Annotated in this window: 52 protein-coding genes (2 of these 52 running past the window's edge); 26 read left to right on the top strand and 26 right to left on the bottom strand. The window is 71.0% G+C overall.

Going from position 1 to position 57,084, the window contains the following annotated elements:
- The 4 genes in view from ACFPM7_RS22975 to ACFPM7_RS22960 are tightly spaced (at most 5 nt apart) and all read left to right on the top strand, a layout consistent with a single transcriptional unit that may run on beyond the window.
- Window positions 1-11 carry the end of an EF-hand domain-containing protein gene (locus ACFPM7_RS22975; RefSeq protein WP_378249795.1) on the top strand. It extends 523 nt beyond the left edge of the window, so 11 of the gene's 534 nt are visible here — the last part of the coding sequence; its start codon lies off the left edge, out of view; the stop codon is at window positions 9-11.
- Window positions 12-16: 5 nt separating this feature from the next.
- Window positions 17-1,081 carry an isocitrate/isopropylmalate family dehydrogenase gene (locus ACFPM7_RS22970; RefSeq protein ID WP_378249794.1) on the top strand — a complete coding sequence of 355 codons (1,065 nt, stop codon included), beginning with the start codon at window positions 17-19 and terminating at the stop codon, window positions 1,079-1,081.
- Complete coding sequence (locus ACFPM7_RS22965; protein ID WP_378249793.1) at window positions 1,075-1,746, top strand: cysteine hydrolase family protein; 672 nt, start codon at window positions 1,075-1,077, stop codon at window positions 1,744-1,746. Before ACFPM7_RS22970 ends, ACFPM7_RS22965 begins: the two co-directional genes overlap by 7 nt.
- On the top strand, window positions 1,689-2,618 hold the full coding sequence (locus ACFPM7_RS22960; protein WP_378249792.1) for an SAM-dependent methyltransferase: 930 nt from the start codon (window positions 1,689-1,691) through the stop codon (window positions 2,616-2,618). The genes ACFPM7_RS22965 and ACFPM7_RS22960 overlap by 58 nt, the downstream gene beginning before the upstream one ends.
- A 338-nt stretch (window positions 2,619-2,956) precedes the next feature.
- On the opposite strand, the gene ACFPM7_RS22955 is transcribed toward ACFPM7_RS22960, so the two are convergent.
- From ACFPM7_RS22955 to ACFPM7_RS22925, 7 genes are all read right to left on the bottom strand, one after another.
- Window positions 2,957-5,038 (bottom strand): glycosyl hydrolase, encoded by a 2,082-nt coding sequence (locus ACFPM7_RS22955; RefSeq protein WP_378249791.1) that lies wholly within the window; start codon window positions 5,036-5,038, stop codon window positions 2,957-2,959.
- 88 nt (window positions 5,039-5,126) lie between these two features.
- A complete protein-coding gene (locus ACFPM7_RS22950; protein ID WP_378249790.1) occupies window positions 5,127-6,062 on the bottom strand; it encodes a peptidoglycan-binding protein in 936 nt (311 codons plus the stop codon).
- Between the two features lie 9 nt (window positions 6,063-6,071).
- Window positions 6,072-6,512 carry a GH25 family lysozyme gene (locus ACFPM7_RS22945; protein WP_378249789.1) on the bottom strand — a complete coding sequence of 147 codons (441 nt, stop codon included), beginning with the start codon at window positions 6,510-6,512 and terminating at the stop codon, window positions 6,072-6,074.
- Window positions 6,513-6,521: 9 nt separating this feature from the next.
- Window positions 6,522-7,361, bottom strand: a complete 840-nt coding sequence (locus tag ACFPM7_RS22940; protein WP_378249788.1) for a peptidoglycan DD-metalloendopeptidase family protein — start codon at window positions 7,359-7,361, stop codon at window positions 6,522-6,524.
- A 104-nt stretch (window positions 7,362-7,465) separates the two neighbouring features.
- Window positions 7,466-8,116 (bottom strand): response regulator transcription factor, encoded by a 651-nt coding sequence (locus ACFPM7_RS22935; protein WP_378249787.1) that lies wholly within the window; start codon window positions 8,114-8,116, stop codon window positions 7,466-7,468.
- The gene (locus ACFPM7_RS22930; RefSeq protein ID WP_378249786.1) at window positions 8,101-9,171 is read right to left on the bottom strand and encodes a hypothetical protein; all 1,071 of its coding nucleotides are present in this window, start codon (window positions 9,169-9,171) and stop codon (window positions 8,101-8,103) included. Before ACFPM7_RS22930 ends, ACFPM7_RS22935 begins: the two co-directional genes overlap by 16 nt.
- On the bottom strand, window positions 9,164-10,234 hold the full coding sequence (locus tag ACFPM7_RS22925) for a sensor histidine kinase (protein ID WP_378249785.1): 1,071 nt from the start codon (window positions 10,232-10,234) through the stop codon (window positions 9,164-9,166). Before ACFPM7_RS22925 ends, ACFPM7_RS22930 begins: the two co-directional genes overlap by 8 nt.
- 260 nt (window positions 10,235-10,494) lie before the next feature.
- Here ACFPM7_RS22925 and ACFPM7_RS22920 point away from each other — a divergent pair, with 260 nt between their 5' ends.
- Window positions 10,495-10,908 (top strand): nitroreductase family deazaflavin-dependent oxidoreductase, encoded by a 414-nt coding sequence (locus ACFPM7_RS22920; protein ID WP_378249784.1) that lies wholly within the window; start codon window positions 10,495-10,497, stop codon window positions 10,906-10,908.
- Here ACFPM7_RS22920 and ACFPM7_RS22915 read toward each other — a convergent pair.
- Both ACFPM7_RS22915 and ACFPM7_RS22910 read right to left on the bottom strand, forming a co-directional pair.
- Window positions 10,905-11,822, bottom strand: a complete 918-nt coding sequence (locus ACFPM7_RS22915; RefSeq protein WP_378249783.1) for a GNAT family N-acetyltransferase — start codon at window positions 11,820-11,822, stop codon at window positions 10,905-10,907. The two genes, ACFPM7_RS22920 and ACFPM7_RS22915, sit on opposite strands and share 4 nt — an antisense overlap.
- 441 nt (window positions 11,823-12,263) lie before the next feature.
- Complete coding sequence (locus ACFPM7_RS22910) at window positions 12,264-13,127, bottom strand: proteasome assembly chaperone family protein (RefSeq protein ID WP_378249847.1); 864 nt, start codon at window positions 13,125-13,127, stop codon at window positions 12,264-12,266.
- 290 nt (window positions 13,128-13,417) lie between these two features.
- On the opposite strand from ACFPM7_RS22910, the gene ACFPM7_RS22905 reads away from it, so the two are divergent.
- Window positions 13,418-14,986, top strand: a complete 1,569-nt coding sequence (locus tag ACFPM7_RS22905) for a recombinase family protein (RefSeq protein ID WP_378249782.1) — start codon at window positions 13,418-13,420, stop codon at window positions 14,984-14,986.
- A 60-nt stretch (window positions 14,987-15,046) separates the two neighbouring features.
- On the opposite strand, the gene ACFPM7_RS22900 is transcribed toward ACFPM7_RS22905, so the two are convergent.
- From ACFPM7_RS22900 to ACFPM7_RS22880, 5 genes are all read right to left on the bottom strand, one after another.
- The gene (locus ACFPM7_RS22900) at window positions 15,047-15,286 is read right to left on the bottom strand and encodes a hypothetical protein (protein WP_378249780.1); all 240 of its coding nucleotides are present in this window, start codon (window positions 15,284-15,286) and stop codon (window positions 15,047-15,049) included.
- A gap of 30 nt (window positions 15,287-15,316) precedes the next feature.
- Window positions 15,317-15,520, bottom strand: coding sequence for a hypothetical protein (locus ACFPM7_RS22895; protein WP_378249779.1), 204 nt, complete (start codon window positions 15,518-15,520; stop codon window positions 15,317-15,319).
- 218 nt (window positions 15,521-15,738) lie between these two features.
- A complete protein-coding gene (locus ACFPM7_RS22890; RefSeq protein ID WP_378249778.1) occupies window positions 15,739-17,871 on the bottom strand; it encodes a hypothetical protein in 2,133 nt (710 codons plus the stop codon).
- 209 nt (window positions 17,872-18,080) lie between these two features.
- Complete coding sequence (locus ACFPM7_RS22885) at window positions 18,081-18,320, bottom strand: hypothetical protein (RefSeq protein ID WP_378249777.1); 240 nt, start codon at window positions 18,318-18,320, stop codon at window positions 18,081-18,083.
- Between the two features lie 248 nt (window positions 18,321-18,568).
- Window positions 18,569-19,963, bottom strand: coding sequence for a helix-turn-helix domain-containing protein (locus tag ACFPM7_RS22880; protein WP_378249776.1), 1,395 nt, complete (start codon window positions 19,961-19,963; stop codon window positions 18,569-18,571).
- Between the two features lie 315 nt (window positions 19,964-20,278).
- On the opposite strand from ACFPM7_RS22880, the gene ACFPM7_RS22875 reads away from it, so the two are divergent.
- The 3 genes from ACFPM7_RS22875 (at window position 20,279) to ACFPM7_RS22865 (ending at window position 22,881) form a co-directional block, all read left to right on the top strand.
- Entirely contained in the window at window positions 20,279-20,722 is a 444-nt protein-coding gene (locus tag ACFPM7_RS22875; RefSeq protein WP_378249775.1) for an Imm1 family immunity protein, read from the top strand.
- 426 nt (window positions 20,723-21,148) lie between these two features.
- Window positions 21,149-22,015 carry a Scr1 family TA system antitoxin-like transcriptional regulator gene (locus tag ACFPM7_RS22870; RefSeq protein WP_378249774.1) on the top strand — a complete coding sequence of 289 codons (867 nt, stop codon included), beginning with the start codon at window positions 21,149-21,151 and terminating at the stop codon, window positions 22,013-22,015.
- A complete protein-coding gene (locus tag ACFPM7_RS22865) occupies window positions 22,012-22,881 on the top strand; it encodes a helix-turn-helix domain-containing protein (protein ID WP_378249773.1) in 870 nt (289 codons plus the stop codon). The genes ACFPM7_RS22870 and ACFPM7_RS22865 overlap by 4 nt, the downstream gene beginning before the upstream one ends.
- 147 nt (window positions 22,882-23,028) lie before the next feature.
- Here ACFPM7_RS22865 and ACFPM7_RS22860 read toward each other — a convergent pair whose 3' ends face one another.
- The 3 genes from ACFPM7_RS22860 to ACFPM7_RS22850 all read right to left on the bottom strand — a co-directional run bounded on the left by ACFPM7_RS22860 (window position 23,029) and on the right by ACFPM7_RS22850 (window position 26,025).
- A complete protein-coding gene (locus ACFPM7_RS22860) occupies window positions 23,029-24,219 on the bottom strand; it encodes a protein kinase family protein (RefSeq protein ID WP_378249772.1) in 1,191 nt (396 codons plus the stop codon).
- A 133-nt stretch (window positions 24,220-24,352) separates the two neighbouring features.
- Complete coding sequence (locus tag ACFPM7_RS22855) at window positions 24,353-25,129, bottom strand: hypothetical protein (protein WP_378249771.1); 777 nt, start codon at window positions 25,127-25,129, stop codon at window positions 24,353-24,355.
- Between the two features lie 500 nt (window positions 25,130-25,629).
- The gene (locus ACFPM7_RS22850) at window positions 25,630-26,025 is read right to left on the bottom strand and encodes a RidA family protein (RefSeq protein ID WP_378249770.1); all 396 of its coding nucleotides are present in this window, start codon (window positions 26,023-26,025) and stop codon (window positions 25,630-25,632) included.
- Between the two features lie 61 nt (window positions 26,026-26,086).
- Between ACFPM7_RS22850 and ACFPM7_RS22845 the strand changes: the two genes are divergently transcribed.
- Window positions 26,087-27,052: a helix-turn-helix transcriptional regulator gene (locus ACFPM7_RS22845; RefSeq protein WP_378249769.1), complete on the top strand. Its 966-nt coding sequence runs from the start codon at window positions 26,087-26,089 to the stop codon at window positions 27,050-27,052.
- Here the strand turns inward: ACFPM7_RS22845 and ACFPM7_RS22840 are convergent.
- Window positions 27,037-27,900 carry a S41 family peptidase gene (locus ACFPM7_RS22840; protein WP_378249768.1) on the bottom strand — a complete coding sequence of 288 codons (864 nt, stop codon included), beginning with the start codon at window positions 27,898-27,900 and terminating at the stop codon, window positions 27,037-27,039. The two genes, ACFPM7_RS22845 and ACFPM7_RS22840, sit on opposite strands and share 16 nt — an antisense overlap.
- A gap of 56 nt (window positions 27,901-27,956) precedes the next feature.
- Between ACFPM7_RS22840 and ACFPM7_RS22835 the strand changes: the two genes are divergently transcribed.
- On the top strand, window positions 27,957-28,448 hold the full coding sequence (locus ACFPM7_RS22835; RefSeq protein ID WP_378249767.1) for a helix-turn-helix domain-containing protein: 492 nt from the start codon (window positions 27,957-27,959) through the stop codon (window positions 28,446-28,448).
- Here the strand turns inward: ACFPM7_RS22835 and helR are convergent.
- Window positions 28,445-30,622, bottom strand: a complete 2,178-nt coding sequence (helR, locus tag ACFPM7_RS22830; protein WP_378249766.1) for an RNA polymerase recycling motor ATPase HelR — start codon at window positions 30,620-30,622, stop codon at window positions 28,445-28,447. The two genes, ACFPM7_RS22835 and helR, sit on opposite strands and share 4 nt — an antisense overlap.
- A gap of 329 nt (window positions 30,623-30,951) precedes the next feature.
- Between helR and htpG the strand changes: the two genes are divergently transcribed.
- Window positions 30,952-32,844, top strand: a complete 1,893-nt coding sequence (htpG, locus tag ACFPM7_RS22825) for a molecular chaperone HtpG (RefSeq protein WP_378249765.1) — start codon at window positions 30,952-30,954, stop codon at window positions 32,842-32,844.
- Between the two features lie 16 nt (window positions 32,845-32,860).
- Here htpG and ACFPM7_RS22820 read toward each other — a convergent pair whose 3' ends face one another.
- The gene (locus tag ACFPM7_RS22820) at window positions 32,861-33,391 is read right to left on the bottom strand and encodes a GNAT family N-acetyltransferase (RefSeq protein ID WP_378249763.1); all 531 of its coding nucleotides are present in this window, start codon (window positions 33,389-33,391) and stop codon (window positions 32,861-32,863) included.
- Window positions 33,392-33,490: 99 nt separating this feature from the next.
- On the opposite strand from ACFPM7_RS22820, the gene ACFPM7_RS22815 reads away from it, so the two are divergent.
- The 6 genes from ACFPM7_RS22815 to ACFPM7_RS22790 all read left to right on the top strand — a co-directional run bounded on the left by ACFPM7_RS22815 (window position 33,491) and on the right by ACFPM7_RS22790 (window position 40,737).
- Window positions 33,491-34,009: an OsmC family protein gene (locus ACFPM7_RS22815; RefSeq protein WP_378249762.1), complete on the top strand. Its 519-nt coding sequence runs from the start codon at window positions 33,491-33,493 to the stop codon at window positions 34,007-34,009.
- A 118-nt stretch (window positions 34,010-34,127) separates the two neighbouring features.
- A complete protein-coding gene (locus ACFPM7_RS22810; protein WP_378249761.1) occupies window positions 34,128-34,733 on the top strand; it encodes a hypothetical protein in 606 nt (201 codons plus the stop codon).
- A 10-nt stretch (window positions 34,734-34,743) separates the two neighbouring features.
- Window positions 34,744-35,334 (top strand): TIR domain-containing protein, encoded by a 591-nt coding sequence (locus ACFPM7_RS22805; RefSeq protein WP_378249760.1) that lies wholly within the window; start codon window positions 34,744-34,746, stop codon window positions 35,332-35,334.
- Window position 35,335: 1 nt separating this feature from the next.
- Window positions 35,336-36,937: a KGGVGR-motif variant AAA ATPase gene (locus tag ACFPM7_RS22800; protein WP_378249759.1), complete on the top strand. Its 1,602-nt coding sequence runs from the start codon at window positions 35,336-35,338 to the stop codon at window positions 36,935-36,937.
- A 15-nt stretch (window positions 36,938-36,952) separates the two neighbouring features.
- Window positions 36,953-37,555: a hypothetical protein gene (locus tag ACFPM7_RS22795; RefSeq protein ID WP_378249758.1), complete on the top strand. Its 603-nt coding sequence runs from the start codon at window positions 36,953-36,955 to the stop codon at window positions 37,553-37,555.
- Entirely contained in the window at window positions 37,552-40,737 is a 3,186-nt protein-coding gene (locus tag ACFPM7_RS22790; RefSeq protein ID WP_378249757.1) for an ATP-binding protein, read from the top strand. The genes ACFPM7_RS22795 and ACFPM7_RS22790 overlap by 4 nt, the downstream gene beginning before the upstream one ends.
- A gap of 51 nt (window positions 40,738-40,788) precedes the next feature.
- On the opposite strand, the gene ACFPM7_RS22785 is transcribed toward ACFPM7_RS22790, so the two are convergent.
- Window positions 40,789-41,682 (bottom strand): hypothetical protein, encoded by an 894-nt coding sequence (locus ACFPM7_RS22785; protein ID WP_378249756.1) that lies wholly within the window; start codon window positions 41,680-41,682, stop codon window positions 40,789-40,791.
- A gap of 251 nt (window positions 41,683-41,933) precedes the next feature.
- On the opposite strand from ACFPM7_RS22785, the gene ACFPM7_RS22780 reads away from it, so the two are divergent.
- The gene (locus ACFPM7_RS22780) at window positions 41,934-42,107 is read left to right on the top strand and encodes a hypothetical protein (protein WP_378249755.1); all 174 of its coding nucleotides are present in this window, start codon (window positions 41,934-41,936) and stop codon (window positions 42,105-42,107) included.
- A 107-nt stretch (window positions 42,108-42,214) separates the two neighbouring features.
- On the top strand, window positions 42,215-43,411 hold the full coding sequence (locus ACFPM7_RS22775; RefSeq protein ID WP_378249754.1) for a helix-turn-helix domain-containing protein: 1,197 nt from the start codon (window positions 42,215-42,217) through the stop codon (window positions 43,409-43,411).
- 34 nt (window positions 43,412-43,445) lie between these two features.
- Here the strand turns inward: ACFPM7_RS22775 and ACFPM7_RS22770 are convergent, their stop codons facing one another.
- Entirely contained in the window at window positions 43,446-46,373 is a 2,928-nt protein-coding gene (locus ACFPM7_RS22770) for an AfsR/SARP family transcriptional regulator (RefSeq protein WP_378249753.1), read from the bottom strand.
- A 153-nt stretch (window positions 46,374-46,526) separates the two neighbouring features.
- On the opposite strand from ACFPM7_RS22770, the gene ACFPM7_RS22765 reads away from it, so the two are divergent.
- Both ACFPM7_RS22765 and ACFPM7_RS22760 read left to right on the top strand, forming a co-directional pair.
- A complete protein-coding gene (locus ACFPM7_RS22765) occupies window positions 46,527-47,105 on the top strand; it encodes a vWA domain-containing protein (RefSeq protein WP_378249752.1) in 579 nt (192 codons plus the stop codon).
- Window positions 47,106-47,197: 92 nt separating this feature from the next.
- Window positions 47,198-48,064: a hypothetical protein gene (locus ACFPM7_RS22760; RefSeq protein ID WP_378249751.1), complete on the top strand. Its 867-nt coding sequence runs from the start codon at window positions 47,198-47,200 to the stop codon at window positions 48,062-48,064.
- Here ACFPM7_RS22760 and ACFPM7_RS22755 read toward each other — a convergent pair whose 3' ends face one another.
- Window positions 48,065-49,261, bottom strand: coding sequence for a PI-PLC domain-containing protein (locus ACFPM7_RS22755; RefSeq protein WP_378249750.1), 1,197 nt, complete (start codon window positions 49,259-49,261; stop codon window positions 48,065-48,067).
- A gap of 67 nt (window positions 49,262-49,328) precedes the next feature.
- A complete protein-coding gene (locus ACFPM7_RS22750; RefSeq protein ID WP_378249749.1) occupies window positions 49,329-49,892 on the bottom strand; it encodes a P-loop nucleotide/nucleoside kinase family protein in 564 nt (187 codons plus the stop codon).
- A 100-nt stretch (window positions 49,893-49,992) separates the two neighbouring features.
- On the opposite strand from ACFPM7_RS22750, the gene ACFPM7_RS22745 reads away from it, so the two are divergent.
- The gene (locus tag ACFPM7_RS22745; protein ID WP_378249748.1) at window positions 49,993-52,038 is read left to right on the top strand and encodes an endo-1,4-beta-xylanase; all 2,046 of its coding nucleotides are present in this window, start codon (window positions 49,993-49,995) and stop codon (window positions 52,036-52,038) included.
- 29 nt (window positions 52,039-52,067) lie between these two features.
- Here the strand turns inward: ACFPM7_RS22745 and ACFPM7_RS22740 are convergent, their stop codons facing one another.
- Window positions 52,068-52,352, bottom strand: coding sequence for a DUF1905 domain-containing protein (locus tag ACFPM7_RS22740; protein ID WP_378249747.1), 285 nt, complete (start codon window positions 52,350-52,352; stop codon window positions 52,068-52,070).
- A gap of 152 nt (window positions 52,353-52,504) precedes the next feature.
- Between ACFPM7_RS22740 and ACFPM7_RS22735 the strand changes: the two genes are divergently transcribed.
- The 3 genes from ACFPM7_RS22735 to ACFPM7_RS22725 all read left to right on the top strand — a co-directional run bounded on the left by ACFPM7_RS22735 (window position 52,505) and on the right by ACFPM7_RS22725 (window position 55,899).
- A complete protein-coding gene (locus tag ACFPM7_RS22735; protein ID WP_378249746.1) occupies window positions 52,505-54,028 on the top strand; it encodes an outer membrane protein assembly factor BamB family protein in 1,524 nt (507 codons plus the stop codon).
- A 75-nt stretch (window positions 54,029-54,103) separates the two neighbouring features.
- Complete coding sequence (locus ACFPM7_RS22730; protein WP_378249745.1) at window positions 54,104-55,276, top strand: LLM class flavin-dependent oxidoreductase; 1,173 nt, start codon at window positions 54,104-54,106, stop codon at window positions 55,274-55,276.
- A complete protein-coding gene (locus ACFPM7_RS22725) occupies window positions 55,273-55,899 on the top strand; it encodes an FMN reductase (protein WP_378249744.1) in 627 nt (208 codons plus the stop codon). The genes ACFPM7_RS22730 and ACFPM7_RS22725 overlap by 4 nt, the downstream gene beginning before the upstream one ends.
- A 3-nt stretch (window positions 55,900-55,902) precedes the next feature.
- On the opposite strand, the gene ACFPM7_RS22720 is transcribed toward ACFPM7_RS22725, so the two are convergent.
- Window positions 55,903-57,084, bottom strand: partial view of a serine hydrolase domain-containing protein gene (locus tag ACFPM7_RS22720; RefSeq protein ID WP_378249743.1) — the 3' portion only. 3 nt of this gene lie beyond the right edge of the window; the window shows 1,182 of its 1,185 coding nt (coding positions 4-1,185); its start codon lies beyond the right edge, outside the window; its stop codon occupies window positions 55,903-55,905.

Genomic DNA, 57,084 nt, shown 5'->3' with positions numbered 1-57,084 from the left:
CGGGGGCCTGAACCGCATGCCGAACCCGGTGGTGGGTCTCGCGGTCGGCGGGGGAACGGGCCCGGAGCTGGCCGAGGTTTTCGAGCGGGTGCTCCAGCGGCTGGGGGAGGCGCACGGGGTCGGGTTCGACATCGTGCGCTCGCCCCGCGTGTACGACTCCTACGTGTCGCTGCGCTCGCTCGGCATCGGGGAGATCCGCCGCCGCACGCAGGAGGACGCCGAGCACTACGAGCAGTTCTGCCGCGCTCTCGCGGGCCGCGGCGTGGCGGCGGTGTTCCGCACGGCGATCAACGCCCAGTCGCTGTACCTGGTGCGGCAGCGGCTGCGGGCGGTGAAGGTCGACGTGCTCACCCACCAGTCCGCCTCGCTGCTGCTGGTGCGCGACGAGGCCCAGGGCTTCTACACCGGCGAGAACCAGCACACTCCCGGCGCGGTGACCCGGACCATGGAGTTCAGCCGGGAGATCACCGAGGAGATCATCGCCTTCGCGCTGGAGCGGGCCAGGAGGCAGTGGCCCGACGGCGGCCCAGGCGAGGTGCTGATGGCCTACAAGTTCCACCTGCTCGACGGCGCGCTCGACGAGTGGGTCACCGCGCTGTCCCGGCGGCTGGGGGTGGCCATCCGGCTGTGCCAGCCGGACACGGTCAACCGCAACCTGGTCGAGCACGGGCTCGGCGAGCGGACGCTGCTCATCGCGGGCAACGAGTGGGCCGACATCATGCACGTGGTGCTGCTCGACCGCTTCGGCGGCGAACGCCAGGAGAACCGCTGCACCGAGAACGTCCACCTGCACCCGGACGTGGCCGGGCTGGTGGAGTACCAGACCGTGCACGGCTCGGCGGACGATCTCGCCGGGCGGGGCGCGGTCAACCCGGTGGCGACCATCCGGGCAGCGGCGGCCATCGCCGAGCACCACGGCGGCTGCGCGGGCGCGGTGCGCCAGGTGGAACGCGCCATCGACGCGCTGCGGCGCCGTGGCGTCGGCACACCCGACCTCGGCGGACGCCACACCACCACCGGGGTCGCCGACGCGCTGCTCGCCGCGGTCGACCCGCTGGCCACCCCGGTGGCGGGGTGGTGACGCCCGCGCCGGGGACGGTGCTGGTGGTCGTGGACCTGCAGAACGACTTCTGCGCGGGCCCGCTCGCCGCGAGGCGCTACCCCGGCGACCCAGCGAGGCTGGAGACCGTGGCAGGCACCGCCGCCGTGGCCGTCGGGACGGCGCGGGACCACGGCACCGAGGTCGTGTTCGTGCGGTTCCTCGGCGACGTGGAGTACCAGCGGCCGAGCTGGCGCCGCCGCGACGCCCTGCACGGCAAGCCGCCGAAGTGCCGCGAGGGCACCTGGGGCGCGCGGTTCCACGCGGTGTCGCCGATGCCGGGGGAGCAGGTGTTCACCAAAGAGGCGTGCTTCGACGCGTTCCTCGCCCCCGGCTTCGAGCGGCACCTGGCTCAGCGCGGCGCCACGCACCTGGTGTTCGCCGGCCTGTTCACCGACGTCTGCGTGGACTCCACCGCGCGCACGGCATTCCAGAAGGGCTACCACGTCACGGTGCTGACCGACTGCACCACAGCCCTGCACCTGCCGGACGAGGACATCCTGCGGTTCATGCGTGTGCTGTACGGCGCCCGCACCACCACGCACGACCGCCCGGACACCTGGACCCGCTTCGTGGAAACGGAGGAGACGTGGGACGGCACAGCGACACCAGGACCAGCGCGGGAGTCGAGGACGGCGTCGGCCTGACGGCGCTCATGGTCGCCGCCGCGCGCGCGATCGAGACCCACCGACCCGACTGGCTGGCCCAGGACGCCTACGCCGAGCATTTCGTCCGCGCCGCGCACGCGTCGCACAGGTGGCCGGTGCACCCCAGCGAGGTCCAGGGCGGGGAGGCGAACCCGCTGTGGGGTCGGTTGGGCCGCTACTTCGGCCTGCGCACCAGGGTGCTGGACGACCACCTCCTCGACGCCGTCCACGCGGGCGCGCGCCAAGTGGTTCTGCTCGGAGCGGGCCTGGACACCCGCGCGTACCGGCTCGCCTGGCCGCCCGGCCTCGGGGTCTACGAGATCGACCACGCCGAGGTGCTGGCCTTCAAACAGCACGTTCTGGACGAACTCGGCGCCACCCCGGCGACCACCCGGACTCCCATCGCGGCGGACCTGTGCGGCAACTGGGCCACGGCGCTGGTCGCGGCCGGGTTCGACCCGACGGCCCCGACCGCGTGGCTCGCCGAAGGCGTGTTCCTCTACCTGCCGAGCACGGCCGAGCACCGTCTCATCGAGACCGTGGACCGCCTGTCCGCGCCGGGCAGCTCGCTGGCGTACGAGGTGAAACTGGTCAGGGAGAGGCTGGAAGTCCGCGACAGCCCGGTCTACACCTCGACCAGGGAGCAGATCGGCGTCGACCTCCTCGCCCTCTTCGACGGCGACCCCCGCCCGGACTCCGCCCACCACCTGACAACCAAGTCCTGGACCACAACCACCCGCACCCCCTTCGACTTCACCACCCACCACGGCCGCGGCCCCCGCCCAGAACCGAACGACGCCCTCGCGGCCAACCGCTGGATCTTCGCCACCACACCGACCCACACCGCACCGGCGACGAGCGGCCGGGGATAGCTCCCAGCGGCGCCAGGCCGATCGAGAAACCCGCCGCGCGGCAACCACGCCGTGGGACCATCACGACCTGCACGGCGACAGGGCGTCGAACCAGGCGAGCGTGGGGGCGGTCGATCCGTCCTCGCGCCTGTCCGTCCTGCAGGCGGGCCGCGACATCCGGATCGTCCACCAGCGCGGGCCGCGCCCCTGGCCGCGTGCGGGGACAGCGGTCCTCGTCGGCGGGACCGCCACTCGTGGGCGGCTTCGCGTTCCTGGATGGCAACGGCTCGACATGGTGCTCGAGGCGCCCGCCGGATGCGAGCCGTGCGCGCCCGGTCGCGCGACTAGAGCTGACGCGCCTACCCGATCGCGCAGGTCAGGGCCGGGAGGGTGGGGGAGCCGGTGCCGAGGAAGCCGAACGTGGTCGCCCCGCCCGCCGGGACGGCCGCGTTCCAGGACAGGTTCGTGGCCGTGGCCGTGGCGCCGCTGGTGGTGATGCGCGAACTCCAGTGGCTGCCCACGGTCTGGCCGGGCGCCAGCGCCCACCGGACCCGCCAGCCCGCGCTGGGCGCGTTCTCCGCGTGCCGGACGGTGACCTCCACGTGGTGGCCGGTGCCCCACTGGGCGACCACGCGCGCGGTCGCCGTGCAGGCGCCCGGGGTGGTCTTGAACTCGGGCAGCTCGTCCAGTGTGATGACCCGCTCGTGGGCGTAGACCTCGCGGAGGAAGGGCAGCGGGTTGACCACGCCATCCTGGACGAATGACCCGCTCCAGGTGACGAACCAGCTCCACCGCGCCTCGTAGGCGGCCAGCAGGTCGGGGTCCGGGATGGGGCCGACCTCGCCGAGGGCGACGAGCCTGCGGTCCTGGCCGAGTTCCACCAGCCGCTCGTACGGGCCGATCACGGGACCGTGGTCGTTGCCCGGCGGGTAGGAGTCCATGCTGACCACGTCCACCACCTCGTCGCCCGGGTACCACTCGGGGGCCACGGAGTTCCACACCCAGATCAGGTTGTGCAGGCCGTGGTGGCCGACGAGGCGCTCGTGCAGCAGCCGGTAGAGCTGCTTGGCGGGTCCGGGTCCTTTGGCCCCCCACCAGAACCAGCCGCCCTCGGCCTCGTGCAGTGGCCGCCACAGGACGGGGACGCTCGCGTCGGCCAGGCGCTTGAGCTGCACCGCGATCGCGTCCATGTCGCGCACCAGCAGGCGGTAGTCCGCCGAGGACGGGTCGGCCAGGGCGGCGGCGAGGTCGAAGGTCGTCGCGTCGGTGTAGAAGCCGCGCCACCACTCGCGTCCCGGCTCATCGATCAGGCCGCTGGGCGCGTTCCAGTGCCAGGCGAGGGTGGCGACGCCGCCGCGCCGGTCCCAGGCGATCGCGTGGTCGACGTCGCGCCCGACCGTGCCGCGCTCGACGCGGCTGGGGGAGTAGTCCATCAGGTCGTAGCCGCCGACGGCGGGCGCCCGCCCCACGTTCTCCTCGACCCAGTCGATGGAGGCCTGGTCCTGCTGGCCGGAGAGGACCGCCGTGCCGTAGTTCGCCGCGAGGTAGCGCATGAGCCCCTTGGCCTCCGCGGTCGCGGCCGGGTCGGTGAGCGCGCCGGTGACCTGGTGCGGCCCGCGCGGGGCGCTGGGCACGACCTTGATCGCGTCGATCAGGTACCAGCCCCAGTTGCTGGTGATGGTGATCGTGTTGTCGCCGTCGGCCAGCAGCACCTTGCCCGCGCTGATGGAGGTGAACGACGGGTGCTCGGGGAACTGCACCTCGCCGAGCCCGCTTCCGTTGAGCGACAGCGACGCCGTCTTCGCGCCGTAGGGGGTCGCGTAGAGGATGCTGAGGTCGTGCAGCCCGCCCGGGCTGTCCGGGATGGTGATCGTGACGCTGTCGCTCGCGGCGTCGAACCCCGCGACGTAGCCGCGCCCGGAGAACCCGGGCACGGCGCTCTCCACGACGGTCCCGTTGAGCGCCCCGTCCTCGGCCTCGTGCACCCCCGGCTCGGCGGGTGCGCTGGGCACCACCTTGATCGCGTCGATCAGGTACCACCCCCACGCGGTGGCGAAGGTCAGCGTGTTGTCCCCTTCGCGCAAGGCCAGCTTGGAGCCGGTCGCCTCGGTGAACGCCGGGTTCTCCGGCAGCGGCAGCTCGCCGATCGGACTGCCGTTGAGCGCGAGCCCCGCCTTCTTCGGCCCGTACGGGGTGGCGTAGCGGATGGTCAGGTCGTGCAGGCCGCCGGGGCTGTCCGGGATGGTGATCGTCAGGGTGTCCGAGGCCTCGTCGAACCCGCCGACGTACCCGTCGCCGGAGAACCCCTCCAGCGCGGTCTCCACGACCGTGCCGGACAGCGCGCCGTCCTCGGCTTCGATCCAGCCGTCCGCCGCGGCGGCGGACGGGGCGGGCAGGGTGACAGCGGCCGCCACCAGGGACACGACCAGCACGGACCTCATGGCGCTCCTCCGTGGGAGGCCCCTAGAACTGGGAGCGCTCCCAGTCGATGAGCATAGGGGACGGAGGCGATCGGGCGGAAGACCGCGATCAGCCGACCAGCGCGCGCCAGGTGAGCGGTCCCGCGTTCCCGTCGACGACCAGGCGGTTCGCCGACTGGAAGGAGCGGACGGCCGAGGTCGTCACCGCCCCGAAGCCGCCGTCCACGGCCAGGCCCGCGCCGCGCTTGTTCAGCGCGGTCTGAAGACCGCGAACGTGGTGACCCGACACCCCCTGGCTCAGCGAGTACACGAGCACGGGCCAGGTCTTCGGACCGACCTGCCCGTCGGCGACCAGACCTCGGCCGGACTGGAACCGCTTCACCGCCGCCACCGACACGCCGCCGTAGTGCCCGTCGACCAGCAGGCCCGCACCGCGCTGGTTCATCAGGTGCTGGATGGCCGACACCGTCGCCCCACGCGCGTCCGGGTCGATCGAGGACCAGCCGCCGCCGAGCGCCACGCCGCGCGCGGTCAGGAAGGGCACCGGGTTGACCGTTGTCCCCAGCCCGCCGGAGTGCACCTCGAAGTGCAGGTGCGGCCCGGTGACGTTGCCGGTCGCGCCCATGTCGGCGATCCGCTGCCCGGCCGCCACCGACTGGTTCAGCGCCGCGCGGTAGACGCTGAGGTGGCCGTAGTAGGTGTAGACCCCACCGCCGTGGGAGATCACCAGCGCGTTGCCGGTGCGCCCGCCGAGGCCGCCTCCCCACTGCCTGCGCACGACGGTGCCCGCCGCGGCCGCGTACACCGCCGTGCCGGTGCTGTTCGTGACGTCCTGGCCCGCGTGGGAACCACTTCCGCGCGGCGCGCCGTAGTGCCCGCCCGAGGGGAAGTAGCCGAGCGCCGGGTTGCACCAGCGCCCGTCCCGCAAGGTCGCGGCCTCGGCCCGGCCCGCGCTCAGGACCGGGACGGCGGCGGCCATCCCGAGCACGGCGAGGAACCCCCGCCGTCCGAGCCCGCGCGCGTCATCGCTACAGCCGTCGCACATGTCAGTCCTCTAGTCGTAGGTGTCCTGGTTGACGAACCGGGCGAAGGCGCGCCAGGAGTTCGGCCCCATCACGCCGTCGATCGGTCCCCGGTAGCCCCAGCTGATCGACAGAACATCGCCGCGGCGGTAGTCGTGCAGGTTGGCGACGAAGTGGTCGGCGGCCCGCACGGGGGTGGAGAAGTCACCGCTGACCCAGTAGTGCCCCACCCGCAGGCCCGCCGAGCGGGCCCCGGCGACCTGGTTGGCGTAGTGCGGACTGGTGTACGGGCCTTCCGCTGGCGGCGAGCCACCCGCCTTGACGATGGCGAAGGTGTGCCCGGCCGCCCGCACCTGGCCGAAGTCGATCCCCGCCTGCCAGGTGGACACGTCCACCCCGGTGGCGAGGCCGGGCGGCACCGGCCCGGTGACCGAGGTGGCGTGCCCGGCCGCGACGACCGCTTGCACCAGCATCACGGCCCCCTAGCTGTACTTGTCCTGGTTGACGAACCTGGCGAAGCCCCGCCACGAGTTGGGGCCCATCACCCCGTCGATCGGTCCCGTGTAGCCCCACCGCGCCGCCAGCCGCTGAACCCCGGCCCACGTGTTGACTCCCGGGACGCCGTCGATCGGTCCGGTGTACCCGTAGGCCCGCACGCCGCGCTGCAGGGCGGCGTAGGTGTTGACCCCGGGGACTCCGTCGATCGGTCCGGTGTAGCCCTGCTCGGCGCGCAGCCAGTTCTGGGCGCGCTTCCACATGATCGTCCCGGGGACGCCGTCCTGCTCGGTCGTCGTCTTCGGCAGACCGCCACCGCCGCCGCCGATGTAGGTCAGCGGGTTGATCCGGGTGCCGCCTGGACTGATCATGTGCCAGTGCAGGTGCGGCCCGGTCGAGTTGCCGGACCCCGGCGCGCCTGCCGCGCCGCCGGAGAGCCCGACGACGGCCCCCATTCCGACCCTGGTGCCGTTGCCCAGCAGGAACTGCGACAGGTGCATGTACTGGGTGCGGTAGCCGTTGTCGTGCTGGATGGTCACCGTGTGCCCGCCGGTGCCGTTGTTCGGGATGTTCGTGACGACGCCGCCGCCCGCGGCGGGCAGCCGGGTGCCGACGCCCATGCCGTAGTCGATGCCGCCGAGCGAGCCGCGCCTGATGTGCTCCTCCCACGTGCCGGTGAGGGGGTACCCGGTGAACGGGTTGTAGAAGCCGGCGGCGGCGTGCGCCGCCGTCGCGCCGAGCGCGGTCGCCGCACCCGCCGCCGCCGTTCCGCACAGGGCCGCCGTTCCGCACAGGAAGGTCCGCCTGGTCACACCGTCGCCCGTCATCGCCGACTCCCGCCTCCACCGACTCTGTCGCCACGACGGTAGGAAGGGTGGGGAATAACCCACATCGGGTGATCGACCGACGGCCGTTCGGCGCAGCGGTCCGCTCAGAGGTCCTCCAGCCGGACCAGGCCGTCCTGCAGCGCCCTGGCGACCAGCGCCGCTTTGGTCGGGGCCTCGCGGCCGATGGTCGCGTACTTGACGCGGATGTGCTCCAGATGGGCGTTGACCGTGCTCAGCGAGATGCCCAGCCGCTGGGCCACGAACTCCTTGGACTCCGACTGGAACCACTCGATGAGCACCTCGGTCTCGCGTGCGGAGAGCACCGGCCTGCGCGGGGAACTGTCCCCGGCGAGCACTCCGGCCAGCGAAGGCGGCGTGTACGTCCGCCCCGCCGCCGCGGCGGCGACGGCCGCGCGGAGGTGCGTGGCCCCCTCCGCCTTCGTGAGGTAGCTCAGCGCGCCCGCCTCCAGGCACGTCAGCGCCGTGGCGGCGTCGGCGCGCATCGAGTAGACGACGACCCGCCGCCCGGCCCGGACCAGCCTGGCGAGGTCGGACTCGGCCGGGGCGGGTCCGCCCAGGTGCAGGTCGAGGACGACCACGTCGGCACCGGCGCCCGCCCCGACCCACGCGGCGCCGACGTCGCCCCCGGTGGCCACGACCCGAATAGCGGGCAGGCCCGCGGCCAGCCACTGCGCCACCCCGTCGCGCACGGCGGGGTGGTCATCGATCACGACCGCGCTCAGCTCCTGCGCCACCTGGTCTCCGTCCGCACGAGGTCACCATAAGCGCCGCGCGACACCTCCACCCCGGCGATCCCGGCGGCCGTCCCATCGTCGATCCGGGCGTCGCCGACGACGGCCACCCGCACGTCGTCGCCGGTGCGCAGCACGCTCACCTTCGCCCGCTCCCGTGCTGCCGCCAGTGCCGCGGCGACCGGGCCGATGAGCGCGCGGCGCACCTCGGCGGGGACGTCGGCGGGCACGCCGCCGACCGCCAGCGACACCTCCAGTCCCCGCCGTTCCGCGACCACCACGCACGCGGTGATCTCGTGGACGAGCGGGTCGGGGACCTCGTCGTGCTCGGCGAACAGCCTGCGCAGCTGTGTCGCGGCGAGCGCGCACCGCCGCCGGGTGTCCTCCTCGCGCGGGTCGAGCACCCCGTCGGCGAGGTCGGCCAGCAGGGGCAGCACCGCGCCCAGCCGCCCGGCGAACGCCGTGCGCTGCTCGCACTCCCACTGCTCGGCGTGGCGCACGCGCGCGGCCTGCCGATCGTGCTCGGCTGCCGCCGCCACCGCCTCGGCCCTGCTGCGCGCCAACATCCGGGTGATGACCACGACCGCCAGCTGCAGGCTGACGGCCCCGAACACCACCGACCCCGCCGCGCCCACCTCGGCGACCGGTGCGGGCAGGAACTGGACCGCGCTCACCCCGAGGTGGGCGCCCATCGCGGCGAGCAGCACCGGCACCCGGTCGAGGAGCACCAGCACGAGATGCCACCCCACCAGCCCGAACGCCCAGTCGACGGCCTGGAACCGCAGGCCGTCCGGCACGACGCCCGACGCCAACCACGCCGCCGCCAGCGACGCAGGCACCCCCACCGCGACGACCACCCCCGGCAACGCCCGGCCGCGCACCACCCACGGCACGCAGAGCGCGCTCACACAGCCCAGCACGATGAACGCGCTCCACGACAGCACATGGCTCCCGCCGCCCAGCTGCCGCGCGCACAGTCCGAACTGGACTCCCAGCGCCACCACGAGCAGCGCGATCCGCATGGTGGCGTACACCTCGACGGCGGAACGCTCACGCACCGGACCACTCCAGCCGCACGGTCGTCCCGCGTCCTGGCTGGGAGGTGACCGCAGCGCGTCCCCCGACCGCGGCCATGCGCTCGACGACCGACCCCCGGATGCCACGACTGGCGGACGGCACTTCCTCTGCCCGGAACCCCCGTCCCGTGTCAGTGACGGTGACGACCACGCCGCGGCCGCCGGCGCGGGCCTCGACCTGGGCGTCGCCCACCCCGGCGTGCCGGACGACGTTGGACAGGGCCTCCCGCACCGACCGGACCACGGCCAGCGCCACCGGTGCGGGCACGAGCACCCCGCCCGGCAGACGGGCGTCGACAGCGAGCGGGACGCGGGACACCACCACCGCGAGGGAAGCGCCGAGGTCGACCGGGCCCCGGCTCTCCGGCGGCTCGCTCGTCAGCACGGACAGGTCGTGGCGGGCGTACTCGGCCACCTTCTCCTTCGACACGTCCGCTCCGCCTGCCGCGACCAGCAGGAACGTCGAGGAAGCGGTGTCGTGCAGCAGGGCGAGGTACTCCCGCTCCCGCAGCCTGCGCGCCACCGACGTCGACTCGGCCAGGTCCAGCTCCGCCCGCCGGACCCGCAGCTCGTCCACCCGCCGACTCGACCGCCGCGCCAGCGCGAACCCGAGCCGGGCCAGCGCGCACTCGACCACCACCCGCACCACGACAGCAACCCCGCCCCCACCGGTCGCGAGGTGGACCGCCAGCAGCAGCCCTGCCACGGGCACAGCCACCCGCGCCCGCCACTCCCACTGCACGGTGATCGCGGTCATCGTCACCACCTGCAGCGCCCACTCCGACTGCCCCGCGGCCCAGCACACCACGACCACCCGCAGCACGGCCGCCGCCAACCCCGCCCACGCCGCCCGCCCGGTCACCGCGACCCACCAGTCCACCGCCGCCCCGGCCACCACAACCCCGAACACCGCCACGGGAACGGACACGCCGAGCACACCGAACGCGCTGACCAGCACCACCACACAGCCGCGCACCGCTGCGGCGAAGCGCCGCGCCGACAACGCGAACGCCGCCTCGACGTCGCCCCGCCCGGAACCCGGCACCGGGAGACCCTAGCAACGGAGTGCGGTCCGCCGAAGGACTCCCGATCGCGCGGGAACAGGCTCCGGAGCCCTTGCCTTGCGGCTGGAGCAGCGAAGATCGACCGTGTTGGCGCGGCGGGGCGAAGTTCGCTTAGCTGCTGGGATGCTTCGGCGGATCTCGTCCCGGACCGAGGCGGCGAGCCAGGCCACCTCGACGTCACCTCGCCGACGGGCGAGAATCCGGGGGCACCGACGTCGGACAACCGGGTGGAGGACCAGCAGTGAGCGACTGGAACAAGGCGGTCATCGAGGAGTTCCGCGCCAACGGCGGCAAGGTCGGCGGCAACTTCGCGGGCGCGCCGTTGCTGCTCCTGCACAGCACCGGAGCCAAGTCCGGCCAGCGACGACTCCACCCGATGATGTACCAGGACCTCGGCGACGGCCGCGTGGCCGTCTTCGCCAGCTACGCGGGCATGGACGTCCACCCCGCCTGGTACCACAACCTCGTGGCGACCCCGGAAGCCACCGTCGAGATCGGCACCGAAACCCGCCCCGTCACGGCCCGGGTGGCCGGGGACGAGGAGCGAAGCCCGATCTGGGAGAAGCAGAAAGCCGATTACCCCGGCTTCGCCGACTACGAGAAGAAGACCGACCGCACGATCCCCGTGGTCATCCTCGAACCGCGCGCCCGCTAGTCCGCGGGCCTCGCCACGGGGGCGGCTTCGGTGATGTCCGAGCGCAGGACCGCGTACAGAACCATGTCCCGCCACGCACCCGCCCGGAAGCACGCCCCGCGCAGCACACCCTCCCGAGTGAACCCGGCCTTCTCCAGCGCCCGCCGCTCGGCAACGTTCGCCCGCTCGGTCGATGCCTCCACCCGGTTGGCCTTGGTGTGGTCGAACAGGTAGTCGACCAGCAGCCGCTGCGCCCGGGTGCCGTGCCCGTGCCCCCGCTCCGCCGCGAGCAGACCCACCCCGATGTTCCAGCAGGGCGAGGCGGGCCCCTGGAACACCTCCCGCCACTGCACCTCGCCGACGAACCGATCGTCCTCCCCGACCACGGCCAGCCGCCCACCCTTGTCGGTCAGGAAGCCGACCTCGGCCCACTGCCGACGCAGCACCCCGGGGTTCCGGTGCCCGAAGAAGCCGAACTCCCCGGCTTCGCCGGGATCGCCGTGCAGACGCTCCAGCAGGTCCAGATCCCGCTCCACCAGGGGACGCAGCGCCACGAGTTCGCCCATGCCGCTCAGCCTAGGTCCCGGAGAGGAACGGGGCTGTCGTCTACCGAGGAGGCCCGAGGCCAGGCCGGCGACGGCGCTGAAGTCCTGGCGCACCGTCGCGGTGACGTCCGGGTCGCGGGCGAGGGTGGCGCCCGCCGCGTAACCGGTCGCCGGGGACCAGTCGGTGTGGACGACGGGTGGCGGGGTCGTGCCGCGGTCCGTGAGCGCGCCGCGTTGTTGCGGCGGTAGCCGAGTGCCGCGACGGCGGCGCGCACCCTGGTGGGTCAGCAGCACGCGCACGCGCTGCGCCGTGACGGGGCCGAAGGTCACCCGGTTGTAGTTGCCCACCGGGTCCCCGGGGACCTGACCTGGTTGGGTGCCGCCGTCCACGCGCTGCCTGCCCAGCACTGCACGGTGTAGGCGGCGGGCGGGAGGCGAGGCTGACGCCCGCCTTGGCCGCCGTGTCCACGACCCGCGCGTCGCTGTGCACGACCTGCGTGGGCGCCTGCGCCCCGGAGACCGCCCGGCTGAAGGCCACGGTCCCGGAGGTGCTGACCGCGCCCGTGGCCGGGTTGCAGGTGTACGGGGTCAGCTGGTTCACCGTGCACCGCGCGGACTCCGTCGACGAACACCGGGTACCCCTGCGGCCCACCCGGGTAGCGGACCCCGCGACGCCGCACCGTGGCAGTTCTCCTGGCAGGGCGTCGAGTACTACACCCTCATCGAGGGCAACGACTACCGGGCGACGTTCGAGGTCACCCCGCTCCCCGCGTAGACGGGGGAGGGGCCGGGCGGTGCCCCAGCGCCCGGCCCCTCGTCGTCTGTCCGCCGTCAGCGGTCGCGGGGCTGCTCGGAGAGGAACCGCTCGAACTCGGCGCCCAGTTCGTCGGCGCTGGGGACGCGGTCGCCGTCGGCCAGGAGGGACTGCTGGGCGTCGTACTGCTGCTCCAGGTTCTCGACCAGGTGCGCGACCTCGTCGGACTCCGAGACCTGGCGGGCGATCTCGGCGTCGGCCTGCCGGGCGGATTCCCGCAGGCTGTCGGTCGGGACGTCGAGGCCGGTGGCGGCCGTCAGCGCCGCGATGAGCGCCAGAGCGGCCGTGGGGTAGGTGCTCTGCGCGAGGTAGTGCGGCACGCAGGCGGCGAAGCCGACGGCGTCGCGGCGCGCCTCGCCGAGGCGGAACTCCACCAGTGCCGAGAGGTGCCCCGGCACCTGGACCCGGCCGAACGGCGACTGGCTGGTGACCAGCTCGGGCCGCGTCCCGTGGGAGATGACCTTCAGCTCGCGGGTGTGCGGGACCGCCATCGGGATGCCGTGCGCGCTGACCGCCAGCCGCACGCCCCACCGCTCGACCAGCGCCAGCACCGCCGCGGTCACGGCCTCCCAGCCCCGGTCGGGCTCGGGGCCGGTGAGCAGGAGGAACGGGGTGCCCGCCGCGTCGTGGGCCAGGCGGACCACGAGTTCGGGGGCGTTGTACTCGGTCCAGCGGTCGGAGTCGTAGACCATGGTGGGACGTCTCGCGCGGTAGTCGACCAGGGAGTCGACGTTGAACCGGGCGACTGTCCGGTGCTCGAACACGTCGAGCAGGTGGGACACGACGGTGGCTCCGGCCGCTCCGGCGTCCATGAACCCGTCGAAGTGGTGCAGGAGCACGACCCCGTCGAGATCCGGGACATCGGAGTCGATCTCAACCATGTCCTCCGGGTCTGACACGGGCTACCTCCACGTTATCGACACGCCTGCTCTTCGGTTCAGCACCGGTGGGCCGCTGGCTATTCCCGGGGTGTTTCGGGCGGCTTGCGGGTCGGCGCCGAAGCGGTCACACCATGCCAGAGGGGGTTGGTGGGTGCTTAGGGGGTGGTCCCTTCGTTGGCGGCTTGGCCGGGTGGTCGGGTTGGCTGGGGGGTGTCCGATGGGGTGAATTCGCTTCGGCGATGCTTTTCTCCCCCAGGCGAAGCACCTGTTGGGTACGTATCGTGTCCGGCATGGCTGACCAGGGGAAACAGGCGAAGCGGACCCGCTCCACCCGACACCAGGACAGGAAGCGGCCAGCACGAGCGCTGGTGTTGGACTCCTACGCGCGGCTGTCGCAGGTGCCGGAGACAGGCGAGTTGGAGAAGATCGACGACCAGCACACGGACAACCGTCGGGTGATCGCCGCTGCGGGTGCGGTGGTGGGGCTTGAGTTGGATGACGGTCTGTCGGCGTGGAAGCGCGGGGTGCGGCGGCCGGACTTCGAGCGGTTGTTGGAGCGGGTGGAGTCGGGTGAGTCGGATGGGTGCGCGGTGTGGCACACCGACAGGTTGTTCCGGCAGCCGAAGGACCTGGAGCGCCTGATCGACCTGGCCGAACGCGGGTTCGTGATCTTGTCCGCTCATGGCGCGCGGAACCTGGCGAACTCGGATGACCGGTTCATCTTGCGGATTGAGGTGGCGCAAGCGGCGAAGTCCAGTGATGACACGTCGCGGAGGTTGAAGCGCCGGTTTCAGGGGATGCGGGAGCGGGGTCGGGCGCATACCGGGGGCCGTCGCCGTGTGGGGTTCTCGGGGTTGGAGCCTCCCGGACACGGCACCGGTCCTAACGGGGAGCGTTTGCCAGTGTCGAAGGCGTTGATCGCGAAGGAACGGGCGGCGATCAAGGATGCGATTCGGGGACATCTGGCGGGGATCTCGTTGGGTGAGTACGCCCGTCGGTGGAACGAGGCGGGGTTGCGGACCTCCACCGGGCAACGGTTCATCGCCACTACGGTCAAGACCACGCTGTTGCGGCCGGAACTGGCCGGGATCATCGAACACGACGGCGTGGTCGTCGGTCGGGTGCGGGGCAAGCCGCTGATCGCTCCGGAGGTGTTCGAGCGGTTCCGGGCGTTGGTCACCAGCCGCAAGAGCGGTCCGCCGGTGGGGCTGCGGTATCTGGGGTCGGGTCTGCTGCGGTGTGGGGTGTGTGGGGCGAAGATGTTCGGCCGCAATGACGGTCAGCGCCTCTACAGCGATGGGGAGAAGCGGCGGCGGTACATGTGTTCGTCTCGGCATGGGGGCTGCGGGAAGATCAACATCGATGCCCGGGGCGCGGATCGGGAGATCAAGAGCTTCGCGTTGGCGCGATTGAGCGACCCGGCCAGCGCCGCTGAACTGGCCAGGGGCAGCGCGCGCCGCAGCGAGCGGATCGCCGAACTACAGGACACGCTGAGCACGATCGAGACGATTCAGAAGTCGCTGTCGGGCCGGTTGGGGGTGCGGAAGATGACCCTGGCGGCGTTCGATGAGGCGATGGAGCCGCTGGCCCGGGACCACACGGCGGCGACCACGGAACTGGACGCCTTGTTGAGCGCCCCGTCGGATGAGACCGCGACGCGGGCGGAGGCGGTGGAGGAGTGGGAGGCCCGTTGGGAGGACAGTGACCTGCCGGGGCGTCGAGCGTTGTTCGCCCGTGCGTTGGGGGACGCGACTTGGCTGGTGGTCGATCCGTCCGGGCCGCTCCGCAACCGGTTCGACCCGTCCCGGATGCGGCCCTGCGAGCCGTTCCGGCGGGGTGCCGACACCAGGTCCACCTAGCCGGGCGCACACAGGCCGAGGGCCGACCGCTGACGTGCGGTCGGCCCTCGGCTCGTGTGGTCACTTTCTGTGTTGGCGGGTGGTGTCGATGTGGCGGGCTATGGCTGCCACGGCGGCGATGTCCTCACGGGTCATCGGCGGCAACGTCGAACAGAGACGCGCCCACCGCTGAAACGTCTCCGTGGCCATGTAGCCGCTGTGACCGTCGGGGTTGGTGTCGTGTTCCCACTGCTCTCTCCTGTCGTTGTGGGTGTCCCCGTGGCGCTGGTCGCTGTGCTCGGTGTTGGTCGTGTGTCTCACCCCCTCTCGGGCTGCTGGTCCGTGCGTGGTTCAGTCGGTGAACAGGGAGCCCAGAGCGGAAAAGCCGGAGGTGATCAGGTCGGCCGCGCCGTTGGCGAGACCGGCCCCGATCGCGGTCCCGGCCAGCAGGACTCCGGCGAGGCAACCCAGCAGCGCGGTGCTGGGCTTATGCCGGTGGTGGCGGCACAGGTACACGATCAACGCCAGCAGCAGCAACGGCACGGCGATCACCACCACCTGACCCCCGCCCCCGGTAGGGGCAGCAGCCAGCGTGTGGGCCGCGTGGGCGGTTTCAGCGTGGAATGGCATGTATTCACCCCCTTCCCGCCAGAGAGGGTCTACCTGCCTACTGGGCAGGTCAGGGCTGGTTTCCGGGTGTCTACCGGCGGGTCTACCCGCCTCTACCGGGTAGACCCGGGTAGAGGCCATCCCGGCGGTGTCGGCAGGGCCGGTCACGGCTGCTCACCCCGCGACCGCCGGCCTTCCCATGCCCCCTGGATCGGGTCGCGGCGGTAGCCGTTGCGGTTGCGCTGCCCGATCTTGACCTGAGCTGACCGCACTCCCAACGGCGCGAGCACGCCGGCCAGATCTTCCGCAGTCCACCCCCGGTACCGGCCGTCCACATCAGCAAGTCGAGACAGGAGCGTGTCTGTCCACAAACGATCATCCGCGCCGAACGCGGCCAGCACGTCCGCCACTCCCGCCTGATCCACCGGCTCTGCCGAACCATCCGCAACGGCCGCCGGCGTCAACGCCCGCGCCGCGTCCCGGGTGGCGACATCGATCCGTGGCAGGCCGCGTGCGGCCCTGTGGCTGCCGTTGACCTTGGCCCGGCCTGAGGGAACCAAACTGATCTTGTTGAGGATGGGGTCACGGGCTCCGGCCGCGTGCACGTAGCACACCCCGGCGTCCTCGGGGCTCTCGCCGGTAGCGGGGTTGAGCCGGTCCGGCCGCCACCCTTCGGCGACCATGTTCGCGCCCAACGTGAGCCGGACGTCGGCGTGACGGCAGGCGTGCATGACCTTGAGCGCGGTGAACTCCGCGACCGCCGCGCCCAAGGTGTCGGAGGTGGCCTCGCTGGATGCCAGGATCACCGTCACCCGGGCTTTGCGACCGACCCGAATCAGATCCACCGCGAGCGACTTCGCACGGTCGCTCAGGCGCGGGTACTCGTCACAGAACACGATCACCGCGGGACGTTCCGCGGACACGTCCCAGGCGTCACCCATTCCCAGGCCAGACAACAGTTTCGGCCGTGCCTCCGCCATCGCCAACGCTTCGGCAAGTGCGTCTTCGACGCCGCGTGCGTCCCGCTCGGAGCGAGCTACCGCGCCCCCGAGGACTTCCAGCCCGTTGCCTGCCGGGTCGAGATCCCACACCACCGCGTCAACACAGGCGGACACCGCGTCGGCCAGCGTGCGGAGAGTCTGCGACTTGCCCGACCCCGGACCGCCGATCACCACCCCGTGTACCCCCAGCAGGGACAGGCGCAGCGGTTCCCCGGTCATGCGAACCCCTACCGTCTGCGGATCACGCAGCGACAACGAGGCTGGCGGGTGATCGGGGGCCAGGGCGATGCCAGCGAACGGGTCACGTTCGGCGAGCCGCAGCACCACCCGCGCCCGCCGCGCCCGATCAGGCGCAGCCAGCACACCCCCGGACGGGAGATCGAGCGTGGTCTCCAACTCGGCCACCTTGGCAACTAGCCCGGCTGGTGTGCCCTTGCGCAGCACCACGGCCGTCTCCCACCCCCACGCACGCCGTTGAGCGCTCTCCACCGCGCGCAGCTCGATCCCTTCGGCGGTGACCGCGCGGGACACGCAGTCGGCCGCCTGAGCGCGCGTGTGGGCGTCCGCGATCGGGAACGGCTCCGTCGGGTCCGGCTCCGGCATGGCGGGCATACCGGGTCGGTCCGAGCGCGGCCTACGAGCACGGCCGATCCCCGCGAGCACCGCCCACCCGGTCAGGGCGGCGGCCCACCCGGCGGCAGCGCCGTGACGGGACACCACCGCCGACACCCCGAGCGCGAGCCCGCCACACAGCAGCGTCACGAGAGTCAGGCGGCGGTAGGCCGTCCGGCGCCAGGCATCCCGCGCCTGCTTCACCCGGTGCGCCCGCGCCCCCTCCACCTCCAGCTCCCGAACGAGCGGCCCATAGTCGCGATAGGCGAGCACGTAACGGCCGATCCGAGCCAGCAGCCAACCCGCACCCACCACGGCCAAGCCCGACAACCGGACCACACCGGGCATACCACGCACGGCCAGCCACCACACCGCGACCCGCACACCGCGCCACGCCAGCCGCGCGGCAAGCCGGGGGGCGATGTGCACCAGCCACGCGCCAGCATCCCGGCACCACGGACCGGCCCACCGCCACAGCGGCACCAGCACCCGCCGCGCGCCAGTCCAGACCAGCCGTGCCGTTCGCCTTGCGGCGGTGGCCAGCCAACGCCACCCCTGCCACCGGGCGAGCGCCCGGCCCGCGATACCGAGATAGGCCAGCGCGGGCCAGTACGTCACCCAGGACACGTACGCACGCGACACCCGATGACGTACACCCACACCAACCAACACCAGCCACGCCACGGCCCGCACCACCAGCGCGCGAACCGCCAACACGACCCGAGACCGGGCGCGCGGCCCGGTGGGCCTCACTGCCAGCACCACCCGGTGACGCGCTTCCGGCGTGCCACGTCGACCCGCCCGACGAGACGTGGTGTGCCGGGCCGACAACACACGCGGCCCACGCCGCGCCTCACGACCCGGCAACGACCCCCGATGACCCCGACTTCCGCTCATCGGGCATCACCACTGCCCCACCACACGACCGCCTCAGCGTCCGCGTAGTACGCCGCAGCCGACTCGTACGCATCCGCGTATGCCTCAGCGACCCGAGCGACCTTCGCAGCCTCATCGGCGACCTGGCGATACAGCCAACCGCCCAGATCCGGGCAAGCGGCCACCGCCTCCAACTCTTCTCCCAGATAGCCCAGGTGGAACAGGCGGGCCTGGAGAGATTCCCAGCGTTCGATCATGTTAGTTGGCTCCTACTTGGAGGTACCGACTCGCGGATTGCGAGCCGCACCACCAAGTAGGCGGCCAACGACCGAAATGGCCTATGTCAGTTCTTGAATGGACGATTCACGCGCCGAATACTCGCAGGTCACTCTCAAGGCGACCCTGGTCAGTATTTCAAACGGGAATAATTATCCCATGAGGGAATATCGACCTGTCGACGGACAGTGCATCGGGATGCCCATGATCGTAATGATGCGCAGTGCGTCTAGGTTGTCCGCTTGAGCTCACGGAGCATCTCGCGGAACTCCGTGCCTGATCGAGCGCCGTAGGTTTCGAGTTCGTTGGAAAGCTCGGTGGCCACCATGAGCAGCGAGGGGCGGCTTTGGCGTTCGTTCTGGAGCGCTCGAAGTCCGATCTTGCTCGCCTCGTCGGTTTCGCCCTGCCTGGCGGCCACAACTGCGAGGGTTAGCTGAGCCTCCGCGTTGCGCATCGGAGCATTCAGCGACCCGTCGGGGTTCCGGCTCCGTCGGATGACCTCTTCGGCGTTCCTCTTAGCCAGATCGTCTTGGCCGACTATGCGGTAGGTGTCCATTGCATAGAAGTCCCACTTGTCGGGGTCGACTACGAAATGGTTCGCAGGGTTCTCCGGATAAGGAAGTCGGTCCAGCAGTTCGCGACCCCTTTCCAGGGCAGCGTGAACTTCCTCGCGCATTCCGAGGCGCGCGTACGCCTTGGCCTGCTGGCCAAAAAGTTGAACAGACACGGAATGAGAAGGTGCGGCCAGGGTTCCCGACTCGGCTGCGGGAATCACCGCGCGATAATTGCCAGCCGTCAGGTGAAACCAGGCCAACATCTCGTGAGCCCACCCGATGATTCCTGGATCGCCGCTTTCCCGCCCGAGTTCCAGAGCCATCCGACGGGTGGCTTCAGCCGACCGTGCATCACCCAGGTCGTACTCAAGGCATCCAACTAGGAGGGCGAGCATTCCGGCATTGTGAAGAATCTCACGGTGCTGCGAGAGAGTGAGCCGATTGCCCAATAGTTCGGTCATGTTCCCGAGCCACTGCTTGCCGGTAACGATCAACTGGCTCGCATCGCCGTGCGAGTAGTCACAGCAAAGCTGTTCGATGGTGATTCCCAGCGCATCGACTGTCGCTGAACTGATAGCGGACGCGCGGACGCGCCGCAGAAGCTCCAGGGTGTCCATCCCAGTGTGAGCGATCAACAGATCATCGCGGTCACCGGCTTGGCCCTTGCCGTCCCCGGGACCGGAAGTAGCTCCAATCGGACTGAAGTTTCCTTGTTCGGCCAACGAGAACCACAGGAGACGTGCCGGGAGATGCAGCGTCTTCGCGATGTGGCGAAGAGTTCCCAAATTGTCTTCGGGGCGCGGCTTTGCGTTCTCAAGCTTACTGACTTGCCCTTGGTTCAAGCCGAGCCAGCGGCCAAGTAGTTCTTGACTCATCGGCTTGCCAAAGAGTTGCAGATAGCGCGGATGGTTCCGATACGCCTTGAGTACCTTGCCGATGTCCTGGCTTTGGAATGCCGCTTGAAACTGATCGGTCTCGAAGAACTCGTCTCGGAGCTGGACCGGCGGTGTGCGGAGTTGATCTCGCTGCTCCCGATGGCAACGGCTGCACAAGCGCGCTGTGTTGTCCAACGCGAGAACCGCGCCACAGCCAGCACAGCGCCGATTTTGCGGCCCTGCCGGCAGTCCGCTCTGAGCCTCCATCCGCCCCTCGCCCTACGCCGTGGCTCTCATCTGCAACTCCAGAGTACCCAGACACCAACGGACGCACCACCAGACACAAGCTGTGCCAACAAGACGTGCATCATTCAAGCCTTGAATGATGCGATTCAATCAATGAATGGACATGGCCGCGGGTGCTCGAAACAGTGGATTCGCGCACAACCGCCAGTCGCACCCAAGAAGGCAGGGCATCATGTCGCACCAGTTCTCGCCGCTGCGTGAACGATGATCGTCACGGCATCTCTCTCGACTGGAATTGCACGCACGACTCGCGGCCTACAGGAAAGTATCGACCTGATGGATCACATCCTCGCGATCGAACATAAGAACTGGGAGACCATCCTGTGCATCGGCGATGTCGAGTTCCGAACATCAAAGGGTGGTGGACCCTATCCGAATCATCAGGTGAGGGTCAGCGTCAAACCGTCATCAGGTTACGCGGCCATCAACTACATGGACCACGATGATGCCGAGATGGTGGTCGCAAACTCCTACAATCCCGACCGCCCCTTGCCGGATGTTTCATTGGTGTTCAACGGAGAATCGGGGACGGTGTTCCCGCGAACTGCGGCGATCTTGATCGGGGATGCGCGAAAGGCGCTCATAGAGTGGCTGAACACGCGGCGTCGCCCCGCATCGATCGCATGGCGTCCGTTCGATATCTACTGAGAGGTTATCGTGGCGATTGTCGATCAGGAGTTCGGTAGAGACATCGACATGTGTCTTGAGGCTTTGAATGTGCGTAGGTGGTGTGTTGTCGCGTTCAGTGAGCCTGTGAGCGCTGTTGGCGCATACCTGCGCTTGCCTACGGTTGTGGATGTGGTGGTGATGTGGTCGGAGATTGCGGCTCTGTCCTATCGGACACCCCGGCGGGACGGTATGGACCCGTTCGCTCCCGATCACGTTCTGGGCAGCCCTTACCACGGCCCGTCGCTATGGGTTCTTCGCTGGGCTCTCAGCCGAGAGCCGCCAGGCGACGAGTTGGAACTGATCTTTCCTGTGCCGCCTGATTTCGCGACGTTCCCCGTGGATCGTGAGAAGCGGCGGGTGTGGCTGCCCAAGACAAGTGCCGCGAACGTGGACGGAGGCAGGTGAATGGCGGAGGTCATCGACATCTGCCCGGTAGCGGCGCGAAAGTTTCTGAGTTTCGAACTGGGCATGTGGTGCGCGCGGGCGGGTGCGAGGCATGTTGATATCGGTTCCCGATTGGGGGTGACGCGCGCATCAGTGAGTCAGATGATGGCCGGAAAGAACCTGCCCAGCCGCGCGGCGCTGGAACTGATCCTGTCGTTTCTCGGCGCGTCTCACCGCACAAGCGCGTTGTCCACGGTGCTGGACATCGCCCGCAGCGGCACGGGCGCAGCCCGGGACCACGTGAGCACGGCGGGATGGGTGGTTCGCGACGGCGCATTGTCGTTGGCGTTGGAATCCCGCGCGTCGTCAATGGATGTGTTAGACACCGCCAATATCGCGCCGCTTCTCCGGTTGCCGTCCTATGACCGCAGGTTCCGTGCGGTCAACGACCTGTCCGGGTTGTCCCCATGTGAATCCTGGCGGCCGACCATAGGAGAGTTCGGCGACAGGGTGCGGTGGATTGTCGCTGAGTCCGTCTTGGACGACTCCGTGGGCGCTCCAGTCCCGGCGGAACAGCTACACCACCTGGTTCAAGCCAGCCTGTTGCCTGACGTGTCGGTTCGGCTGCTCCCGAACAGCGCGGCCTTGCCGGGCCGTGCGCGGGCGAGCTTCTGCGTGTTCCGGTCCCCGGACTGGACGGTGGCCTACCAGGAGAACGACGTGGAGAGCCGCTACTTCACCGACCCTGCTCTCACCGGGAAGTACGAACACACCTTCGATGCGCTGTTCACCGCCGCGCTGGACGAACAGCGGTCCCGTGACCGGATCACCGACCTGACTGCCTCCCACGCCCGTGACGGTGCCCTGCGAGACGAGGTGACGGTATGAGCGGCCCCCGCCGACCACCGCAGGCGCGTGATCGTCTGCTCGGGGCACTGCTGCGCACCCTGCGTCGCCAGCACACCACCATGAACCTGATGGACGCTGCTCATGCCGCGCAGATCTCATCCGCCACTTTGAGCCGCACGGAGAACGGCCGACGTCATATCGAGATCGAAGACGTCGCCGTACTCCTGACCCTCTACGGCGTGCCCGCCGCCCAACGATCCGAGCTGATCAACGAAGTCCGCGCTGACATCCACCACTTTGGACAGTGGGTGCGACCGTTCACCGGCATGTCGCCGGACACGGCCTTGTCCAGCCTGGAAACCAGCGCCGCTGCAGTCACCTCATGGTCGACAATCGCGATACCCAGCCTTCTACACACCCAGGGTTACGGCATTGCCGCGATGATCGCCGACGGTCACCCGCCGGACGAGGCGGAAGATCACTGGGCCGCCCGCAACGACCGCCAGAACGCGCTCGGAAGCACCGACTACACGGCCTACATTCATGAGACCGCGCTTCACACTCCACACGGCGGGGTTGCGGTGTTGGGTGAGCAGTTGCGGCATCTCGCCGAGGCCGCCAACAGGGGTGTCGGGGTGAGGGTTGTCCGCGCAACGGACGCGGTGGGCCTGTCCGGGCATTCCTGGACCCTTCTCGCCTTTCCCGACGACCCACCCGTAGCCCACATCCGTCTGCACCGCAGCAGCGTGTTCCTGCACGGCCCCGAATCCGAGACCTACCACCGACACACCACACGTCTGCGCCACGTCGCCCTTTCAACAGCCGACACCGGCACCTACATACGACAGGTGCGGGCGCGGCTGGGCGGTGATCGACGGTCGCTGATTGCGCTTAGGCAGGCGTAGCGCCGCATGTTGCCTTCGTAGAGAAGGCCCCGATCGTCGCCGACATCCGCTGGCGCAATGCCCCAACCAGACCCAAGACCGGCTTCGCCACCGACTCACCCATCCGCACCTGGAGCCATTACCCGATCAAGGTTGCGTGACGCAGCACTAGCGACGGTGTTTTGTGGGTTTCCAGTCGGCAGGGGCGAGTTCGTCAATGTCGGTAATCACCGCCCCTATCGATGGGTAGCGTTTTATCCTGGTGTCAGTGTGAGTGCATCGGCTGATGATTGATCGAATCTTCTCGGGCGCACCATTGATGGACTTTCGACCAGTAAAGATGAACGATAAAACGTGACCAATGGCGTAGATCTCAGCAAGGATGTCGAAGTCTTTGAACCGGTCCAAAGTAGGGTCGATGATTGTCCCCTTCATGGACGATCCTGTGTGGGTCAACTCTGAACTCGGGTCTTTGTGAAGACCGAAGTCGGAAAGTTTGACCGTGACCACGGGGTGCTCGTATTCCTTGAGTAGAATGTTGCGCTTGCTAATATCGCGGTGCGGAATTCCTTTGCTGTGCAGATGGTGTAGCGCGTAGAGAAGTTGGAGAGCTATACGCTTGCGCGTGGAGAATCCTAAGCTGTTATTGTGCCTGGTGATGAATGCGTCAAGTGTCGAGTGGCAATACTCCATCGTGTAGCACTCCGCCGCCCTATCGTAGCGGTAGGCTTCTACGATGTAGGGAAAGTTCAAAGATTTTAGTACCTTGTACTCGCCCCTAAACCGCGCTAGATCCCTGTCTGTAAGCCCGGCCTTGGCCTTCTTGCGAGCAAACCATAACCCAGCTTCATCGTCGAAGAACTTGTGCACGATGGCGTACGACCCTTCGCCGATCAGTTGAAGATCGAACCGCTTTCCCGTGCTTGCCCGGCTGGCCATCGCCGAATCGGTAGTAACAAAGACAGGCTCGTAGCGCTCAACCTTAATTATGGGGAAGTCATCCGGGATGGTGCTACCGCCAGAGCGGACAAGAAACTCCTGGCATTGATCGAGCACGGCCTGGTAGATCTGCGCGAGGGTAAAGTCCAAGTCTACGCTCTTTAGTGCTTCACGTACCTCGTCCATCTCATCGATGAGGTCCAGAAGTTGACGACTGTCCTCGGCGTTGTAGTGCTTGTTGACACGGTTCTTCTCATTCATAAACGCAAGCAGTGCGTTCAAGCGCTCATGGAAAGAAGCGAAGATCGTTCGCAGCCGGGGGTCTTCACCCTCATATATGCGCCTGAACGCAGGCGCAACGTCCATCCAGTGGCCGTACTTGTCATTGAGGTCAGCCAGCACAAGGTCCACGCGCACCATGCACCGCAGTATCCCACTCCAACCCGGTCTGCGCACCGACCTCGAAGAACACCGACGGACCCAAGACGACCACCGCACGGAGCCGGATGGTCAGCTCACACGTGCCGATACGGCACCCCGGCGCTGGAAGTCACTAGAACTTTCGGTATGAAACCTGCTTAAACCCGCGCACGATGAGACGGATTGCGTAGGCTATCGTAATCAAAGACCCGACCGCAATCAGGCTTATCGCTGCGACCTGCAACCATTCGGGAGATCCTTGCAAGCCGAACAAGGTTGCAGGATAAGCCGCCAAGAGTGTTACAGTGACAATAGAGAAAGCTTTAAACTCAAGGCGGGAGAGATTGATTTCCGAGTGGCGTGATTCGTCGGCCAGAACAACATTCGCAGGCGACCCGCTCACCCCCAACCGAGGACTGCCCTCGGTCAGCAATGTGTAGCTGAGCCTATGCGTCGCGGTGATCAAGCTAGGTTTGATGCACAGAGCATTGTCTGCTGTTTCCACTTCGGGCGCAGAAACACCTAGACGCCCCGGTTCGGACTCGTTTCCCACCAGGGCTACGACAGAAGCGTTGAAGATGAACTTCAGTGGTTCCGCATGAAAACAGCTTGGAGTGATGTCCTCATCGCTTCGGCTACGAATCGTCAGCGTGACCATGTGCGGACTTTTCAACACCTCGTCTGTGCCCAGACGGCGCACAAGCACTTCCACTTGCCCTCGGAGAGGGCGACTGACCGGCGGCACGATCGGCACTGCCATGACACTGTAGAAGAGGTTCCGCCGCTTCCGCGAGTAGCGGCGGGTCACCCACACGGTGATGACAGCCGCGACCACGACGCCACCCACGGACACCCATACGGCGGCTATGTTCCAACCCGATTCGGCAGCTGCCTGCGACGCCATCAGCACCGGTCAATACAACCAGAGACCGTGCCAGCCCGGAAGGACCATTCCCGGCAGCGAACCGTACGGAGCCGGACTCCGATCCGCTCGGCACGTCCGGGAGAGGAGTCCACCCCTTTGTCACGGTGGCGATTCCGGTCGCGCTCGGCGAGCCCGGCTCAGAGCTTTGGTAGCACCGGCGGTCGGTGCGGCGACGGCTTGACCGTTGACCGCCCGCGTGGCGCGGGTGCCGGGTCAAGCCCGGTCTCACCCGCGTGTGCGGCCAGTGCGCGCCAAGAGCAACGTTCTGAGACGCAGCACTAGCCCGTCACGGGCACAGCCCATGTCCGGCTTCGCAGACACCCCAAAGTCACGGTTACGTATCTATTGACTGATTCCTCCACCGAAGCGAATCCACCCCATCGGACACTGTGTGCGGGGCTGCGACCAGTACTGATAGGTGGTGGGTGTCGGTTGGTTGGCGCCAGGTGCCGGGTGGTGGGGGTGTGCCGTGGGAGGGGGGAGTGTCAGGCGGCTGCGGTTGCTTCTAGTTCGATCAGCAGTGGGGGGAGGGCCAGGCGGGTTACGCCGAGCATGGTGGTGGGTGGGGCTGCTTCTGCCGCCGCCAGTCTGGAGGCCAGCACCGCGTAGTGCTGGAACAGGAGGTCCACGTCGGTTGTGTAGACGGTGAGGCGTACCAGGTTCTTCAGGGTCATGGTGGCTGCGGTGAGGATGGCCTCCAGGTTGTCCAGGCTCATGGCGAGTTGGGCTGCCATGTCGTTGGGGTGCTGGGGGGTGCCGTCGGGGCTCATGGCGGTTTGGCCGGCGCAGTAGAGGGTTCGGGTGGGGGCGGTGATCAGTTCTGCCTGGTTGTAGCCGAGGGCGGTTGACCACTGCCACGGGTTGATCGGGGTTCGTTCCATGGGAGGGAGGGTGCCTGGGTATACATGACATCCTCTGTCAGGTATTCGGTACGGTTCCGGGGTGCGTGCTGATCGGCTGGTTTCGCTGGTGCTGTTGCTGCGGCGGCACGGGCGGATGCCGGCGGCTCGGCTCGCGCGGGAGCTGGAGGTCTCCACGCGGACGGTGTTGCGGGATATGGAGGCGTTGTCGGCGGCGGGGGTGCCGGTCTACGCCGAGCGGGGGCGGTCGGGTGGGTTCGCGTTGTTGCCCGGGTTCCAGACGGAGCTGACCGGGTTGAACCATGACGAGGCGTTGGCGTTGCTTGTCGCGGGGGCGCGGAAGGGTGGGCAGGGGCTGGGGTTGGGGGCGGCGTTGGCTTCGGCGATGGTGAAGGTGGTGGATGCGCTGCCCGAAGGGCACCGCGAGGTGGCGGTGGGGGCGGTGGGGCGGTTGCTCGTGGAGCCGGAGGTGGATCTGCTCGCGCGGCGGCAGGGTGGGGAGGAGGTGTCCGACGCGGTGGTGGCCCAGGTCCGGCGGGCGGTGTTCGGGGGGCGCAAGCTGCGTATCCGGTACGCGGCTTCGGGGCAGGGGGCTCGGTGGCGGACCGTCGACCCGATCGGGTTGGTGACGGTTCGCGGGCTGGCCTACCTGCTGGCGACGAGGGAAGGAGAGGACCGCACGTACCGGCTGTCCCGGGTGCTGGCGGCCGAGGAACTCGCCGAGCCCGCGGAGCGGGCCGACGAGGTCGACTTGGAGCGGGTGTGGCGGGAGCGCGGGGAGCGTTTCCGGGGTGGTGGGGAGCTGGTTGTCGTGGTGGCTCGGGTGCGGGCGGAGCGGCGGGCGGAGGTGGTGGGCACGGCGGTGGCGGTTCTGGGGGAGGAAGGGGGCGAGTGGGTGCGGATGGAACTGGCCTTTCAGGACGCCCGGCACGCGGAATGGGCGTTGTGGCAGCTGGACCGGGACGCGGAGGTCGTGGAGCCGCGGTGGTTGCGGACGTCGTTGCGGGACAAGGCCGTCGAGATCGTCGAGCGCTACGGGGACTCCTGAGCGAGGTCCTTCATGGCCAGGTCTTCGATAGCGATGCCCAGGGCATCCTCGGCCGCGCACGGGACGTCGGGGACCACGCCGACCTGCTCCCAGTTGGTGCCGGTGACGGCGTTGACGGAGCGGGCGACCGGCAGGTGCAGCTCCAGGACGTCGGTCAGGGCGATCGCCTCGACGGGGTGCGCGCCGCCGCCGGTGGTCTCGCCGATGACGGTGGCGCGGCCGAGGGCCTGGAGGTTGTAGGCGAGTTCCTCGCAGCCGGAGAACGTCTCCCGGCTGGTGAGGACGCGGACGGGCGCCTGCACCCGGACGGCGGCGGGTGTGGTCCAGAACTGGTGGGGTGTTCCCACACGCTGGGCCATGTCCTGGAGGTGGACAGGCTCCTCGCCGAGGAGGTGGCCGCAGAGGAGGGCGACGGTCGACGGGGTGCCGCCGCGGCCGCCGCGCAGATCGATGACCAGGCCGGTGACCGCGGACAGGAGCGTGAAGGCCGCCCGGATGTGGGGCTCGGCCAGGTGGACGGGGGAGAGGTACGGCGCGATGCGCAGCAGGCCGACGCCGTCGCCGAGGAGGTGGACGCGTTCGACGCCGCCCGCGTTGCGACGGGCCTCGGCCTCGTGCAGCGCGCGGTAGGCGTCGCTGGAGAAGCCGGTGGCCGCACCGTCAGGGCGGTGGCGGACACGCAGGTGGCGGTCGTGGTTGACCCGCTGCAGGTGCCGGGTGAGCCGCTCGGCGGTGGCGGCGGGATCGAGGTCGCGCAGGTCGAGGCCGGTGAGGCCGTCGGCGATGGACGGGGCGTCCTCGGCGAGGACGTAGCGGTCGCGGACGAGGTCGCGCAGTCGGGTCAGCACGGGACGAGTGAAACCGGAGGCTTGCGCAAGCGGCAACAGTCCTTGACGCTTGACCGGTGAGCGAGGAGATCATGGACGCGAGCAGCCCGGCCCAGATGCGGGCGTTCGCGCACCCGACGCGGCACCGGATCTGGCGCGACCTGGGCGCCGACGGCGCGACCATCAGCCAGCTGGCCAACCGGCTGCGCACCAACAAGGGCAACGTCGCCCACCACCTCGGCGTGCTGGAGCGGGCGGGGCTCGTGCGCAGGGACCGGACGCGGACGGTGCGCGGCGGCACCGAGCGGTACTTCGTGAAGACGTCCCGCCGGGTCCGGTTCGACTCCGGCGACACCGGCGAGGCCACGAGGGCGATGCTGGCGGCGATCGCCGACGAGGTCCCGGTCGACGACGACCAGACGCTGCTCCTGCACCGCGTGGTGCGTCTGACGGCCGCCCAGGCGCGGGCGCTGCGGGAGCACCTGGAATCGGTGGTCGACCAGGTGCCTCCCGCGAACGCCCGCGAGGTGGAGCACGGCGTGCTGGTAGGCCTCTACCGCAGGGACTAGACCGCGGTGAGCCCGGCCAGCGCGGTGGGCAGCTCCGCGCGGTGCAGGACGCCGAGGCGCTGCGTGGCGCGGGTGAGGGCGACGTAGAGCTCGGCGGCGCCGCGCGGACCGCCGGCGAGGATGCGCTCGGGCTCCACGACCAGCACCGCGTCGTACTCCAGGCCCTTGGTCTCCGAGGCCGCGACGGCGCCGGGCACCTCGGGCGGGCCGATGACGACGCTGGTGCCGGGCAGGTCCGCCTCGGCGGCGGTGAACGCGGCGACGGCGGCGAGCAGGTCGCCGTCGACCTGTCGGGACCACGGCGGCACACCGGAGGCGCGCACGGACTCCGGGGGAGCGACGTCGGGCGCGAACTCGGCGAGGACGGCGGCGGCCACCGCCATGATCTCAGCGGGGGTGCGGTAGTTGACGGTCAGCGAGCGGTAGGCCCAGCGGCCGGGCACATACCGTTCGAGCATGGCGCCCCACGACGTGGCGCCCGCGGCGGACCGGCGCTGGGCGAGGTCGCCGACGACGGTGAAGGACCGGTTGGGGCAGCGCCGCATCAGCACCCGCCAGTCCATCTCGGACAGCTCCTGCGCCTCGTCCACCACGACGTGCCGATAGGTCCAGTCCCGATCGGCCGACGCGCGCTCGACCAGGTCGCGGGTGTCGGACTCCTCGAAGCGCCCGGCCAGGTCCTCCGCGTAGATCAGGTCCTCGGCGAGCAGGTGGTCCTCGTCGTCCATCATGTCCATGCGCTCGGTTTTGATGATCTCCATGACGCCCTTGGCGTACTCGGCCTCGGCGTGGCGCTCGCGCGCGGCGGCGTCCTCGGCGGCCTTGTCCGCTGCCTTGTCCCTGCCGAGGAGGTCGACCAGCTCGTCCAGGAGCGGCACGTCGGAGACGGTCCACGCGGTGCCGTCGGCGCGCAGCAGTGCCGGGTCGGCGCCCGCGGCGCGGAGGCGCTCGGGGGAGCTGAGCAGCGGTCCGAGCAGCGTCTCCGGGGTGAGGATGGGCCAGAGGGCGTCGATGGCCGAGGTGAAGGCCTCGTCGTCGGCCAGCTCGGCGAGCAGGTCGGCGCGCAGCTCCTCCCAGGCGTCGCGGTCCTCCCTGCTCAGCCAGCCCTTGCCGATGCGACCGATGGCGCGTTCGGTGAGGACGTAGGTGATGATCTCGGTGAAGGTGCCCCGGGCCTCGTTGTGCGGCAGCCCGGTGGCGCGCGCCTCGTCCCGCGCCCACTCGGCGGTCGGGGCGTCGATGCGCAGGGTGACGTCCCTGAGCACGACCGGGATGGGCTCATCGGGCAGCCGCTGGCGGTCGGCCACGGCGGCGGCGAGCACGTCGAGGATCGCCGGCGACCCCTTGGCGCGGGCGGCCTGGTCGGTGTCCTCCGCGGTGGTGTGCAGCCCCGGCACGAGGTCGCCGGTGGTCATGAACACCACGTCGGACTCGCCCAGTGACGGAAGCACCCGCCCGATGTGGTGCAGGAACGCCGGGTTCGGCCCCACGACGAGCACCCCGTGCCGCTCCATCCGCTCCCGCTGCGTGTACATGAGGTAGGCGACCCGGTGCAGCGCGACGACCGTCTTGCCGGTTCCCGGTCCCCCTTCGATGACCAGCACCCCGGCGTGGTCCAGCCGGATGATCTCGTCCTGCTCGGCCTGGATCGTCGCGACGATGTCGCGCATCCCCTCCCCCCGGGGCGCGTTCACCGCCGCCAGCAGCGCCGCGTCCCCCGCCGCGCCACCGTCGGGCCTGCCGAGCACCTCGTCGGTGAACTCGACCACGGTCCGACCCCGGGAGTGGAACTGCCTGCGCCCGCGCATGCCCTCCGGATTGGCCCCGGTGGCGGTGTAGAACGGCCGCGCGGCGGGCGCCCGCCAGTCGAGCAGCGCGGGCTCGTAGTCCTTCTCCTCGTCGAACAGCCCGATCCGCCCGACGTAGCGACGCCCGCCTTCCAGCTCGTCCAACCGGCCGAAGCACAGCCCGCTGTCCGCCACGTCAAGCCGCCGCACCTGCTTGGCCAGCGCCCGGACCCGAGAGTCCCGCTCCATGGGCGTCCCGCCGTCATCGCCCAGCGCCTTCTGGTAGGCCCGCTTCGCTTCGTCCCGCTTGACGTCGAGCCGCCCGTAGAGCCCGGCGACGTACCCGCGCTCGGCTTCCAACTCCCCGCCATACCCCTGATCTGCCACGATCCCCTCACTGCTCGTCCCCGGTCATGCGGCTGACAGCAGCCGCGAGCAGCGATTTTGCGGCATGACCCGGGCCTTGCCGCAAGCCCGGGGGTCCGCTATACAGTGAAGTGGGAGGAGTTCGCGCAGATCCTCCATTCCTGCAGATCCCCCTGTCATCCGACACTCGGTTCTCGACGTTGTCGAAGCGGCGTTCGCAGTCACCTGGCACAGCCGGCACAGCGCTGCCCGCCCGCACCGCCGACCCGGTGCCGCGGCTGACCGCGTCGCGGGGCGTCGTTAGCATTGTCGACCGTCGACTTCGGGACCAAAGTGATGGAAGGACGGCCGTGGAGACCCTCGCGTTCCAGTCCGAGGCGCGTCAGCTGCTCCAGTTGATGATCCACTCGGTGTACTCGAACAAGGACACCTTCTTGCGGGAGCTGGTGTCCAACTCCTCAGACGCGCTCGACAAGCTGCGCTTGGAGGCGTTCCGGGACAAGGAGCTCGACGCCGACACCGACAACCCCCGGATCTCCATCGAGGTCGACCGGGTCGAGCGAACGCTGACCGTGCGCGACAACGGCATCGGCATGACCCGTGAGGACGTCGTCGGGCTGATCGGGACCATCGCCAAGTCCGGGACCGCGGAGTTCCTCAAGGCGCTCAAGGAGCGCGAGGGGACCTCGTCGGAGGACCTGATCGGCCAGTTCGGCATCGGGTTCTACTCGACGTTCATGGTGGCCGACCAGGTGACGCTGGTGACCAGGCACCCGAGGTCGGCCGAGGGCGTGCGCTGGGAGTCCGACGGCGGCGGCACCTACACCATCGACACCGCCGCCGACGCCCCGCAGGGCACCTCGGTGACGCTCAAGCTCAAGCCCGCCGACGCCGACGACCGGATGCCCGACTACGCCGACCCCGCGACCCTGCGCGGGATCATCAAGCGCTACGCCGACTTCATCACCTGGCCCATCACCATCGTGAGCCAGAAGCCGAGCGAAGGTGACGGCGAGGGCGAGGACAGCGCCGAGGACGAGGTCGTCAACTCGCGCAAGGCGCTGTGGGCGCGGCCGCAGAGCGAGGTGACCGAGGAGGAGTACGCCGAGTTCTACCGGCACGTCAGCCACGACTGGAACAAGCCGCTGGAGACGATCAGCCTCAAGGCCGAGGGCACCTTCGAGTACCAGGCGCTGCTGTTCATCCCGTCGCAGGCGCCGATGGACCTGTTCATGCGCGAGCGCAAGCGCGGCGTGCAGCTCTACGTCAAGCGCGTGTTCATCATGGACGACTGCGAAGAGCTGATGCCGGAGTACCTCCGGTTCGTCAAGGGCGTCGTGGACGCCGCCGACCTCTCGCTCAACGTCTCCCGCGAGATCCTGCAGCAGGACCGCCAGATCGAGCTGATGCGCCGCAGGCTGGTCAAGAAGGTGCTGGCCACCTTCAAGTCGATGGCCGCCGACCGCCAGGAGAACTACGCGGTGCTGTGGCGGGAGTTCGGCGCGGCGATCAAGGAGGGTCTGCTCTCCGACACCGACAACCGCGACGCGATTCTGGCCGTCTGCTCCTTCGCCTCGACCAACGACGCCGAGAAGGCCACCACCCTGGCCGAGTACGTCGAGCGCATGCACGACGGCCAGGACGCCATCTACTACATGACCGGCGACTCGCGCACCGCGGTGGAGAACTCCCCGCACCTGGAGGCGCTGCTGGCCAAGGGCTACGAGGTGCTGATCCTCACCGACCCGATCGACGAGATGTGGGTCGGCGCGGTGCCCCAGTTCCAGGGCAAGGCGTTCCAGTCCGTCGCCAAGGGCGAGGTCGACCTCGGCGCCGAGGAGGACGCGGACACCGAGCAGCGCGACAAGGACTTCGCCGACCTGCTGGCCTGGCTGACCGAGACCCTGGCCGACCAGGTCAGGGAGGTGCGCCTGACGAGCCGCCTGACCAGCTCGCCCGCCTGCGTCGTCGGCGACTCCTTCGACCTGACGCCCACGCTGGAGAAGATGTACCGGGCGATGGGCCAGGAGCTGCCGCAGGTCAAGCGCATCCTGGAGCTGAACCCCCAGCACCCGCTGGTCGACGGCCTGCGCGCCGCGCTCGCCGAGGACCGCGACCGCGCCGAGCTGGCCCCGGTCGCCGAGCTGCTGCACGGCTCGGCGCTGCTGGCCGAGGGCGGCGACCTGCCGGACCCGGCCCGCTTCGCCCGTACCCTCGCCGAGCACCTGCGGCGCGGCCTGTAGCCCGTGGGGGAGCGGCCTAGCCCGGCCATTCCCGGGCGAGCAGGCCGAAGAGCAGGTCGTCGGTCCACTCGCCCTTGAGCAGGGTGTGCTCGCGGCGCAGGCCTTCCCGCCGGAAGCCCAGCGCCGCGAGCAGGGCGGCCGAGGCGGTGTTGCGCGCGTCGCACTCGGCGGCGACGCGGAGCAGTCCGCGCTCGGTGAAGAGGTGCCCGAGCACCGCGGTGACGGCTTCGCGGGCGTAGCCGCGGCGCTGGTGGGCGGGGGCGACGGTGAACCCGAGGTCGGCTTGCCGCAGGTTCTCGTGCAGCCCGACGGCGACGTCGCCGACCAGCTCGCCGGTGGCGCGCAGCTCCACGGCGTACTGGAACCAGCCGGGCTGCCGCGGGTCGTCGGTGGCGAACTCGGCGACCAGGCGGCGGGCGTCCGCATCGGGGAACGGCGCGGACCAGCTCTGGTAGTGGGCGACGTCTGGCTCGGAGCGGTAGGCGGCGAAGGCGGGGGCGTCGGCGGCGCGGAAGCGGCGTACGGTCAGCCGTTCTGACGAGAACACCGCGTCAGCATGCACGTTCCATAGTGTGGAAGCGCTTGCCGCAATGCGGCATTCGGACGCAGGCTGAAGGCCGATCCGCACCCTGCGAAGGAGCCGAGCATGTCCGTGGAAGCAGGCCCGCTGAACAACGTCGACCTGGCCGCCGTGGGGGCGCTGGTGTCCTCGATCCAGGACGACCCGGCCAAGGCGGGCACCACCTGGGCCGCGCATGTCACCTGGAACGGCGGGTTCCAGTCCAGCTCCCGGGTCCGCGCCTTCGCCCCCGTCCCGTCCGACGAGCCCCCGGGCCTCGGCGGCGCCGACACCGCGCCCAACCCCGTCGAGCAGTTGCTCTCGGCGCTCGGCAACTGCCTGGCCGTCGGCTACGCCGCCAACGCCTCCGTCGCGGGCATCCAGCTCGACGCCCTCACCGTCGACCTCAAAGGCGACGTCGACCTGCGCGTCTTCCTCGGCCTGGCCGAGGGGCACGCAGGCTTCGACTCCATCACCGCCAAGGTGGGGATCTCCTCGCCCGCGCCGCGCGCCGAGATCGAGGCCCTGCACGCCAAGGTCACCGCCTCCTCGCCGGTCGGCCACACGCTCGCCACCGCCGTCCCGGTCTCCATCGACCTCGCCTGAGCCGCTCGGCGGGGCGCGACTTAACCGGGTCATTGCCTGTCGGCCGGGCAGGCCGTGAGGATCGGAGCCCGCATGGGCCGCGTCGCAGCGGCCCCCTCGTCCCCGTGGGTTCCTCCCGATGACACGCGCAACCTTCCGACCAGTCGCCGCGGCCGCCGTCGCGGCGGCACTCGTCACCGGCGCCGCTTGGGTGGGTCAAGCGGGCGCCGGTCCGGCCGCTGCGGGTGCTGGGCCCGCCACGTCCTCCTGGACCGGGGCGTGGCCTGCCGGCCCGCAGCGGCTCACCGGCACCACCTTCACCGACCGGACACTCCTCTCCGACCCGTCCCGCTGGTTCTTCCTCGACGGCGTGGACGTGCTGCCCGCGCGGGGCACCCCCGGCGACGTCGTCGTCCTCGGCGACTCCATCACCGACGGCGCCTACTCCGCGTGGAACGGCAACAAGCGCGGTCAACCGCTGGATACGCGGCACCGCCGACGTCGACGGCCACATCGACTTCGACACCGCCACCCGCCCGCCGCCGTCGATCTGCGACTGTTCCGCTGGCGGGGGTTTCCTTTTCCACAGCAGGGCATCCCGGTGTCCACTTCGGTGTCCAGCCCGCTCAGCTCGGGTTTCGGCACCGGGGAGCGCCGGGGTGCCCTGCCGGATGCCCGCTCTTTGTCCAGTTTCGCAGGCAGTTGTCCGGTTTCCTGCCTGCCGGGGCGGGAAGCGGCTCCCTAGCATCTGCCGCGTGTCCGGCTACAAGTTCGACGTCTTCATCAGCTACGCCCGTCGCGGCAGCGTGCAGAAGTGGCTCCTCAACCACTTCCACGACAAGCTTGTCGAGTGCTTGGCCGACCAGCTCGCGCCCGCACCCAAAGTGTACGTCGACCGGACGATGCCGCGTGCGGTGCACTGGCCGTCGAACCTGCGCAACGCCCTGCGCCACAGCAAGATCATGCTCCAGCTGCTGACCCCTCCCTACTTCGAGTCACCGTGGTGCATGGCGGAGTGGCGCAGCATGAAGGAGCGGCAGCGCGTGCTCGGCTTGGCCAACGTGGACAGCCCACAGGGTCTGGTCTACTCGATCCTCTACTCGGATTCGGAGAACTTCCCCGACGAGGGGCGCGAAGTCTCGTGGTGGGACTTCAAGCCGTTCGCCAACCCGGACCCGGTCTACCAGTCCACCCACGGGTATGTGGACTTCCACCGCGAGGTGTCCAAGCTCGCTGTGGACATCGTCCAGCTGCTCAAACAGGTGCCGCCGTGGGACCCCGACTGGCCGATCATCGAGCCACCCGAGCCCGTCCTGCTGCCCCCGCCGCCGCTGCCGAGGTTCTGACATGACCGGCACCGTCATCACCTTCTACTCCTACAAGGGCGGGGTCGGGCGCAGCTTCACCCTGACCAACGTCGCGGTCCTCCTGGCGCGCTGGGGATACCGGGTGCTGACGATCGACTGGGACCTGGAAGCCCCCGGTCTCACCCACTACTTCCGGGGCCTGGTCTCCGAACCCTCGGGCGGGGTCGTGGACCTCGCCTCGGACTTCCTGGCGGGGGCGAAGACGCCCAAGGACCACATCGTGCAGGTCGACGTGGGAGACGGGGTCCTGCACTTGCTCGCCTCGGGGGAAGGCGGACGGGGCTACCGCACGCGACTGCAGGAGATCGACTGGGCCGAGCTGTACGAGCGCGGGTTCGCCACGTTCCTCGAACGCTGCCGCGAGCGGTGGGTGGCCAACTACGACTTCGTCCTCATCGACAGCCGCACCGGCATCTCCGACATCAGCGGCATCTGCACCGCGCACCTGCCCGACCGCCTGGTCGTCGTCTTCACCGCCAACGACCAGAACCTGGACGACGTCGTGGACATCGCCCACCTCGCCGACATCGCGCGGGACCGGCTTCCCTACGACCGCCCCCGGCATCTGGTCCTGCCGATCCTCTCCCGCCTGGACAGCCGGGTCGAGTACCAGCGGGCCGAGCAGTGGCAGCGCAAGTGCGCGGGCGTCGTCGCGCCGCTGTTCCGCAACTGGATGCACAAGACCGCCACCGAGGAGCAGATGCTGCGGCATCTGACCGTCCCCTACGTCTCCTACTGGAGCTTCGGCGAGCAGCTCCCCGTGCGCGAGGAGCCGGTTCCGTCGCCGGACCAGATCTCCTTCGCGCTGGAGACCGTGGCCGCCGTGATCGCCCAGCAGTTCGACCACACCGACCTGCTGGTGGACAACCGCGACGCCTACGTCGCCGCCGCCCGCACCCGGCACCGCGACTTCGCCGTCGACCTGGTGGTGTCCAGTCCGCGGTCGGCGGTCTCCTCGGCCGTGCTGCTGGTGGAGGAGCTGCGCGTCCTCGGGCTGAAAGTCGAGGCGTCCTTCTCCGGCGACCCCACCGAGATCGACAAGGCCCGCCACAAGGCGCGGCACCTCTGCCTCGTCGTGCACCGGGAGGTCACCCGCTGGCAGATGTCGGAGGCCGAGCGGTTCCTGCGGCACACGCTCTCCCCCGAAGGCGGTCAGCGGCAGCTGTTCTGCGTGCTCACCGCGGGCACCGACCGCGAGCGCCTGCCCGGCTTCCTGCGCAACCTCGGCCACCTGCGCCTAGAGCCGGGCGCGCCGCCCGCGAGCGTGGCGCTGGAGCTGCACGGGCTCATCACCGGCACGCACGAGCCGGGGGAGGACCCCGACCGCGACGTGCTGCTCGGCGCCGCGGCGGCGCTGCGCCGGATGCCGGAAGACCTGCCCTACCCGAGCCGGTGGGTGCTGGTCGAAGACACGCTGCGCGGGATGTCCGCCGCGCTGGACGACGGCGACCTGGGCAGGCTGCACGACCTGTCGGTCGACCTGGAACTGCTGGGCAAGGCGCACGGAGGCGGCGTCACCACGCCCCCGGCCGTCCGGGCCCGGCTCGACGTGCTGCTCAACCGCATCGAACGACGGATCTGACCGAGAGGCGGCGACATGCCGGAGAAGTACGGGAGCCACGAACGCGCGGCACTGATCATGCTGATGAAGGCGGGCAGGCCGGTCCCCAACCCCGACCTGACCGACATCGGCATCGACCTGCGCCCCGCCGGGCGGAACAAGCTCAACAAGGCGGGCCTGATCAAGTCCTGGCAGGAGAACCGGCGCTTCATCCACGAGATCACCGACGAGGGCGTGGCCTGGTGCGAATCCGACTGCGCGCGCCCTGAGGCGCCCCCGCGCTCCAGCCCGCTGGTGAAGTTGATGTTCCAGATCACCGGCATCGTGGTCACGCACATCGCCAGGAACGGCACTCGACTCCTCGATGTCATCAGCCCCCGCGACCTGGAGACCCTGATCCGCATCGCCTACCTGGACCTGTCGGTCAAGCCGCAGGACTGGGTCCGGCTTGCCCGGCTGCGCCCCAAGCTCGACGCCGACAAGGCCGAGGTGGACGAGGTGCTGCTGCGGCTGGTCAAGGCCGGTGAGGCGCACCTGGCACCGGACTCCAACCGCAAGGTGCTCACGCCCGCCGACCACGCCGCGGCGATCCGGGTGGGGAGCGAGGAGAAGCACCTCATGGCGATCGAGGAATCATGACCGAGCACCTACGCGGGGCCCTCGCCGCCGTCCGGTTCAACTCCGCCGAGACCCCCGACGACGTCTGGCAGACCTCCCCGACGCACGTCGAGGGCCTGCACGCCAAAGCCGTCACGCGCATCCGGGCGGGCATCGCCGACGCCAAGGCCAGCAAGGGGTCCAGCCCGGTGGGGCTCGCGCTCCAGGGGCAGAAGGGCGTGGGGAAGACGCACCTGCTCGGGTCGGTGCGGCGGCTGGTGCAAGCCGAGGGCGGCTACTTCTTCCTCATCGAGCTGACCGCGGGCAAGCTCTTCTGGGACGATGTCGCCGACGCCATGCGCAGCGAGCTGAGCCGGGCCGACGACGACGGCGAGTTGCAGCTGACCGCGCTGCTGCGCAGGCTCTGCGCGGTGGCCAAGGTTCCCGCAGAGGTCGCCCGCGCGGTCGTCGGGGAGTCGGTGCTGAGCGCGGAGGACCTGCGGGTGTTCGGCGCGCACCTGCGCAAGGTCGACGGCAGGGTCGCGGTCGAGTGCGGTGACACCATCCGCGCGCTGGTGCTCTACGCCTCCGACCACGCCGAGGTCGGCATGGCCTACCTGCGTGGCTCGGCCGAGATGGGCGAGCAGCGCACGCGGTGGGGACTCAGCACCGAGGAGAAGCCGCCGATGACGGTGGTGCGCGACATCTCGCGCGTGCTGGCCATGACCGGCCCGTGCGTAGTGGCCATCGACCAGCTCGACACGCTCGTCAACCGCGGTCAGGATGTCACCGACGCCCACGAGGTCGAGGCCGAGCTGGCGCAGGAAGTGGCTCTCATCGCCGATGGCCTGATGCAGCTGCGGGAGCGCACCAGACGCACGCTGTCGATCGTGGCGTGCCTGCCCAACACCTGGAAGCTGTTGCACAACATCGCCAGCGACACCGTCGCCGACCGGTTCCGGGAGACTCCGATCCTGGGCTCGATCGTGGACCCGGAGGTGGCGCGCGAGCTGGTGGCGCGCTGGCTGGGCGCCGTCTATACCCGCGAGGGGTTCACCCCGCCGCACGCGACTTGGCCGATCGCCGCCGAGGCGTTCTCCGGCAGCTGGATGCCGCGCACGCCGCGCGAGGTGCTCAAGCGCATCCACACGCATGCCGAATCCTGTCTGTACGGGGAGATCCGAGAGCTGGCGTCCTTCGACGAGGTGCCTGCTGAGCCACCGGTGACCGTGGTGGCCGAGCAGCGGGAACCGGAGTACTTCGCCGAGTTCGACGCCCGCTTCGCCGAGCTGCGCGCGGCCGCGGCGGTCTCGGCGGCCGGGCTCAAGCAGCACAACGAGGACGACGTCATGCCCGCGCTGCTGATGGCCGGGCTCAAGGCGTGGATCACCGAGGTCGGCAACGACGACATGGCCTGGGTCGCCGAGCCGTCCTCGGGCAGCCTGCTGCACGCCGGTCTGCGCCGCACGGTCAACGAAGACCTCGACGTCGAGGAGCGGTGGGGGTTCCGGCTCATCGCCAGCAGCCACGGCAACCGCGTCCTGCGCCGGATGCGCGACGCCCGCTCGGCGCCGGGAAACCGGCGCCTGGTGCTGATCCGCAACGGCACCAAGGGGTGGACGGGGGCCCGGACCAAGGCCGAGGTCGCCGAACTGGAGCAGGAGGGCGGCAGCCGGGTCAGGATCTCCGACGAGGACCTGCGCACCTTCAGCGCGCTCAAGGTGATGCTCTCGGCGCAGACCCACCAGTTGCTGGCGTGGCTCATCGCGCGCAAGCCCGCCAGCAGCAAGACCTTCCTGCGCGAGATCCTGCCCGACCTGGGGCGGCGGGAGGCGAGCCACCAGGAGACCCGCCCGCCGCCCGCCCACCCCCACCCGGCCCCACCCGCCGCTGTCAGCCCCGCGCCTTCCCCGGTCGCGCCCGCGGTTGAGCAGGCGGCCCCGGTGTGGGTGCCGCCCGAGGACGTCCCGCGGCCGCCCGCGCCGCGTCCCCACGACCCGGCATGGGGCAGCGAGATCGTGCTCGGCATGAACGGCGAGGTGCGCATCGCGCTGGAGTCGCTGCGCAAGCACGCGGTGGTGTTCGCCGGGTCGGGCAGCGGGAAGACGGTGCTGCTGCGGCGGATCATCGAGGAGTGCGCGCTGTGCGGGGTGTCGGCGATCGTCCTCGACCCCAACAACGACCTCGCCCGGCTCGGCGACGCGTGGCCGTGGCCGCCGGAGGGCTGGCGGCCCGACGACCACCTGCTGGCCCCGCGCTACCTCGCCGCGGCCGACGTGGTCGTGTGGACACCCGGGCGCGCGGGTGGCCGTCCGCTCACCTTCAACCCGCTGCCGGACTTCGCGGGCGTGCTCGACGACCCCGACGAGTTCACCGCGTCGGTGGAGGCCGCGGTGGCCAGGCTCATCCCGCACGCGCGCCTGGCGGGAGCCACCAAGGGCGCCTTGCGGGGCCGGGCGGTGCTGCGCGAGGCGCTGACCCACTACGCCCGCGCGGGCAAGCGGGACCTCGCGGGCTTCATCGACGTGCTCGCCGAGCTGCCGGACGGCGTCAGCAAGCTCAGCACCGCGACGAAGATGGCCGCCGACCTCGCCGAGACGCTGCGCGCGGCGACGGTCAACGACCCGCTGCTCGGCGGCCCCGGGCAGGCCACCGACCCCGCCGTGCTGCTCACCCCCGCGCCGGGCAAGCGGGCCAGGATCTCGGTGGTCAACTTCGTCGGCCTGGCCACCGAGGAGCAGCGGCAGGGCTTCGTCAGCCAGCTGCAGATGGAGGTCTTCGCCTGGATCAAGCGCAACCCGGCCACCGACCGGCCCCTGGGCGCGCTGATGGTGATGGACGAGGCGCAGACCATCGCGCCGTCGGGGGCGTGGACGGCCAGCACGCAGAGCACGATCCTGCTGGCGTCCCAGGCCCGCAAGTACGGCCTGGGCCTGCTGCTGGCCACGCAGGCCCCCAAGGGCCTGCACAACCAGGTCGCCGGGAACGCCACCACGCAGTTCTTCGGCCGCCTGAACAGCCCGGCCCAGATCGCCGCCGCCACCGAGATCGCCAGGGCGAAGGGCAGCGCCATCGGCGACATCGGCAGGCTCGAACGCGGCCACTTCTACGCGGCGGGCGACGGCTTCGCCTTCCGGAGGATGCTCGCTCCGATGTGCCTGAGCCACCACCCGCCCAGCCCGCTGCGCCAGGAAGAGGTCATCGACCGGGCCAGGGAGGGCTGACGGCAGTGGCCCCCGCCACCAGGCGGGGGCCACTGCCGCTGCGCGGACCGGTCAGCGGGTGCTGGACCGCACGACCGAGGTGATCTGCTGCCAGAGGGCGGTGAACAGCTCCGCTCGGCTGTAGGAGCGCGGGGGCTCGCCGCGGCCGAAGAGGGACAGGTCGTGCAGTTCCAGCGCGGTGGTCCCGGTGGCTGGGTCGTGGACGGGGCGGGCCCAGCCGCTGGTGCAGGCGCTGCCCGCGTCGTGCCTGCCGGCGACGAAGTTCACCGTCTCGTCACCGCCGATCCCGCCGCGCTGGACATCCAGGGCGTACACGACGTCGCCCGCCCTCTCGACGCGCACCGCGATGCGGGAGTCGCCGATGTGCACAGTGCCGACCACACCGTGCGCGGCCAGGCCCGGGGCGGCGGCGGCGAACTGGGCGCCCAGGTAGCGCAGAGCGGCGTCCTGTTCGGCGTAGCGGCTGAACGACGCCGGGGTGCCGGCTGCGGGCGCCTCGGTGCGCGCCCTGGTGACGACGGCGGCGATCGGGGCTCGTTCCCGGCCCGCCGCCTCCGCCGCCTCGACGCGTTCCACCAGGGCATCGACCAGGGCGTCGACCTGGTGCTCGGCGGTGCGCAGGTAGGCCACGTGCGGGTGCAGCAGGCCGGTCGGCACGGCGACGTCGCCGACCAGCACCGGCAGGACGTGCTCGTCGCCCGCGCGGACCGCGCCGAGCAGCGCGGTCGTGAAGTCATCCACATCGGACACGAACGGCACGAAGAAGCGCACCCGGGTGTCGGGCAGGTCGCCCTCGTCCTTGTGCGCCCACCACTCGTGCACGTGGTCGGGTCCTTCCAGCACGGTCAGGCCGCGCTGCCTGCACGCTTCCACCACCTCGCCGACGGCGGACCGCCGGTCCTCGGCGAACGACACGGCGATGTCGCGGGTGCCACCTTCGGTCACTGCCGGACCTCCTCGTCCTCTGGCGGGCACCGCCCTCGGTGTGGGCGCGGCCCGCGGTGCGCGGGCAGCATTCGCGGGCGGTGTCGACCGGACGTGGACGGCGCGTGGATTCCGGTGGTGTTGACCGTTGACCGCAGGCTGGGGGAAACAGTCACCTCGTTGTTGTCGTATTCCGGCTGCTGAATCCTCATCGGTGGGCAGGGCGAATCGCTCTCCCATTCACCGAAACCCATTCCGCTGGAGGATTCGCCATGTCCAAAAACGCGTCCACTTTCGCCGCCGTGCTCGGCGCCCCGCTGGTCGCCCTGTGCGTCGTGCTGGTCGGCCTCGGGGCGGGAACCGCGTCGTCGGAGGAGGGCGGGCCCGAGGCGCCGCCCACGACCACCACCCAGCCGACCACCGAGGGCAACCCCTGGCACGGCTGAGGGAATTCGCCGGAAATGGCCGCCCGCGGGTTTCCGCGGGCGGCCGCGCAATTGCGCCCCGCGCGCGGAGAGTGGTGTACTCGGTGTTCTCGGACAAGGAGGCTCCCGTGGCCGGTTCCTTCGGCGCGCTGCTGCGCGAACTGCGGATCGCGGCGGGGATATCGATGGGCCAGCTGGCCAAGCGGGTCAACTACAGCAAGAGCTACCTCAGCAAGATCGAGAACGACGTGAAGCCGCCCAACGAGCTGCTGGCCCGGCTCTGCGACGGCACCCTCGACGCGGGCGGGCGGCTCATCGAGTCCGCCCGCGCCGCTCGCGACCGCGCCCCCACCCTCGACCGCCGCCAGGTCCTGGCCGCGGGCACCGCCTTGGGCGTCGTCCTGGCGGGCGGTCCCCGTCCGGTGCCGGACGAGCGGGTGATCACCGGGATGCGCACGATGTTCGAGCACCTGCGCGCCCTGGCGGCCCAGACCAGCCCGGCGTACGTTCTCGACCCGCTGATCGCCCACGTGCGCACGGTGCACGCCCTCGCCGCGGAGAACCCGGAGCCGACGCGCGGACGCCTGCTGCTGCTCGCCGCCCGCGTCGCCGAGCACACCGGCTGGATGCACCAGGAGGCGGGCGACGACCACGGCGCGCTGTGGTGGACCCGGCACGCCGCCGACCTCGCCCGCTCCGGCGGCGACCGCGAGGCGGTCGCCTACACCCTCGTCCGGGAGGCGGGCCTCGCCATGCACCGCCACGACCCGATCAGCACCGTCGAGCTGGCGCGGCGGGCCCAGCAGGTCGACCGGGCGAGCCCGCGCACCCGCGCCATGGCCGCCCGCCGCGAGGCCCAGGGGCACGCCTTGGCGGGTGACCGCGCCGCCCACGACCGCGCGATGGACCACGCGCTCACCCTCATCGACGCCGCGCCCCCGGACCTGCGCGACTACCCGATCCTCGGCTCCACCGCGCCGAACCCGGTCGAGCTGGCCCGCGGCTTCTCGCTGTGCGACCTCGGCCTGGTCGCCGAGTCGGCCGCGGTCCTCGACCGCGAGCTGACCCGCGTCCCCGCCTCCTCCCGGCGCACCCTGGCCCGCTTCGGCGCCCGCCGCTCGCTGGCCCACGCGCTGGCGGGCGAGATCGACCAGAGCTGCGCCACCCTGCCGGAGACCCTGGACCACGCCGCGCAGGTCGACTCCGCCACCATCCGCGCCGACCTGCGCGACCTGTCCAGAACCCTCGGCCGCTGGCGCGCGCACCCCGCCGTGCGCGAGGTCTACCCGGAGCTGGCGCACGTGCTCCACAAGCGCTCCGGCTGACACCGAGCCCTGTTCGACCGCCCGACGGGGAAGCTCAGGTCGGCGACTCGTCGGGCGCGGCGCGGGTGACGCCCTGGCAGGGGCAGGTCAGAGCGGCGGTCTCGGCCAGGACCTCGGCCGCCTCGGGATGGCCGAGGACGGTGTAGGTCGCGTGGGCCGCCCGCCAGTGCGCGACGCCGTCGGCGTGGCGGCGCAGGGCGTGCAGGGTGCGGGCGATGCCGCGGTGGGCGTTGGCCTGGTGGGTGCGGTTGCCGGTGCCCGAGGAGAGGTCGAGGGCGGCCTGGAACCCGCGCAGCGCGTCGGCCAGGTCGGTGCGGGCCAGGGCGGTGGCGGCGCGGTCGTGGTGCAGCTGGATGAGGAGGTCGGGGTCGGAGACGTGGGTGGCAGCCGCCTTGGCGCGGCGGTGGAACTCGACCGCCTCGGCGAGCCTGCCCCGGCAGCGGTGGGCGTTGGCGATGTAGTTGAGCGCGTAGGCGGCGACGCAGTCGTCGCCGACCTCGCGGGCCAGCTCGTGGGCCTCGGTGTGGTCGGCGAGGGCGGCGTCGACGTCGCCGGTGCGCTGGCGGACCGAGCCGAGATTGTTCAGCACGTGCGCCAGGCCCTGCGTGTGCGCGATCTCCCGCAGCATCGGCACCGCCGCCGCCTGCCTGCGCGCGGCCGACTCGAACGCGCCGTTCTGCTCATCGATGTAGCCCAGCATGCTCAGCGCGTGCGCCTGCCCGCGCAGGTCGCCTGCCTCGGCGTACTTGGCCAGCGCGGTCTCGAAGTGCCCGGTGGCCCGGTCGGTCTCGCCCAGTTCGGCGGTGGGGGTGGCCAGCGCGCACAGGGTCGCCGCCTCGCCGAGCGGGTCGCCGACGCGGCGCCACAGCGGCAGCGCCTCCTCGGCGGTGCGCACGGCGTCGGCCAGCCGCCCGATGCGGTTGTGCGCGGTCGCCAGGCGCAGCAGCACGTGCGCCCGGCCCAGGTCGTGGCCGACGGCGTCGCGGGCCAGCTCCAGGGTCTGCACCCAGTCGGCCAGCCGGTTGGCGGTGTTGAAGTGCCGCCAGAGCAGCACGGCCAGCCGCCACACCGGCTCCGGCATCCCGCGGCCCGCCGAACCGTGGATGGCGGCGACGAGGTTGTCGCGCTCCGCGGCGATCCACGCCAGCGCCGAGGCGGCGTCGGCGAACTCCGGGGCGACCGGGCAGCCCCGGCCGACGGCGGGCAGCAGCGACTCGTCGAACGGGTAGGCCGTGCCGACCGCCCTGGTGAGGGTGACGACGTAGAAGTCCAGCAGCCTGGACACCGCCTCCTCGCCGCCCGGCGCGCCCGCGCGGACCGCGAACTCCTTCAGCGGGTCCAGCACCAGGTACCGCTCCGGGGTGACCTCCTCCAGCAGGGACACCTCGTGCAGCTCGTCCAGGACCTTGCGCGCCCAGTCCGCGCCCCGGCCCGCGAGCGCCGCCGCGCCCGCCACGTCGACGTCCGGGCCCGGCAGGTGCCCGAGCAGCTCGAACAAGCCGCGCTGCTGGTCGCCGAGCTGCTCATAGGACACCTGAACGGCGGCTTCCCCGTCCTGCCAGGGACCGCCCTCCCTGAGCAGGTCGACCAAGTGCTCCAGCGGCCAGCCCACGTGCCTGCGCAACAGCGCCGCCGCCACCCGGATCGGCATCGGCAGGTACCCGCAGCGCCCGACCACCCTGTCGACCTCGTCGTCCCGGCCGCGCAGCCGCAGCGGGTCGCCGACCAGCCCCCGGAACAGCGCCGCGGCCTGCGGCGGCGGCAGCGGGGCGAGGCGGACGTGCTCGCCGGAGCCCGGCTCGCCCGCGTGCCTGCTGGTCACGATCGCCAGGCAGTCCGGCGCGTCGGGCAGCAGCGCCCGCACCTGCTCGGCGCTCTCGGCGTTGTCCAGCACCACCAGCGTGCGCGTGCCGTACAGCTCGGCCTGGTACAGGGCGATCTTGCGGCTGTCCGTCGCCGGGATCTGCTCGGGCGGCACCCCCAGCTCGCCCAGCAGCTGGGTGAGCGCGTCGCCGGTGCTCGCGGCCCGCACATTCGGGGTGAACCCGTTGAGCCGCACCAGGATCTGCCCGTCGGGGTAGCGCTCGCGCAGCCGGTGCGCGGCCTCGACGGCGAGCCCGGTCTTGCCGACGCCCGGCGCCCCGCTCACCCACACCGCCCGGCCCGCGCCCGCCGCCGCGGCGATCACGGCCAGCTCGGCGTCGCGCCCGGTGAACCCGGCCGGGCGCGACGGCAGCGAACAGGCGGGCACCCCGCGCTCGGCGCGCGCGGCCAGGTTGCGCAGGACCGGGCCCGGCTCGTAGCCGTCGGCGTCGAGGGCGGCGGCGGTTTCCCGGAACACCCGGATCGCCGCCATCCCGTCACCGCAGGCCACCAGGGCGCGCATGAGCAGTTCGGCGTGGCGCTGCCAGTCGGGGTGCTCGGCGTGCACGCGGCGCAGCCGGTCGCGGGCCGAGCGGTGGTCGCCGACGCCCAGCTCCAGCTCGGCCAGGTCGCCCACGGTGTCGCGGTAGGCGACGTCCAGGTCGAACACGGCCGTACCGCCGACCCGGTCGATGTCGATGTCCTCCAGGAACCGCCCCCGCCACAGGCCGACGGCGGCGCGCAGCAGCTCGATGGCCCGGCGCGGGTCGTCCTCGGCGTTGGCCCGCTCGCGCAGCCGCTCGAACTGCGCGGCGTCGAGCTGGTCGTCGGCGATCCGCAGGAGATAGCCCGACGACGTGGTCTCGATGGCCACACCGGAGTCGACCCCCACCGCCTTGCGGATGCGGTTGATGTAGGTGCGCACGTTGTCGCGCTTGGCGGCGTCGGACCACACGATCTCGGCCAGGCGCTCGGTCGAGACCGGCTTGTTGGCGTGCAGCAGCAGCACCACCAGCACGAACCGCTGCTGCTGGTCGCCCAGCGGCACCGGCGCGCCGCCGTGTTCGGCCGCCACCGGACCCAGCACCCGGAACTCCACCCGCCGCCTCCTCGCCAGACCACGCCGCTTCCCTGAGAGGACCATCGCGCGCGCGGCCCAGGTGTGTCGGTGGATCTGCGTTTGATCCACTTCCGGTCGACACCCGCGCGCGAACCTGCGCCGTGAGGACGGTAGCGGCGAAAGGGGGCGCGGATGGGCGTCGAGGTGTTGCCTTGTTATGTGGTGTGCGATGTGTCGTCGTCGATGGGCGAGCACGTGGACGAGCTCAACGCCGGTCTGCGCGAGTTCCGCGGCGCCCTGCACGCCGACCCGGCGGCCGCCACCCTGGTGCGGGTGTGCGTGATCGGCTTCGCCGCCGAGCCGCGCGTCGTCCAGCCGCTGGTCACCGCCGCCGACCTGGCAGAGCTGCCCGGCCCGGCCGCCGAGGCGGGCACCAACTACGGGCCCGCGTTCGCGCTGCTGCGCTCGACCGTCGAGCACGACGTGCGCGGGCTCAAGGGGCTGCGGCTGCGGGTGCGCAGGCCGGTGGTCTTCTTCGCCTCCGACGGCAGGCCGACCGACCGGGCGACCTGGTCGGCCGCCTTCGCCGCGTTCGCCGACCCGGACTGGGCGGCCCGCCCGACCGTCGTCGCCTACGGACTGGGCGCCGCCGACCACACCACCCTGGGCGAGATCGGCACCCGCGGCTCCTACTGCCACCGCGGCGTGCGCGTCGGCACCGCGCTGACCTCGGCGGTCGCGACCACAGCGGCCCGAACGGACCACATCTGACGCACGACTGGGCGCGGCTTCCACCATGTGTCCACTTCCTGTCCACCCCGACGTCGCACCCTTCGCCGCTGACGGGAGCGGAAGGGGTCGCGATGGTGGATCTGATCAGCGAGCTGAAGTCGCTGCGCAAGGGCCGCGGGGTGCTGGCGGGCCAGGTGGAGAAGCGGGTGGGTCCGGCGCTGCGGGAGGCGTGCGGGATCACCGAGCGGGACGCGCCGTGGGCGGTCCGGCGCAAGGTGCGGACCTGGCTCACCGACCTGATCGGCAGGCTGCCCGACGACCTGCGGCATCCCACCATGGTCGCCTTCGCGCTGGACGCCGCCGTCCGGCTGCCGCTCTACCAGGACCGCGTCCACTGGGTCGCCGAGAGGCTCGACCGGGACCCGCGCACCGTGCGCCGCCGCGTCGACGTCGCCATCGACCAGCTCGCCGAGCTGGCCGACGCCGAGCCCGACCCGGCGCTGCCGCCCGCGGCCTGGCGCACCGCCGAGCTGCGGATCGCCGCGGTGCTCGACGGCGGGCAGCCGGAGATCTTCGCGCACCGCACCGTGGTGGCCGAGCGCGACGGGCTGCGCGAGCTGGCGCTGCCCACCCCGGTGCCCTGGCCGCGGGCGCGCGCCAGGGTGCTCTTCGGCGGCGCGCTCGTCGACGGGCCCGAGCCCACGATCACGTTCGCGCGTCCGGTGGACCGCGGCGGCGAGCACGAGTTCGCCGTCGCGTTCCGGCTCACCGCCGCGGCGCCGCGGCGCCTCGTCCACGTCCCCACCCGGCCGTGGGAGCTGCTCGACGTGCGGGTGCGCTTCGGACCCGACCGGCCCGCACGGGTGTGGGCGCTGGACGGCGCGCCCCGCGCGGACGCCGACGATGCCGGGACCGCTCAGCCGGTCGACCGGGCGGGCGAGGCGAGGCTCCGCGTGCGCGGCCTCGTCCCCGGCCTCTCCTACGGGCTGCGGTGGTGATCAGGGCTGGTAGGTGTAGGTGTTCAGCCGGGCGACCGCCGACGCGGGGTCGCCGAGGTGGTAGTGGTCCACCGCCAGGTAGGTGGGCTTCTTGCGGGCGGCGGGCTGGCAGAAGCGCTGGGCGCGGTCGGCGAGCTTGGCGTTGTCCGTCGTGGCGGTCGCGGTCATGGGGACGTCGCGGAAGTGGTTCATGACGAAGAGCGGGCGGAAGGTGTCCGTCGCGGTGAGGGGCCTGCCGTCCCAGCGGCTGTAGCAGCTCCAGTCCGAGTTCCCCACGCCCGGCCCCATCGACCAGTAGTTCTCCACGGTCCAATCCCGCTGGTAGAGCACGCCGGAGTCCTCGCGGCCGTCCTTGGCGTGGTCGGTGAAGATCAGCAGGCGCTTGTTGTCGGCCAGCATTCGCGAGCGCGTCGGCCAGCCGTTCTCGCGCACCCCTTCGGCGCGGAAGAGCACGTCGTTCAGGCCGGCGACCCGGCGCAGTTCGGCGCGCAGCACGGCGGCGGAGACGTAGTCCTCCAGGAAGACCGTGACGATCTCGGAGCGGTTGGCGGCGAGGAAGTCCACGATGCGCTGGATGTCGACCCACAGCGCGACCGGCCTGCTCACCAGCGTGCAGCTGTTGTGGCAGAGGATCGCGCCGTCCGGGGTCTGGTGGATGTCGAGCATGAAGCCGCGCACGCCGTCGGCCAGCTGCTGGGTGAGGCCGCGCCGCTGGTTGGGGGCGAGGTTGACGAACGGGGGCGCGAAGCCGCCGTCGACGCCGTTGGCGTAGGCGTTGTGCGAGGTCAGGAACGTCATCTGGTCCAGCCGCGGGTCGGCGGGCATCGGCGCGGTGCCGCCGGTGGTGGGTGTCAGGTACCAGCGGGTCTCCCCGCCGATGCCGAAGATCTCCCACTGGTCGCCGACCTGGCGCGGGGTGTGGACGGTGTCCTCCCGCGAGCACGGCGCGATGCCGAGCGAGCGCGTGATGCACGAGCCGGGGGAGGACACGTCCTCGAACCGGCCGTCGCGCAGCGACCACTGCTGGCGGCCCTCGTTGCCCTTGGGGCGGTGCAGGGCGACGGCCGAGCCGGTGTTGGCGACGTTCAGGCCGGACTGGACGCCGGTGACGTAGTAGGTGCCCGCGGGCGCCGCGGTGGCGGCGGCCGGGACCAGCGGGAGCAGCAGCAGGGCGGCGGCGACGGGGACGAGGCGCACCGGGACAGGATCACCCACCGCGGGGAGAACGTGAACCCGTTTCACCCGTTTACCCGGCGCCGGTCCGCTACCCCGCGCCGAGGATGCGGCGGACCTGCTCGGCGATCGAGGCGGCGCCCGCCCGGTTGTCGATCTCCGCGTGCGGCGCGGGCGGGGGCTCGTCCGGGCGCATGCGGGCGGCGAACGCGGCGAAGTCGGCCAGCTTGCCGGTGTCGCGCGGGGAGCCCCGCCGCAGGATGCGCTCGCGCAGGGTGGCGGCGTCCGAGCGCACCCAGACCAGCCGGACGTCGTCGCCGAGTTCGGCCGCCCACGCCGCCCAGCGGTCGCGGTCGCGGATCTGCTCGGTGAACGGCCCGGACAGCAGCACCGGGCAGCCGTGGCCGCTGATCTCGCGGGCCAGCGCGGTCAGTCCCGCGTACTCGTGCGCCTTGACGTGCTCGTCGTACCAGGGGCCTTCGCGCTCGCCGGGCGGACGGCCCGCCTCGGCCAGCACTGCGGCGACGAAGTCCCCGTAGACGGTGTCCTTGTCGAGCAGGGCGGGGGTCGGGTCGAGCGCGGCGAGCAGCGCGTCGGCGACCGTGCTCTTGCCCGCGCCGGGAGGCCCGGCCACCACCCACACTGTCGCGCCCATGCCGCCCAGTCTGCCAATCGCGGGATTGTTGCGGCCGGACTGCGGCCCTATAGTCTGAGAGCGCTCCCAAAGATCTGATCTGCGCTGATGAGGAGTCCCCATGCACGGGAGAACACGCCGGGGCTGGCTGCCCGCGGGCGCGGCGGCGCTGGCCGCGGCCGTCGCCTCGACACTGCTGGTGACAGCCTTCGGACAGGGGCCGGCGCACGCCGCCGATCCCGTGGTCGTCGTGAACAGCACCTTCGAGGACGGCACCGCGCAGGGGTGGCGGTCCCGGGCCGACGAGACCGTCGCCGCGAGCGCCGCCGCCGCACGCTCAGGCGGTGGGGGACTGGCGGTGACCGGGCGTACCCGCAGCTGGGAAGGTCCGACGTATGACCTGCTCGACGTCATGGACCGCGGCATCCGGCACGCGTTCTCGGTCTGGGTGCGTCTCGCCCCGGGCGAGACCGCCACCTCGGCCCGGCTCTCGATCGAGCGGCGCACCGACGGGACGGCGTCATACGAGAGCATCACCGGCTCCACGCAGGTCACCGCCGGCACGTGGGTCCAGCTCAGCGGCTCCTACACGCTGGCCACCACCGTGGACTACCTCGCCGTCTACATCGAGACGACCAGCGGCACCGCGTCGCTGCACGTCGATGACTTCACCCTCTCCTACACCGAGAACCCGCCGGTGCAGACCGACCTGCCGAGGCTGAAGGACGTGCTGGCCGAGCACTTCGAGGTCGGCGCCGCCATCGGCCTCGCCCAGACCGCGGGCGGCCAGGCCACCCTGGTCGGGCACCACTTCAACTCCGCCACCCCCGGCAACTCCCTCAAGTGGGACGCCACGCAGCCCGCCGAGGGCGATTTCCGCTTCGCCGAAGCCGACGAGACCGTCGCCTGGGCGCGGGCGCGTGGCATGACCGTGCGCGGCCACACCCTGGTCTGGCACAACCAGACGCCCGCGTGGGTGTTCCAGGACGCCTCGGGCGCGGACATGACCGCCACGGCGGAGAACAAGGCGCTGCTGCTCTCCCGCGTCGAGGACCACATCCGCGCCGTCATGGGTCGCTACCGTGACGAGATCGCCGTGTGGGATGTCGTCAACGAGGTGATCGATGAGTCCCAGTCCGACGGTCTGCGCCGCAGCAAGTGGTTCCAGATAGCCGGTCTGGACTTCATCCGCACCGCCTTCCGCGTCGCCCACGAGGTCGATCCCGACGCCGTGCTGGTGATCAACGACTACAACACCAACGTCGCCGCCAAGCGCGACCACCTCTACAACCTCATCGCTCAGCTGAAGGCCGAGGGCGTGCCGGTGCACGCGGTCGGGCACCAGATGCACGTCAACGTCGACTGGCCGTCGGCGTCGGACACCGACGCGATGATCGACAAGTTCCGCCCGCTGGGCATCGATCAGCAGATCACCGAGATGGACCTCTCCATCTACACCGACAACAGCCAGTCCTACCCGTCGCCGTCGCGGGAACTGCTGATCCGGCAGGGCTACCGCTACCGCGACCTGTTCGAGGTCTACAAGCGCAACTCCGACGTGATCAGCTCGGTCACCACGTGGGGCGTCGCCGACGACGAGACCTGGCTGGACAGCTTCCCGTTGGCACGCAAGGACCACCCGCTGCTGTTCGACGTGCGTTGGCAGGCCAAACCCGCCTACTGGGGCGTTGTCGACCCCAGCCGCATCGAGGACCCGACCCCGACGAGCACGACAACAACAAGCACCACGACTACCGCCAGCACCACAACGACCACCAGCACCACAACGACCACCACTACGACAACCACTACGACAACCACTACGACAACGACGACAGGCCAGCCGCCGCTCGGCTGCCGGGCGGTCTACACGATCACCAACCAGTGGCAGGGCGGCTTCCAAGCCGACGTCGCGGTGACCAACAACGGCGCCGCGCTCTCGGCCTGGACGGTCGGCTGGAGCTTCCCCGACGGCCAGCGCGTGACCCAGCTCTGGAACGGCACCCACACCCAGCAGGGGGCCACCGTCGCGGTCGCGCACGCCGGGTGGAACAACCTCGTCGCCCCCGGCGGCACCCTGAGGTTCGGCTTCCTCGGCAGCTGGAGCGGGACCAACGGCAAGCCCGTGGCGTTCACCCTCAACGGGACGGCCTGCACGACCGCGTGACCGGTGCTGAGCGCCCGGCCACCGGGCGCTCAGCGCTGGCGCACGTCCATCCGCACGGAGACCACGTCTCCGAGAGCGACCTCTTCCTTCTTGCGCACCGAATCGCGTAGGGGCAGCACATAGCCGCCGTCCTTGGCGTAGAGGGACGTGCGCCAGGTGCTGTTCCCCAGCGACACCTCGACCGGGATCATGCCCCAGCCGTAGGTCGCGGCTGAGGCGATGTCGGCGATCCGCGCGGACTCCTCGGCCGGCACGGTCACGAAGTGGTACGGCGCGGGACCGCGCCACTCCCAGACGGACCCCTTGAACTCCATGCGCTGCAACCTTCCCCCTCCGGCACCGTTCCCGCAGGCACCCTTCCCGCAGGCACCCTTCCCGCCGACCACGGCGACCGTACCCCGGCCCGGCGACAGCGGCGGGGAACGCTTCGGGCACCCTCGGCGTCGGAGCGGCGAAGGAGGGGCGCATGGTGTGGGTGGTTGTCGCGGCCGGGGCGATGTGCGCGGTCGCGGCGCTGCGGTTGCCGGGCGGAGCGGCGCGGCCGGAGATGGCGTCCTTCCCGGTGCTCGCCTGCGTGGCCGCGCTCGCCGTCGCGGCGGGGATCGCGTACGCGGGCAGGCGCGGTGGCGTCGGGGTGTGGACGGTCGTCGGGGTGCTCGTCGCGGGCGCGGCGGGGTGGTCGGGGTACCTGGCCTGGGTGGACCACGCGAGCGGGGTGCCCGGCAGCGCGAGCGCCGTGCTGGCCGTGGCGTCGGTCGGCGTCGGGCTTGGGGTGCTCGGGTGCCTGGTCGTCCGGCGGAGCGGCGGGGTGGTGTCGGGCGTCGTGGCGGGCGTCGTGGCGGGCGTGGTCGTCGGCGCGGCGGTGGCGGCCGGGTTCGTCGCGCCGGGTCTGCCGGTGCGGGCGGGCACGGCGCCGCGGGCCGCTGCGCCGCCGGTCGCCGAAGCGCCGGGGGAGGGAGCGTGGACTTGGCGGACCGACGGTCTGCGCGAGGTGGTCGCGGCGGGCACGGGTGTCGTCGCCGCGAGCGGCAGGGCCGAGGTCACCGCGCTCGACGGGCGGACCGGCGACATCAGGTGGCGCTACGCGCGAACGGGAGCGCTGGTCCGCAACCTCATCGCCACCCCTGACCGGGCGCTGGTCCTCGCCGCCTTCGCGCCCAGCGGCCCCGACGCCCGCGACACCGAGCTGCTGGTCACCTTCGACGCCACGACCGGCGTGGTCCTCGATGAACGGCCGGTCGACGGCCTCGACACCGACGACGGCTTCCTCGCGGTCACCAACACGGTCCGCCCGGTCCGCGAGCGCGGCGGTGAGGACCGCCCCACGACCGCCTACGACCTGCGCACCGGCGAGGCGCGCTGGACCTGGACCCCGCCCGAGGGCTGCACCTCCCCGTTCATGCTCGCCGCCAGCACCGCCGACGCGGTCATGGTCACCCAGCGCTGCCCCGACGGACTGAGCCTGCTCGCCCTGGACGACCGCACCGGCGAGCCCCGCTGGACCCACCCCGCCCCCAGCGCCGACAGCACCTTCTACCCGCACTCCGACGCCGACGGCCGCCTCCTGGCCGTCCGCGCCAACGCGCGCCCGGTCACCCTGCTGCGCGTCTCCGACGGCAGCACCGTCACCACCACCGACGAGTCGGTCAACCCGGCCGCCGTCCCCCTGCTGACGACCGACATGGGCGAGCCGACCGCCGTGATCGACCCCGGCACCGGCGAGACCACCGACCTCCCGCAGCCGGCCTGCCCGGACCCGGTCGCCGCGACCAGCACGCCCTCGACGCTGCTCTACCGCTGCGGTGACGCTGTCGTGACCCATGGGCTTCCCGCTGGCTCGCCGGTGTCGAGGCCGCTGCCCGAGCTGCCCGCCGTCGACCACGGGACGTTCGCCAACCGGCCGCTGAGCACCCGCCTGCTGGCCGCGCCCGGCGCGGTGGTCGTCGCCACAGCCGCCGAGTCGGCGGTCACCGGCTACCCTGGAAAGTAGTTGTCAGCGGAATAGATGACACGTCATCTATGTTGTGCGGGACGTCCACGACGTGCCGTCCCAGGGGAGCATGAGATGCAGTTCGGCGTCTTCTCGGTCAGCGACCTCACCACCGACCCCACCACCGGGCGCACACCCGGCGAGGCGGAGCGGATCAAGGCGGTCCTGGCGATCGCGCGCAAGGTCGAGGAGGTCGGCCTCGACGTCTTCGCCCTCGGCGAGCACCACAACCCGCCCTTCTTCTCCTCATCGCCCACCACCACGCTCGGCTACCTCGCCGCCCAGACCTCGCGGTTGCAGCTGTCCACAGCCACCACGCTGATCACCACCAACGACCCGGTGAAGATCGCCGAGGACTACGCGATGCTCCAGCACCTCGCCGACGGCCGCGTCGACCTGATGCTCGGCCGGGGCAACACCGGCCCCGTCTACCCGTGGTTCGGGCAGGACATCCGCAACGGCATCAAGCTGGCCGTGGAGAACTACGCGCTGCTGCGCAGGCTGTGGGACGAGGACGTCGTCGACTGGTCCGGCCAGTTCCGCACGCCGCTGCAGAGCTTCACCTCGACGCCCCGGCCGCTGGACGGTGTCGCGCCCTTCGTCTGGCACGGCTCGATCCGCTCGCCGGAGATCGCCGAGCAGGCCGCGTACTACGGCGACGGCTTCTTCCACAACCATATCTTCTGGCCCAAGGAGCACACCCAGCGGATGGTCGAGTTCTACCGCCGCCGCTACGAGCACTACGGCCACGGCTCGGCCGACCAGGCGATCGTCGGCCTCGGCGGCCAGGTGTTCCTGCGCAAGAACAGCCAGGACGCGGTACGCGAGTTCCGCCCGTACTTCGACAACGCGCCCGTCTACGGCCACGGGCCGTCGCTGGAGGAGTTCAGCCGCGAGACCCCGCTGACCGTGGGCAGCCCGCAGCAGGTCATCGAGCGGACTCTGGGCTTCCGCGAGTACGTCGGCGACTACCAGCGCCAGCTGTTCCTCATCGACCACGCCGGGCTGCCGCTCAAGACGGTCCTCGAACAGCTCGACCTGCTGGGCGAGGAGGTCGTCCCGGTGCTGCGCCGCGAGTTCGCCGCCCGCAAGCCCGCGCACGTGCCCGACGCCCCGACCCACGCCGCGCGCGTCGCGGCCAAGGGCGGCGCCCACGACAGCACCATCCACGCCCCCGGCGACGATGTCACCGGGCAGGTCACCGGGCAGGTCACCGGGCAGGTCCCGGAGGAGGCCCGCGTCCGATGAGCACCCTCGCCGTCGTCAGCGCCGGGCTCAGTGTGCCCTCCTCGACCCGGCTGCTGGCCGACCGGCTCAGCGCCGCCGCCCTCGCCGCCCTTCGCGAGCGGGGCGGCGACACCGAGGCCGCCGTCGAGGTGGTGGAGCTGCGCGAGCACGCCCGCGATCTCGCCGACAACCTGGTCACCGGTTTCGCCAACACCGCCTTGCGCGGCGCGCTCGACGCGGTCACCGGGGCCGACGGCGTCATCGCCGTGACCCCGGTGTTCTCCGCGTCCTACAGCGGGCTGTTCAAGACGTTCTTCGACGTCATCGACAAGGAGGCGCTGGTCGGCAAGCCCGTCCTGCTGGGGGCCACCGCGGGCACCGCCCGCCACTCACTGGTGGTCGACCACGCGATGCGCCCGCTGTTCGCCTACCTGCGCGCCCTCGTCGTCCCGACCGGGGTCTTCGCCGCCCCGCAGGACTGGGGCGGGGACGGGGGAGTGGACCGCGCGCTGGCCGAGCGGGTCGACCGCGCGGCGAGCGAGCTGGCCGACCTCGTCACCGGGCGGCCCCGTGCCGAGCGGTCGCCGCTGGACGGGCCGTTCGGCGGGACGCCTGCGTTCGAGTCGCTGCTGCGCGGGGCGTGAGCCTCAGCGCACGTCGCAGAGGGCGTGCTCGACCAGGTCGAAGGTCGGGTCGCCGCCGTGCGGCGGGGCGCCGGGCTCCGGCACCATGGAGTCGGTGTTGATCGACACGACCACGCTGCGCGCGCCGTCGGTGGTGACGCCGTTGCGGGTCATGAAGCCCATGATGTCGCCGCCGTGGGACCAGTGCCCGCCGCAGGCGTTCGGGATGAAGATGACGCCCAAGCCGTAGCGCGCGCCCGGCCACACCTTGGCGAACCCGGGTGCGGGCACGGTCCTGCGCAGCTCGGCCAGCTGCGCGGGCCGCAGCACCTCGCCGCGCATGAGCGCCTGGAGGAACCGGTTGGCGTCCTCGGTGGTGCTGATCATCTCGCCCGCCGCGCCGCCCCACGACGGGTTGAGCGCGGTGACGTCGATCGGCTCGCCCCAGCGGGGGTCCTCGGGGTCGGCTTCCAGACCCTTCTCGGGGAAGCGCTCGTAGCCGTTCGCGTGCGGCCCCGGGATGGCCGCCTCGGTCCCGGGCAGGGACGTGCCGCCCAGTCGCAGCGACTTGACGATGCGCCGGTCCACTTCCCGCTGCCAGGACCGGCCGGTGACCCGCTCGATGATCATTCCGGCGAGGACGTAGCCGGTGTTGGAGTAGCTCCAGCGCTCGCCCGGCGCGAAGTCCGGCGGCACGCTGAGCGAGAGCGCGACGAGCTGTCGCGGGGTGACCGTGTCGAAGCGGGTGCGCAGGAAGTCGACCTCCTTGAACAGCTGTGGCATCAGCGGCACGTAGTCGTGCAGGCCGCTGGTGTGCTGGAGCAGCTGCCGGACGGTGATCTTGGACCCGTCGTGGCCGCTGCCTGCCACCATGCCGGGCAGCCACCGCTCAACGGTGTCCTCAAGAGACAGCTTGCCCTCCCCGACGAGCTGGAGCACGGTCGTCGCCACGAAGGTCTTGGTGTAGCTGCCGATGCGGAACCTGGCGTTCCAGGGGACCGGGGTCCGGCGGTCGGTGTCGCCGTACCCGCTGCGCACGTGGATGTCGCCGCGCCGGGTGTCCACTTCGACCAGCACACCGGGCGCGCCCTGGGCGAGCAGCGCGTCGGCATGTCGTTGCAGGGACCGAGGGCCGGGGGTCGCGCTCGCCGATCCGGTCGCCGCGACGCCGAGCGCCGCGATCATCAGTGCCACTGTGGTTCGCTT

It is taken from the genome of Actinokineospora guangxiensis (genome assembly GCF_042657845.1).
GTDB classification, from domain to species: Bacteria; Actinomycetota; Actinomycetes; order Mycobacteriales; family Pseudonocardiaceae; genus Actinokineospora; species Actinokineospora guangxiensis.
Note: the sequence above shows the minus strand (reverse complement) of the source record. Positions and strands in the feature narration are given on the sequence as shown.

Bases quoted from the DNA above. Each gene is read 5' to 3' on its own strand.
- ACFPM7_RS22970 (WP_378249794.1), top strand. From the start codon at position 17: ATGCCGAACCCGGTGGTGGGTCTCGCGGTCGGCGGGGGAACGGGCCCG.
- ACFPM7_RS22955 (WP_378249791.1), bottom strand. From the start codon at position 5,038: ATGAGGTCCGTGCTGGTCGTGTCCCTGGTGGCGGCCGCTGTCACCCTG.
- ACFPM7_RS22950 (WP_378249790.1), bottom strand. From the start codon at position 6,062: ATGTGCGACGGCTGTAGCGATGACGCGCGCGGGCTCGGACGGCGGGGG.
- ACFPM7_RS22945 (WP_378249789.1), bottom strand. From the start codon at position 6,512: ATGCTGGTGCAAGCGGTCGTCGCGGCCGGGCACGCCACCTCGGTCACC.
- ACFPM7_RS22940 (WP_378249788.1), bottom strand. From the start codon at position 7,361: ATGACGGGCGACGGTGTGACCAGGCGGACCTTCCTGTGCGGAACGGCG.
- ACFPM7_RS22910 (WP_378249847.1), bottom strand. From the start codon at position 13,127: ATGGTTGAGATCGACTCCGATGTCCCGGATCTCGACGGGGTCGTGCTC.
- ACFPM7_RS22905 (WP_378249782.1), top strand. From the start codon at position 13,418: ATGGCTGACCAGGGGAAACAGGCGAAGCGGACCCGCTCCACCCGACAC.
- ACFPM7_RS22885 (WP_378249777.1), bottom strand. From the start codon at position 18,320: ATGATCGAACGCTGGGAATCTCTCCAGGCCCGCCTGTTCCACCTGGGC.
- ACFPM7_RS22875 (WP_378249775.1), top strand. From the start codon at position 20,279: ATGATCGTCACGGCATCTCTCTCGACTGGAATTGCACGCACGACTCGC.
- ACFPM7_RS22870 (WP_378249774.1), top strand. From the start codon at position 21,149: ATGGCGGAGGTCATCGACATCTGCCCGGTAGCGGCGCGAAAGTTTCTG.
- ACFPM7_RS22865 (WP_378249773.1), top strand. From the start codon at position 22,012: ATGAGCGGCCCCCGCCGACCACCGCAGGCGCGTGATCGTCTGCTCGGG.
- ACFPM7_RS22860 (WP_378249772.1), bottom strand. From the start codon at position 24,219: ATGGTGCGCGTGGACCTTGTGCTGGCTGACCTCAATGACAAGTACGGC.
- ACFPM7_RS22850 (WP_378249770.1), bottom strand. From the start codon at position 26,025: ATGGAACGAACCCCGATCAACCCGTGGCAGTGGTCAACCGCCCTCGGC.
- ACFPM7_RS22815 (WP_378249762.1), top strand. From the start codon at position 33,491: ATGTCCGTGGAAGCAGGCCCGCTGAACAACGTCGACCTGGCCGCCGTG.
- ACFPM7_RS22810 (WP_378249761.1), top strand. From the start codon at position 34,128: ATGACACGCGCAACCTTCCGACCAGTCGCCGCGGCCGCCGTCGCGGCG.
- ACFPM7_RS22800 (WP_378249759.1), top strand. From the start codon at position 35,336: ATGACCGGCACCGTCATCACCTTCTACTCCTACAAGGGCGGGGTCGGG.
- ACFPM7_RS22795 (WP_378249758.1), top strand. From the start codon at position 36,953: ATGCCGGAGAAGTACGGGAGCCACGAACGCGCGGCACTGATCATGCTG.
- ACFPM7_RS22790 (WP_378249757.1), top strand. From the start codon at position 37,552: ATGACCGAGCACCTACGCGGGGCCCTCGCCGCCGTCCGGTTCAACTCC.
- ACFPM7_RS22780 (WP_378249755.1), top strand. From the start codon at position 41,934: ATGTCCAAAAACGCGTCCACTTTCGCCGCCGTGCTCGGCGCCCCGCTG.
- ACFPM7_RS22765 (WP_378249752.1), top strand. From the start codon at position 46,527: ATGGGCGTCGAGGTGTTGCCTTGTTATGTGGTGTGCGATGTGTCGTCG.
- ACFPM7_RS22760 (WP_378249751.1), top strand. From the start codon at position 47,198: ATGGTGGATCTGATCAGCGAGCTGAAGTCGCTGCGCAAGGGCCGCGGG.
- ACFPM7_RS22750 (WP_378249749.1), bottom strand. From the start codon at position 49,892: ATGGGCGCGACAGTGTGGGTGGTGGCCGGGCCTCCCGGCGCGGGCAAG.
- ACFPM7_RS22745 (WP_378249748.1), top strand. From the start codon at position 49,993: ATGCACGGGAGAACACGCCGGGGCTGGCTGCCCGCGGGCGCGGCGGCG.
- ACFPM7_RS22740 (WP_378249747.1), bottom strand. From the start codon at position 52,352: ATGGAGTTCAAGGGGTCCGTCTGGGAGTGGCGCGGTCCCGCGCCGTAC.
- ACFPM7_RS22735 (WP_378249746.1), top strand. From the start codon at position 52,505: ATGGTGTGGGTGGTTGTCGCGGCCGGGGCGATGTGCGCGGTCGCGGCG.
- ACFPM7_RS22730 (WP_378249745.1), top strand. From the start codon at position 54,104: ATGCAGTTCGGCGTCTTCTCGGTCAGCGACCTCACCACCGACCCCACC.
- ACFPM7_RS22725 (WP_378249744.1), top strand. From the start codon at position 55,273: ATGAGCACCCTCGCCGTCGTCAGCGCCGGGCTCAGTGTGCCCTCCTCG.